We start from the raw sequence: 54,978 nt of genomic DNA on the forward strand, positions 1-54,978 counted from the left end.
CGCGCTGGCGACCGAGGGCAACATCTACGTGCGCGGCGCCCAGCAGCGCTCGATGGTGACCTTCCTCAACACCTTCCGGAAGGTCGGCGGCGCCTTCGAGATCGACGACGAGGGCATCCGCTTCTGGCACCCGGGCGGCGCGCTCAACGCGATCGTCCTGGAGACGGACGTGCACCCCGGCTTCCAGACCGACTGGCAGCAGCCGCTCGTCGTCGCGCTGACGCAGGCCGCCGGCCTCTCCATCGTCCACGAGACGGTGTACGAGTCCCGGCTCGGATTCACCTCCGCGCTCAACCAGATGGGCGCACACATCCAGCTCTACCGCGAGTGCCTGGGCGGCTCGGACTGCCGCTTCGGCCAGCGCAACTTCCTGCACTCGGCGGTCGTGAGCGGCCCCACGAAGCTCCAGGGCGCGGATCTGGTCATCCCGGACCTGCGCGGCGGTTTCTCGTACCTGATCGCCGCTCTGGCCGCGCAGGGGACTTCGCGGGTGCACGGCATCGACCTGATCAACCGCGGCTACGAGAACTTCATGGACAAGCTCACGGAGCTCGGCGCGAAGGTGGAGCTGCCGGGCGGAGCGCTGGTCTAGGGGACCGGGGGCCTCGCCCCCGCTCCGTACGCACGCCGAAGGGCGGCCACCCGGCAGGGTGGCCGCCCTTCGTGTTGCTGCTAGGGAACTTACTTACCCTTGGCGGCTTCCTTGAGCTTCGAGCCCGCGGAGACCTTCACGCTGTAGCCGGCCGGGATGTTGATCGGGTCGCCGGTCTGCGGGTTACGAGCGGTGCGAGCGGCACGGTGCGTGCGCTCGAAGGTCAGGAAGCCGGGGATGGTGACCTTCTCGTCGCCCTTGGCGACGATCTCGCCGACGGTCTCGGCGAGCGCGGCCAGAACGGCGTCGGCGTCCTTGCGGGTGACCTCGGCACGGTCGGCCAGGGCGGCCACCAGCTCACTGCGGTTCATGTTTGTACTCCCGTGTTCTTCTTGCCTGTAAGGCGTGAGATCGAAGCCGATGCTGCCAGGGCCCTAGGACAGTCCCCGGACCCGGGTCTGACGTCAGACCCTCGCGCCCGATTACGCATCCTGCCCCCACCAGCGGCGGGAAAGCCAATCCGGCTCGGACTGCCGGGCGCCTGGGCTCATTGCCCGCCACCCTAAAGGTGGGTTTGCGGCGCCGCGTCGTGCGACGCGCCGGGCGTCAGGCGGACGTAGGGCTTGTCACAGCCCCGGTGCCCGCGGTCGCGCCCGCACCGGCCGCCTTGGCGGCCGTACGCACCGCCCCCGCGACCGCTCCCGCGACCTTGTCGTTGAAGACGGAGGGGATGATGTAGTTCGCGTTGAGCTCGTCCTCGGCGACGACGTCCGCCAGGGCGCCCGCGGCGGCGAGCATCATCTCCGTGTTGACGGTGCGCGACTGGGCGTCCAGGAGGCCTCGGAAGACACCCGGGAAGACCAGCACGTTGTTGATCTGGTTGGGGAAGTCGGAGCGGCCCGTGGCCACAACTGCCGCCGTCTGGCGGGCGATCGACGGGTCGACCTCGGGGTCGGGGTTCGCAAGTGCGAAGACGATGGAACCCTCCGCCATGGCCGCGACGTCGTTCCCGTCGAGGACGTTCGGGGCCGAGACGCCGATGAAGACGTCCGCGCCGACGACGGCCTCCTTGAGGGTGCCGCGGGCGCCTTCGGGGTTGGTGTTGTCGGCGATCCAGCGCAGCGCCGAGCCGGGGGCCGCGTCGACGAGGTCCTCGCGGTCCGCGTGCACCACGCCGTGGATGTCGGCGACGACGGCGTGCTTGACGCCGGCCGCGATGAGGAGCTTGAGGATGGCCGTACCGGCCGCTCCCGCGCCCGACATGACGACCTTCACGTCCCCAATTCCCTTGCCCACCACGCGCAGTGCGTTGGTGAGGGAGGCGAGGACGACGATCGCGGTGCCGTGCTGGTCGTCGTGGAAGACGGGGATGTCCAGGGCCTCGCGCAGCCGTGCCTCGATCTCGAAGCAGCGGGGTGCGGAGATGTCCTCGAGGTTGATTCCGGCGAAGCCGGGGGCGATCGCCTTGACGATGGCGACGATTTCGTCGCTGTCCTGGGTGTCCAGGCAGATCGGCCATGCGTCGATGCCGGCGAAGCGCTTGAAGAGGGCCGCCTTGCCCTCCATGACGGGCAGTGCGGCCATCGGGCCGATGTTGCCGAGACCGAGCACCGCGGAGCCGTCCGTCACCACTGCAACGGAGTTGCGCTTGATGGTGAGGCGGCGTGCGTCCTCGGGGTTCTCGGCGATCGCCATGCAGACCCGGGCGACGCCCGGGGTGTAGATCATGGAGAGGTCGTCACGGTTGCGGATGGGGTGCTTGGACGCCATCTCGATCTTGCCGCCGAGGTGCATCAGGAACGTACGGTCGGAGACCTTGCCGACCTCGACGCCCTCGACCGAGCGGAGCTTGTCGACGATCTCGTCCGCGTGCGAGGTGGAACTCGCCGCGATGGTGACGTCGATACGCAGCTTCTCGTGGCCCGAAGCGGTCACGTCGAGGCCCGTGACGGAGCCTCCGGAGGACTCGACGACCGTGGTGAGCTGGCTGACCGCGGTCCCGCTCGCGGGGACCTCCAGTCGTGCCGTCATCGAGTACGAGACGCTGGGCGCCGTTGCCATGGCCGACTTCCTCTTCCGTTGAGCTTCTTTGCTGCTGTCCGATGGTCGCACCTACCTGCCGGTAGCAGGTAATGGGGCGGCTTGTTTCGGAAAGAGTTTTCCACCATACGAGAAGTCGGGGTGAAACAGAAGAGGCCCCCCTCAGATGAGGAAGGCCTCTCCCTTGTTCGTTCAGCGACACCGGCCCGCCATGCTCGCCTCGCGGCAAGTGGTCGCTCTAAGCGACGAAGGTTGGGCCCGGGGGCTTGGATCGAGCCGGTGTCACACCCAGGCTAACAAACACCCCCAGGAAGTGATTCCCGCATCGCAGATTGACCGCCAAACGGCCCTGTTCCGCCCTGTTCCGCTACATTCCGCCCTGCTCAGTCCCGCAGAAGGTCGGGCACGCCGTCCTCGTCGGGCTCGTCACGTGCGGCCGAGACCACGGTCAACTGCTGGGTGGCGCGCGTCAACGCCACGTACAGCACCCGCAGTCCGGCCGGCGACTCGTCCGCGATCTCCGCGGGCGAGACGACCACCGTGGCGTCGTACTCCAGGCCCTTCGCCTCCAGGCTGCCGAGCGCCACGACCCGGTCCCCCAGGTCCGCCAGCCACTTGCGCGCCTGCTCCCTGCGGTTCATCGCGACGACCACACCGACCGTGCCGTCCACCTGGTCGAGAAGGCGCTCCGCCTCCTCGCGCACGGATGCGGCGAGGTCCCCGCCCCGTACGACCGAGAACCTCGGGCGCACGCCCGTCGAGCGGACCGCCGACGGGGACTCCATGCCCGGCATCGCGAGCTTGAGCACCTTGGCCGCGAGCTCCGCGATCTCGGCGGGGTTGCGGTAGTTGACGGTGAGGGTGAAGCGGCGGCGGGGGCGGCTGCCGAGCGCCTCGTCGCGGGCCTCGGCCGCCTCGTCGGGGTACGACCAGGACGACTGGGCCGCGTCCCCGACGATCGTCCAGGTCGCCTGGCGGCCGCGGCGGCCGACCATCCGCCACTGCATCGGCGTGAGGTCCTGCGCCTCGTCGACGATGACGTGCGCGTACTCGGTGCGCTCCTGGGCGAGCCGCTCGGCCCGCTCCCACTGGGTCTCCTCGCGCTGCGGCATGAGCTCTTCGAGCCCGGTCAGCGCGTCCAGCGGGTCGTACTCACGCTTCTTCTTCGGCTTGTGCGGGGTGCCGAGCAGCGTCTGCAGTTCGTCGAGGAGCGCGACGTCGTGCACGGAGAGGGCTTCACGCTTGAGAGCGCGGGCCAGTTGGCGGACCTCGCGCGGGTTCAGCACCCGCCGCGCCCAGCGGCCCAGCCTGCGCTCGTCGGCCATCGCGGTGAGCACACCGCGCGGGGTGAGCTCGGGCCACCAGGCGTCGAGGAAGGCGAGGAAGCTGTCCTCGGTCGAGACCTCGTCGTCGAAGGTGGAGCGGAGCTCGGCGAGCAGTTCGGGGTCGCTGTAGCGGCCGCGGCCGCTGGACCTGGACCACAGCGCGTCCAGCAGGAGCTTGCGGGCGCGCGGGCGCAGGAGGTTGACCGGGGCGGTGCCGCCGAGGACGTTGTGGCGGATGCGCTGGAGGTCGTCCGCCTCCAGTTCGACGCGGGCGCCGAAAGCCACCACACGCAGCCGGTTGACGGCACTGGGCGCCGTCTCCCCGCCCCCGAACGACAGTTGCCCATGGTCGGGTGCGGCCGGCGCGCGCTCGCCCTCCAGCGCCCCCCTGGCGGCCTTGCGCAGCACCGCGAGCATCCGGGACGAGCCCTTGATGCGGGCGATGGACGGTTCGTCGTACGCGGTCGCCTCCGCGCCGTCCACCAGCGAGCCGAGCGCGCGGATCGCGACCTGCCCCTCCTCGCCGAGCGAGGGGAGCACGCCTTCGGTGTACGAGACCAGGAGCGGCGTCGGGGAGACGATCAGGATGCCGCCCGAGTAGCGCCTGCGGTCCTGGTAGAGGAGGTACGCGGCCCGGTGCAGCGCCACTGCCGTCTTGCCCGTACCGGGACCGCCCGAGACCTCGGTGACCGAGGCCGCGGGGGCCCTGATCACCAGGTCCTGCTCGGCCTGGATGGAGGAGACGATGTCGCGCATGGTGTGGCTGCGGGCCTGGCCGAGCGCGGCCATCAGCGCGCCGTCGCCGATCGCGGGGAGCTCCCGGCCCTCCAGGGTCGCCTTGAGCTGCGGGCGCATCAGGTCGTCCTCCACGCCGAGGACCTGGCGGCCCTTGGAGCGGATGACCCGGCGTCGTACGACACGACCCGGATCGACTGGCGTCGAGCGGTAGAAGGGGGCCGCGGCCGGGGCACGCCAGTCGATGACCAGCGGCGCGTAGTCGGAGTCCAGGACCCCGATGCGGCCGATGTGCAGCGTCTCGGCGATCTCGGCCGTGTCGTCGGGACGGATCGCGTCGTCGGCGGGCTCGACGGAGGTGAACGCGCCGTCCGCGCCCTTCTCGCCGTCCTTGCCCTGGAGCAGGTCGATGCGTCCGAAGAGGAAATCCTCGAACTCGTTGTTGAGGCGGTTGAGGTGGATGCCGGCCCGGAAGACCTGCGCATCCCGCTCGGCCAGCGCGCCCGGCGTGCCGACATGGCCGCGCTGGGCGGCGTCGTGCATCAGGAACTCCGCCTCGTGGATCTTCTCCTCGAGGCGCCGGTACACCTGGTCGAGGTGGTCCTGCTCGATACCGATCTCGCGGTCTCTGACCGAGTCGCTGACCGAGTCGACAGCGGCGTCCTGCGCGGCCACTGAGGCCCCCTTCTGACGTGCATTCGGGCGACCGTCAACCTTACGCGAAGGGAAGCGCAATCACAGCTATGCAGGTACGTCGAGCAACTTCTTGCCGTCCAGGGTCGCGACCTCGAAGTGGTCGATGTCGGAGGGACTCATCGCCGCACCGCCATGGACGTACAGGGGATACCGGGCCGCCTCGTGGGGGCTGTCCGCGATTCCGTACCCCCACTTCGGGACGGACCAGGTGGTGACCGTCTCGCGTTCGCCGCTCTTGGAGACGGCGATCAGGGAGCACTTGAGCGGGCCCTGGACGTTTTTCAGTTCGAGGACGGCGTGCGTGCCCCAGGGCTTGGCCTCGGTGCCGACCGTCGCGGAGACCTTCGTGGCCGGGTTCGTGGCCGACGCCTTGGCGAGCATGCCGCTGAAGAAGGCGTCCTGGGCGGGGCTGGTGGAGTGCGGGTGGGCGGAGGTGCTGGTGCCGTTGCCGCCCGACGTGGCCACCACCGCGATCGCGGGCCCGCCGATGACCAGGGCAGCGGCGGCCGCCACCAGGTACATCGTGCGGCGCTTGCGCTTCGCGCGCTGGGCCGCGACCTCGTCGACCAGGTGGTCGAGCAGCTGCGGGGGTACGGGGCGCTCGGCCTGCGGCGCGGGTCCGGGGAACTCCGCCAGCTGCGACAGCATCGGCTCCATGCCCGCCAGGTCGTCGAGCTCGGCCGCGCAGATCTCGCAGCCCGCCAGATGCGCCTCGAAGGCGGTGGCCTCGGCGTCGTCGAGGATGCCGAGGACGTACGCGCCCACGGCGTCGTGGACCGACTCGGGCTCGTGCTGGGTCGTCATGCCGTCACCCCCCTCTCCTCCAGTGCGAGCTTCATCGAGCGCAGTGCGTAGAAGACCCGGGACCGCACGGTCCCGGCGGGAATGCCGAGTGCCTCGGCCGCCTCATTGACCGTACGCCCTTTGAAGTACGTCTCCACAAGTGCCTCCCGGTGGGCGGGAGTCAGGTCGTCGAGCGCATCCGAGAGCGTCATCAGCCACAACGCCTTGTCGATCTCGTCCTCCGCGGGCATGACCTCCAGCGGCGACGGTTCGACCTCCTGCGGCCGGGACTGCCGGCTGCGGTGGTTGTCGATGACGATGCGCCTTGCGACCGTCACCAGCCAGGGTCGGACAGAGCCGGTGGCCCGGTTGAGCTGGCCGGCGTTCTTCCAGGCACGGATGAGCGTCTCCTGCACGACGTCCTCGGCGCGCTGGCGGTCGCCGGCGACGAGTCGGATGACGTACGCGAGAAGCGGTCCAGCATGCTCGCGGTAGAGCGCCCGCATCAGCTCCTCGTCGGGCACGGAGCGATGACGGGCCCCCGACGGACGGTCATCGGCCACGGCCGCATCCTTGCGCACCTGAACCTCCCGGTCGAGCCCCTGTCCGGCTCCTTGGTCTCTTGTACGGGGGGCTGCCCGGAATCATTCAACGGCTGGCCGGATTTCTTTACGCCTGTGCGCCGACGGCGGCGCGGCGGCGGTGCCTGGCCACCCTTTCCCTGTTGCCGCACACCTCGCTGGAGCACCAGCGGCGGCGGCGCCCCCGGGAGGTGTCGAGATAGAGGCGGGCGCAGTTGTCGCCCTCGCACTGGCGGAGCAGGGCGCGGGCGGCCGGGTCGGTGAGGAGGTCGACCGTGTCGCGGGCGACCACCGCGAGGAGGGCGTCGCGGGGCGGGGCCGCGGCGAAGGTCTTGGCCAGGGTGCCGTCGGGGCGGCGTACGGCCTTGAGGGCGGGGGGTGAGCCCGAGGCGTAGGCGTTGACCCGGTCCAGGGCCGCCTCCGCGGGGCGGCCCGCGATCTCGGCCCTGACCAACTGCCTGACGTACTCGCGGAGTTCGATGAAACCGGACAGCCAGGCAAGGTCGGCGGGAAGGGTGGTGTCGGGCGGGACCAGACCGGCCCCCGCGAGCCAGGCGGTGAGGCGTTCGCCGCAGTCGAGCTGTTCTGCGGGATACACCCCTGTCGCCACCAGGTCCAGGCAGATGCGCCCGGAGTCGAACCTCAACTCGTACGCGTACGAACCCATACCTCTTACAGTGCCCAAAGCGCGGCCGGGCCGGAACCCCTGCTACCGCCTTCGGGGGCATACGGAAGCGCACGGGGGCTTGAACCTCACGTCGCGTGAGGATGCATCGTGGACCCATGAGCACTTCTGGAGCCCCCGGAACGTCCGGATGCATGACGTGGAAGGTCGGACCGCTGGCCGAGGCCAGTGGTCTCACGGTGCGCACCCTGCACCACTGGGACACCATCGGGCTGCTCTCGCCCTCGCAGCGGACGGCGGGCGGGCACCGTGAGTACACCGAGGACGATGCGGCCCGGCTGTATCAGGTCCTCGCGCTGCGGAGCCTGGGCCTCGGCCTGGAATCGATCGCCCTGTGCCTGGACGCCGGCGTCGATCCCGTACAGCTGATCGGGGACCATCTGACCGGTGTCGAGGCGGAGTTGGCGGAGCTCGGCGCGCTGCGGGAGCGGCTGCTGCGGCTGCGCGGGGAGCTGTCGACGGGGGCGCTGATGGACACCCTCGAAGCGATGGGAGCGGCGGGACCGGAGCGCGATCGGGTGCTGCGGCGGCATCTCGACGAGGAGCAGCTGGCGGCGATGGCGGCGCAGGGCGCCCGACTGGGGCCGGGCGCACGCTACTTGCTGGAAGTGGAGTGGCCCGAGCTGTACCGGCGCGCCGAGGCGCTGCGGGTGGGCGGGGCCGCGCCCGGTGACGCGCGCGTGCTGAAGATCGTCGCCCGGATGGACGAGCTGGGGGCGCTCTTCAGCGGGGGCGACTCCACGGCGTCCGGCGGCGTACGGGCGGCCTGGCGGGACGACCCGGCCGCGATGTCGGGCGACGCAGGTGCGCCCGCGCAGGAATGGCGCGAGCTGGCGGACTTTCTGGACGAGGCGCGGAAACGGCATGGAGGTACGGCGTCATGAACACCTTGAACCGCAGGAACCGGGCGGGCATCGCCCTGCTCTCGGTCGTCCCCCTGCTCGTGGTCGCGGCGATCGCGCTGCCGTGGGGAGTGCTGCCGGGGGTGCTGATCGCGCTCGCCGTCCTGGCGGCCGTCACCTTCTTCAGTACAGGACTCTCTGGAAGAGGTGGTGGTCGCGCCAGGCGCCGTTGATGCTGAGATAGCGGGGCGCCGTGCCGATCTGCTCGAACCCGCACTTGGCGAGGACCCGCTGGGAGGCGGCGTTCTCCAGCAGCGTGCTCGCCTCGATGCGGTGCAGGCCGAGATTGTCGCGGGCGACGCGGCAGACCGCTTCGACGGCGGCGGTGGCCAGGCCTCTTCCGGTCTCCTCGCCGTCCAGCCAGTAGCCGAGGCTGGCGCTGCAGAAGGGCCCCATGACGAGGTTGGTGAGCGTGATGCCGCCGATGATGCGCCCGGGGTCGGCGTCGTCGGTGAACATCCAGGGCACCACGCGCCCGCCGTCGCGGTCGGCCAGGATCCCTGCCAGGCGCGCCAGTTGGCCCTCGTACGTGAAGAAGGCCTCGGGGCGGACGGGCTCCCAGGGGCGCAGGTGCTCGCGGTTGCGGCGGTACGCCTCGGCGAGCGGGGTGGCATCGGCGAGGGCCATCGGACGCAGGCACACGCCGTCGCGGAGCGGAAGATTGTCGGCGATCATCCCGGCACCGTAACGCGTCCGTCGTACGGTGATCCGGTGAACAGCGATGCGATATCCGTGACTCTGCACGCCCCCGGCCTGCTGCTGCGCCCCTGGGAGGACGGCGATCTGGGCGCGGTCGTCGCCGCGTACAGCGATCCGGCGCATGTGCGCTGGCTGGATTCGCAGATCGCGGACGAGGCGGACGGCCGGAAGTGGCTGGCGGATCAGCACGCCGGACGGGTCAGCGGAAAGCTCCTGAGTTTCGCCGTGATCGGTACGGGCGAAGGGCAGTTGGCCGGGTGCATGGTGCTCAAGCGCCCCGATCCGGCGGGGACCGTCGGCGAGATCGGCTACTGGACTGTCGCCGCCGCACGCGGGCGCGGGGTGGCGGCGGCCGCCGTGGAGGCGGTGGCGCAGTGGGCGTACGGCACCCTCGGCCTCGCACGGCTCGACATCCTGCACACCGTCGGCAACGAAGCCTCCTGCCGCGTCGCCGAGAAGGCGGGCTTCGCCTTCGCGGAAATCCTGCCCGCGACACCGCCCTGGCCGCACGACGGGCACCGGCACATCCGCCACGCTCCCTCGCGCTGACGCGCGTCACGCAGGACACTTGTCGCGGAACCATTGCATTGCCACGCGAAGGGGGACTGCACATGCGGGAGGGCCACCGGGCCGAAGCCGAGCGGCTGTTGGCGCGCGCCGTGGAGGAGGAGTCGCGCCGCTCCGGCGGCCGGGCCGACACGGGGACGCTGCTGGCGCGGGGTCGGGCGGCGCTGGACTCGCTCGCCGCGAGTTCGGCCGAGGAGTACGCCGCGTACACCCAGGCGCTGGACACCGCTGCGGCCGAAGCGCATCCGCTCTCCGAGCGATTCAGCAAGAAGAACGTGGCAACTCCCGCCGTGGTGACGGTCGTTGCGGCCGTGGCCGCCTTCGGATCCGACATCGTCTTCGGTACGCCGGCGGGCACCGCACTGGGCACCGGCGTCGTCGTCGCGGTCGCCGGGGCCGCTGCCACCGTCGCCAAGGTGACCGCATCGCACTGGCCGGCCGCGCACGCCAGGGCCGGGGCGGCCGGACAGCCGGGCGGGGCCGAGCAGTTGAGGCTGCAGTGGCTGACCGCGCTGGAGGTACGGGGCATCCGCCCGTATCTGGACCAGCAGCGGATGCTGGCCACCCCGAAGAAGAAGACCTCCACCGTCTCCGTACCGCCGCAGCTGCGCGGCACGGACAAGAGCGCGGCGGCGCGCAGGCGGTCCGTACTGGAACAGTCCTTCGAGCAGCTCCCGCTCTCCGAGGGCCCGTTCGCCGGCCGGCGCGCCGAGCTGGCGCAGATCGCCCAGTGGGTGCACGCGGCGCGCGCCTCCACCGAGACCCGGCCTACGGTCGTCGTGCTGCACGGGGTCGACGGGTCGGGGCGCACCACTCTGGCCGTACAGGCGGCGCATCAGCTCAGGGACCAGTTCCGCGGGGCGTGCGTGGTCGACCTGCGCGGGGAGGCGCCGGGCGAGGAGCCGCTGTCGACGCGGGACGCGCTGCTGCATCTGCTGAATCGTCTCGGCGCACCGCGCGAGCAGCTGCTCTTCCGTGAACGGTCCTCCCCCGAACAGCAGTTGCGGCGCCTCAACGACCTCTACCGCCAGCATCTGACCGGACTCCCCGTCACGGTGGTGCTCGACGACGCGAACGATGCCGCGCAGGTCCACACGCTCGTCCCCGAGCGCTCGGACAGCCTGGTCCTGGTCACCGCGCGCGAGCCCATCGCACTGCCGGCCGACCTCCCCGCCTGGGTGCACCAGCTGCCGGTCCAGGCGCTGGGCGCGGCGGGCGCGGAGGCGCTGCTGCGGGAGGCGGCGGAGGAGCCCGAGTCGCCGTACGACAGCGAATCCACGGACGCCGTACGGGAGTTGTGCGCAGGCCTGCCGCTCGCCCTGCGCGTCGCCGGGTCCGCGATCGGACCTCGTACGACCCGCACCCTGGCCGCCGACCTGGCCGCGTACGGTCCCGTCCCGCCCATCGAGCGCGCCCTGTGGCTGCGCTACAGCGACCAGTCCGAGCAGGGCCGCCGCCTGCTGCGCCGCCTCGCGCTCGCCGGCCGGGCCTCCCTCGGGGCGGCGGCTGCGGCGGCCCTGCTCGCCACCGACGAGCAGGAGGCCAAGCGCCTCCTCGACCACCTCGCCCGCACCGGTCTGGTCGACAACGTACGCGGCAGCCGCTACCGCCTCCACGACACCGTGCGCACCTTCGCCCAGGCCCGCCTGGTCGACGAGGAGGAACCGGCCGAGCGGACCGCGGCGCAGGAGCGGCTGATCCAGTCCTACGCCGAGCTGGCCGACTCCGTGATCCGCCTCGTCGACGGCCAACTCTCCACCAGGGCGGGCAAGTTCGGCTCGCACGGCTTCACCTCCCTCGATGCCGCACTGGCCTGGCTCGACGAGGAGTCGAGCTTCATCACCTCGGCCCTGCGCCAGGCCGAGGGCGTCGACCAGGACGTGGTCCTGCACCTTCTGGGCGCCCTCTGCGACTACTGCCTGTTGCGCGGCGACCTCTACCGCCTGGGCGAGATCAGCGAGTTGACGCAGGCCGTCGGCCAGGGACTCCTCGTCCGGTCGGTCCAGTGGCGCACCGGTATCGCGGCCCGCCAGCTCGGCGAGCTCGACGAGGCGCGCACCACCCTCACCTCGGTGGTCGACCTCTATCGGGAGGCGCACCACGACGCGGGCGAGGCTCTCGCGCTCTGCTCGCTCGGCATCACCCTGCACCACCAGGGCAACCTCACCGAGGCCGCCGTACGACTCCGCGAAGCCCTCACCCTCCAGACCCCTGCGTCCCTGGCCGCCGACCGCGCCTGGACCCTGCACGCGCTGGCCGCCGTGGAACGCGACCGCGGCAACATCGCCGAGGCCCTGACCCTGCTCGCCACCTCCCTCGCGCTCCACCAGGACAACGACTCCCCGCACGGCGAGGCCTGGGCGCACTTCCAGCTCGGCCAGACCTGTCTGCGCATGGGGGATGTGAACCGCGCCGAGGACGAGCTGCGCATCGCGCTCGACGGGTACGGACAGACCCGCGACGGCCGCGGCGAGGCCTGGGCGATGACCCAGCTGGCCAGGGCCCGCCTGGTCGACGGCGACCCGGGAGCTGCGGTCGACCAGCTGCGCGGCGCGCTCTCGCGCCACCGCGACAACGAGGACGCGCGCGGCGAGGCCTGGACCCTGTACTACCTGGGCCAGGCCCTGGAGGAGCGCGGCGACCGCGACCAGTCGGTACGCGAACTGGAGCGCGCCCGCGGGATGTTCTCCCGGATGCGCGACGTGTACGGCCTGGCCTGCGCCCGCCACCACTCGGGCCGCGTCACCCGCGACCAGCGGGCCGCCCAGACCGGCAACCTCCGCAATTCGGGCTTCGCCCGCCAGCTCCTGGTCGACGCCCGCAACGACTTCCACCGCATCGGCAACGCCCACGGCGAGGCCTGGACCTGCCTGGAACTCGCGATGATCGACGCGGGCAACGCACGCGCCGCCCAGGCGCTCGCCCTCTGCGAGGAGGCGACGGCACTCTTCGCGGCGTACGACGACAAGCGGGGCGGCGACTGGGCCCGCTTCCTGCGCTGCACCCTGCTGCCGTACGCCTCGCCGGGCGGCTCGGAGATCGGCACGGCGGTCGCCGAACAGGAGCTGGCGGACCTGATCCGCTCCACGCACCCCACCCGCGACGGCAAGCTGGAGGACTGCGCGGACGCGTACGCCCTGGTGCTGGGCCGGGGCGTGGCCCTGGAGGACGGCTGGCAGGCCTGGCGCCTGGGCATGGTCCCGAACCGGCACGCGCGCGAGGTCATGGGTGTGCCGGTGACGGTGGTGCCGCACTGATCCGCTGCCCCGCGGGGGTGGTCTCCCCCGCGGGGGTGGTCTCCCCCGCGGGGCAGCGGTCAGGTCACTTCTGCTGGGGCTCGGCGGCGGGTGCCGCGTCCGGGTCCGGGGCCTCCTCGAAGGCGACCTTGCCCATGTGGCGGTTCATCGACTTCATCAGCAGCCAGGTGCCGACGGCCAGCACCGCGAAGACGATGAAGCCGAGGACGCCCGGGGTCACCTTGCTGTCGTCGACCTCCTTCGCGAGAGGGACGAGATGCGTCAGTGCTGCATAGCTAGCGCTCATGTCAGCCATTGTCGCGGATGCCCGCGAAGAGGTCGTCCTCGGGGAGGGAAGTGTCCACGAGCGACTTCGCCAGCTCGTACTCCTCCGTCGGCCAGACCTCCCGCTGGATGTCCATCGGAACGCGGAACCAGCCGCCGTCGGGGTCGATCTGCGTGGCGTGCGCGATCAGCGCCTTGTCGCGGATCTCGTAGAAGTCGGCGCAGGGAACGTGCGTGGTCAGCGTCCGCTCGGCGCGCTCGAACTCCTCCCAGCGCTTCAGCCAGTCGCCGTACGGGGACTCCATGCCGCGCGCGAGCAGCGCCTCGTGCAGGGCGATGGTGCGCGGCTTGTTGAAGCCCTGGTTGTAGTAGAGCTTCTGCGGCTGGTAGGCCGGGCCGAACTCCGCCTCGGGGAACTTCTCCGTGTCCGCCGCACCATCGAACGCCACCATCGAGATCTTGTGGGTCATGATGTGGTCGGGGTGCGGGTAGCCGCCGTTCTCGTCGTACGTGGTGATGGCCTGCGGCCGGAACTCACGGATCAGCTTCACCAGCCGGCCCGCCGCCACATCGACGTCCTCCAGCGCGAAGCAGCCCTCGGGCAGCGGCGGCAGCGGGTCGCCCTCGGGCAGGCCCGAGTCGACGAAGCCGAGCCAGGACTGCTTGACGCCGAGGATCTCGCGGGCCTCGTCCATCTCCTTCTTGCGTACCTCGTGGATGTGCTCCTCGATGTACTTGTCGCCCTGGAGCTTGGGATTGAGGATGGAGCCGCGCTCGCCTCCTGTGCAGGTCACGACCAGCACGTCCACCCCCTCGGACACGTACTTGGCCATGGTGGCCGCGCCCTTGGACGACTCGTCGTCCGGGTGGGCGTGAACGGCCATCAGTCGCAGCTGCTCAGTCAAGACAGGATCCTCGTAAGATTCGGCGCCCTCGGTGATTCGGCGCATCGGGCGGCTTCTATAGTGACCGAATCGGGGGACAGAAAATTCCTGGGCCCCCGTACTGGAGGAACGATCATGACGGCGGTACGCGAAGAGCTCCCCGAGGGCCGTTACGGGCGCTCCGCGGACGAGCGCGCGGACCACAAGCTCAAGATCGTCGGGGCGGTGCTCGGCGTCCTGGTGCTGGCCGTCGTCGGCTGGATCGGTTACGACTACATCTCCGGCAAGTCGGCCCTGAACGCCCAGGTCGTCACCTTCGACATCCCCTCGAAGGACAAGGTGACCATGGGTCTGGACGTCAACAAGGACACCGGGACCGCGGGCACCTGCACCGTGCGCGCCCTGGACGAGGACCACAACGAGGTCGGCCGCAAGGACATCGCCTTCGCCAAGGGGCAGTCCGTGTCCCACATCACGGTGGAGCTGCGGACCACGTCAAAGGCCAGCAGCGCGGAACTGGTCAGCTGCCAGACCGGCTGATCGCTGCCGCTCCTGACGGGGTCCTGACGTACTTCCTCTATTCGGTCCTCCCCCTTCCTCCCGGGAATTGTTAGGCTCGTGGTTTCGCCCGCCCCTGGAGGCACACACTTCTGGGTAGGGCGATGCTTTGTATTTCCGGTACCTACGAGGAGCGACCCGTGACCCAGACCAGTGAGAACGTCACCTGGCTGACTCAGGATGCGTACAACCAGCTGAAGGCCGAGCTGGAGTATCTGACGGGTCCCGCACGCGCCGAAGTCACCGCCAAGATCGCGGCGGCCCGCGAGGAGGGCGACCTGCGCGAGAACGGCGGGTACCACGCCGCCAAGGAGGAGCAGGGCAAGCAGGAGCTGCGCGTACGCCAGCTCACCCAGCTCCTGGAGGCCGCCAAGGTCGGCGAGGCCCCGACGGCCAGCGGCGAGGCGGCTCCCGGCATGGTCGTCACGATCGCCTTCGACGGCGACGAGGACGACACCATGACCTTCCTGCTCGCCTCGCGCGAGTACGCGAGCTCGGACATCGAGACGTACTCCCCGCAGTCCCCGCTCGGCTCGGGCGTGCTGGGCAAGAAGATCGGTGAGAACGCCCAGTACGAACTGCCGAACGGCAAGAAGGCCTCGGTGAAGATCCTGAAGGCCGACCCGTACCAGGGCTGAGCCCGCACGGACAGCACGAAGCCCCGGCCGGGATTCCGGCCGGGGCTTCGTCGTGGGCGGACGGCTATCCGTCCGCCTTGCGGTACTTGCGGACCGCCAGTGTGCGGAAGGCGAGGATGATCAGCACCGACCAGATCAGCGAGGCCCAGACCGGGTGCTCCATGGGCCAGGCGCCGGTCACCGACTTCGGCACTCCCTCGATCGTGTTGCCGAACAGCTCGCGGGCCGCCGCCACCGTGGCACTGAAAGGGTTCCACTCGGCGACGTACTGAAGGAACCTCGGCATGCCGTTGACCGGGACGAAGGCGTTCGAGATGAACGTCAGCGGGAACAGCCAGATCAGACCGCCCGAGGTCGCCGCCTCCGGGGTGCGCACGGACAGACCGATCAGGGCGCCGATCCAGGTGAACGCGTAACCGAGCAGCAGGAGCAGCCCGAATCCCGCCAGCACCTCGCCGATGTTCGTGTGGGTGCGCCAGCCGACGAGCAGGGCGACCACGGCCAGCACGGCCAGCGTCACCGCCGTCTGCACCAGGTCCGCGAGCGTGCGGCCGGTCAGGACCGCTCCCCGCGCCATGGGCAGTGATCGGAACCTGTCGATGAGTCCCTTGTGCATGTCATCGGCGATGCCCGCACCCGCACCCGCCGTGGCGAAGGTGACGGTCTGCGCGAAGATGCCGGCCATCAGGAATTCCTTGTACGCCGAGGCGCTGACGCCCGCGCCCGGGATGGCGATGGAACCGCCGAAGACGTACGTGAACAGGACCACGAACATCACGGGCTGGATGATCCCGAAGAGGATCATCTCGGGAATCCTGGTCATCCTGATCAGGTTCCGCTTGGCGATGACCAGCGAGTCGGAGACCGACTGGCTGAAGCCGCCGCGCGGCCGCGGGGCCGTGGAGTTCATGGTCTCGGTCATGGCACTCACTTGTCGGCCTCCTTTTCCGTTCCGTTCTCGGGCTCCTCGACCTCGGCCACATGACCCGTCAGCGAGATGAAGACGTCGTCCAGGGTCGGTCGGCGCAGACCGATGTCGTCGATCTCGACGCCTCGCGCGTCCAGGTCGCGGATGACCTCGGCGAGCAGCTTGGCCCCGCCGGTCACCGGGACGGTGAGCTTGCGGGTGTGGTCCTCGACCTTCACCTCGCCCTTGCCCAGGGCCTGCATGACCTCGGCGGCCGGGGCGATCTGGTCGCGTTCATGGACGACGACCTCGACGCGCTCGCCGCCGATCTGGGCCTTGAGCTGGTCGGCGGTGCCGCGCGCGATGACCTTGCCGTGGTCGATGACGCAGATGTCGTGGGCGAGGTGGTCGGCCTCTTCCAGATACTGCGTGGTGAGCAGGAGCGTCGTACCGCCGCTCACCAACTCCCGGATGACATCCCACAGTTGCTGCCGGTTGCGCGGGTCGAGGCCGGTGGTCGGCTCGTCCATGAACATCACCGGTGGCGAGACGACGAGCGCCGCCGCGAGGTCGAGCCGGCGGCGCATGCCTCCGGAGTACGTCTTGGAGGGGCGGTCCGCGGCGTCCGCGAGGTTGAAGCGGTCGAGGAGTTCGCCCGCGCGGGCCTTCGCCGCCTTGGCGGACATCTGGTAGAGCTGCCCGACCATCTGGAGGTTCTCGCGGCCGGTCAAGTACTCGTCGACGGCGGCGAATTGGCCGGAGAGGCCGATGTTGCGGCGGACTTCGTTCGGGTTCTTGACGACGTCGATGCCCGCCACGGTCAGCGTCCCGCTGTCCGGGGTGAGGAGGGTCGTCAGGCAGCGGACGGCGGTGGTCTTGCCGGCTCCGTTGGGGCCGAGCAGACCGAGGACCGTGCCTTGCGGGACGTCGAGATCGACGCCGTCCACTGCTCGTACATCACCGAAGGTCTTGACCAGGCCTTCGGCATAGATCGCGCCTGGCATGTGGGTTCCCCCAGTTTATTTGGGTGGGTTCCTGCACAAATCTTAGATTTGCCGGGCGCGCTGCGCCCGGTGAGCGCCTTTCGGGCAGCTCGCGGGCCACACAGTAACGCGATACATCGCGTATCGCAGCTGGTTTAGTCGAGAACGGTGTAGCCCGCTCCCCGCAGCGCCGCACGCACCTCGGCGCAGTGCTCCGGGCCCTTCGTCTCCAGGTGCAACTCCACCTCCACTTCGGACAGTCCGAGCTGCGGGTCGATCCGTACGTGACCCACATCCAGGACGTTAGCGTCCGCCACTGACAACACCCCCAGGAGCTGGGCGAGCGCCCCCGGGCGGTCGGTCAGCCGCATGCTCAGCGAGAGATAGCGGCCGGCCGCCGCCATGCCGTGCGTGAGGATGCGCTGCATCAGCAGCGGGTCGACGTTCCCGCCGGACAGGACCGCGACGACCGGGCCCTCGAAGGCGCCGGGATCGCTCAGGAGCGCCGCGACAGGGCTCGCGCCCGCGGGCTCCACCACCATCTTGGCGCGCTCCAGGCAGAGCAGCTGGGCGCTGGAGAGCTCGTACTCGGAGACCGTACGGATCTCGTCGACGTACTCCTCGATGATCCGGAAGGGGATGTCGCCCGGCCGCCCCACCTTGATGCCGTCCGCCATGGTGGTCGGGGTGGGGATCGAGACCGGGTGACCGGCCGCGAGGGAGGGCGGGTAGGCGGCCGCGCCGGCCGCCTGGACCCCGACGACCTTGATGTCGGGGCGCATCGACTTCACCGCGACCGCGACCCCCGCGATCAGCCCGCCGCCGCCGACGCCGACCACGATCGTGCGCACCTCGGGGCACTGCTCCAGGATCTCCAGGCCCACCGTGCCCTGGCCCGCGATGATGTCGAGGTGGTCGAAGGGGTGGATGAAGACCGCGCCGGTGTGCTCCGCGTACTCCTGGGCGGCCGCCAGGGTCTCGTCCACGACCTGGCCGTGCATCCGCACCTCGGCCCCGTACTCGCGCGTCGCCGCGACCTTGGGCAGCGGGGCGCCGACCGGCATGAACACGGTGGAGCGCACCCCCAGGAGGGAGGAGGCGAGGGCGACACCCTGGGCGTGATTGCCCGCGCTGGCCGCCACGACGCCCGCGGCCCGCTCCTCGGGGCTCAGGCCGGCGATCCTCACGTACGCGCCTCTGAGCTTGAAGGAACCGGTCCGCTGGAGGTTCTCGCACTTGAGGTGGACCGGGGAGCCGACCAGCCGGGTCAGGTGTCTGCTGCCCTCCATGGCCGTCGCGCGTGACACCCCCGACAGCATCTTCTGAGCCCCGCGGATGTCGTCGAGGATCAGTGTCTGAAAGGCGTCTGGCGTACCGAAGCTCATGACCCCGAGTCTTGCAGCTCAGCGGTCTGCGGGCGCTTCCGTCCACGGTGTGGGAACGGGATTACGCACGGCCGGTACGGGTCTGCCCCGGGCCGCGTACTCTGTCCCCCACCAACCGACCATCGCACGAATTGAGCCCCCGGCCATGCCCCTTTCTCAGGACATGACTTCTGATCTCGAACCAGGCCTCCTCGATGCGCTCCAGCACCAGGTGGCCCTCTTCGCCCGCCGTGCCGAGCAGACCAGGCTCGGGGGCGTGGGCCAGGTCCGCAACTCCATGGACCGGGCCGCCTATCTGCTGCTCAACAGGCTCGACCTGGAGGGCCCGATGGGCGTCAAGGCGCTCGCTGCCGGGATGGGGATCGACTCCTCGACCGTGACCCGGCAGGTCGCACCGCTCGTCGACACCGGCCTGGTCAAGCGCACCTCACACCCGGAGGACGGCCGCGCGGTCGTGCTCCAGCTCTCCCCGCGCGGGCAGGCCCGCCTGGGCGAGGTCCGTTCCTCACGGCGCGAGTTGATGGCGCAGGTGACGGACGGGTGGACGGAGGAGGAGCGCGAGTCGTTCTGCACGCTCCTCACGCGCTTCAACTCGGCGCTCTCGGTACGGATGGCGGGCCACCAGGACCCGCAAGAGAGCGGCACTCCGACCTCTTGACCGCAGCGGCTCCCCTGCCCTCATATGAGGTTGAAGGCAGGGGAGGTCGTTTCTGTGCGCGAGCGGTCGGCGGTCCAACAGGTCCGTCGCGCCCGGGAGTTCGAAGCATTCGTCGCGGGCGCGGCCGGAAGGCTGCTGCATGCCGCCACCCTGCTGACCGCCGAGCCGGTCGAGGACAACCCGCGGGCACAGCGGCTGCTGCTGGCCGCCCTTTCGGGTACGTACGCCCAGTGGGACCGGCTGCGCGGCGAGGACCCCTACGACCGCACCCGCCAGGAACTGGCCTCGCGCTTCGCACGCAGCGCATGGCGCTACCACCGGATCCGGGGCGGCGTCCTGGACCGGCTGACGCCGCAGGAGCGGCTCATCCTCGTACTGCGGCTGTACGAAGGGGTGGCCGAGGAGCAGGCGGCTGCGCTGATCGGGCTCCCGGTGGAGCGGGTCCGGGCCATCTGCACCCGGGCGATCGCCGAAATGCGCTCGAAGAAGCGGTCGGTGTCCCGGCTGCGGCAGGTGGCGATCCCATGAGCGCCCCCGACCGCAAGGAGACCGAGGTCCGCCTGATGCTGGAGACCCCGCATCCGGTGATCCCCCCGGGCCTGGCGGCCCGCGCCACGGAGCGCGGGGCGCGGATGCAGCGCCGCCGCCTGATCGCCCGGCGCACGGCGTGGCTGCTGCTCGCCGCGGTGGTGGTGGCGCTGGTGGTGTGGGTGGCGGTGGCCCAGCCGTGGGCGGTGGCGCCATCGACGACGACACCGCCCGTGGAAGGCTTCTGATTTTCCGTGCCGCCCTCGCACTGCTCGGCCCCAGGGGCCTCACAGGCTTCGGACAGCTGCGCCGGCCTCCGTCCGCCGAGCCCCGCCCCGTACTAGCCCAGCGCCTGCTTCAGGTCCGCCAGCAAGTCGTCGCCCGACTCGATGCCGACCGACAGCCGCACCAGATCCGCCGGCACCTCCAGCGCCGAACCCACCACACTCGCGTGCGACCTCTCCCCCGTGCCGCCCTCGCACCGCTCGGCCCCAAGGGGCCTCACAGGCTTCGGACAGCTGCGCCGGCCTCCGTCCGCCGAGCCCCGCCCCGTACTAGCCCAGCGCCTGCTTCAGGTCCGCCAGCAAGTCGTCGCCCGACTCGATGCCGACCGACAGCCGCACCAGATCCGCCGGCACCTCCAGCGCCGAGCCCACCACACTCGCGTGCGACCTCTCCCCCGTGCCGCCCTCGCACCGCTCGGCCCCAAGGGGCCTCACAGGCTTCGGACAGCTGCGCCGGCCTCCGCCCGCCGAGCCCCGCCCCGTACTAGCCCAGCGCCTGCTTCAGGTCCGCCAGCAGATCGTCGCCCGACTCGATGCCGACCGACAGCCGCACCAGATCCGCCGGCACCTCCAGCGCCGAACCCACCACACTGGCGTGCGTCATCCGGCCCGGGTGCTCGATCAGCGACTCGACGCCGCCCAGGGACTCGCCCAGCGTGAAGAGCTGCGCGCGGTTGCAGACCTCTACCGCCGCCTCCTCGCCGCCCGCGACCTGGAAGGACACCATGCCGCCGAAGGCCCGCATCTGCTTGGCCGCGACCTCGTGGCCGGGGTGGTCGGGCAGGCCCGGGTAGAGGACCTTGGTGACCTTGGGGTGGGCGGTGAGCATCTCCGCGACCCGGCCGGCGTTCTCGCTGTGGCGGTCCATGCGTACGGCGAGCGTCTTGATGCCGCGCAGCACGATCCACGAGTCGAAGGGGCCTGCCACCGCGCCCATCGCGTTCTGGTGGTACGCCAGTTCCTCGCCCAGCGCCTGGTCGGCCGCGACCAGTCCGCCGCCCACGACGTCCGAGTGGCCGCCCATGTACTTGGTCAGCGAGTGCACGACGACGTCCGCGCCCAGGGAGAGGGGCTGCTGCAGGTAGGGGCTGGCGAAGGTGTTGTCGACGACGAGCTTGGCGCCCGCCGTGCGCGCCACTTCGGCGACCGCGGCGATGTCGGTGATGCCGAGCAGCGGGTTGGAGGGGGTCTCGACCCAGATCACCTTCGTACGGGGGGTGATCGCGGCCCGGACCGCCGACGGGTCGGAGGTGTCGGCGACCGACCACTCCACGCCCCAGCGGGAGACGACCTTGGCGAAGAGGCGGAAGGTGCCGCCGTACGCGTCGTTGGGGATGACGACGTGGTCGCCGGGGCTGAGCAGCGTACGCAGCAGGCAGTCCTCGGCTGCCAGTCCTGAGGCGAAGGCGAGACCGCGGCGGCCGCCTTCCAGGGCCGCGAGGTTCTCCTCCAGGGCGGTACGGGTGGGGTTGGCGCTGCGGCTGTACTCGTAGCCGCCTCGGAGGCCGCCGACACCGTCCTGCTTGTACGTGGAGACCTGATAGATCGGCGGGACGACCGCGCCCGTCAGGGGGTCGGCGGTGTTTCCGGCGTGGATGGCGAGAGTCTCGAAACTCTGGTGCGCACTGTGCTGGTCGCTCATGGGGACCGAGCGTAGTTGGTCGGATGTCCGTGGTGTCTGGTTCTCTTGAGTCATGGAGATTCTCTGGATCCTGCTCGCGCTCTGCATGCTGACGGCGGCGCTCGGCCCGATGCTGCGGCGCAGGCGGGCGGGGCGCGAGGGCGTGCACCTGGTCTCGCCGGACGCCCCGGACGCGGCGGACCCCGCGCACTACGGCTTCGTACGGCAGGAGCTGCTCGATGTGCGGCTGCCGGGCCCGGACCGCGATCTCCTCGACGTATGGGAAGTGGTGCAGCGCACCCAGGACTGGCGGGCGGCCTCCCAGCTGCTCGCGGGCACACCCAAGGAGGGCGAGGTGCGCCTCCAGCGCGTGCAGGCCTTCGCGGGGGCCGCGTCGCTGGAGCTGGCGCAGCAGCCGGGGGTGGGCGGCGCGTGGCTGCGCAAGTGGCGTGCGGAGTCGCCCAAGGACGCGGGCGCGGCGCAGGTGCACGCCGAGTTCCTGGTGCAGCAGGCGTGGCGGTCGTCGGCGGCGCACGCGGACGACTTCCGGATGATCCTGGAGGAGGCACGGACGGTCTGCGCGGAGGCCGCGCTGCTCGCTCCGGGCGACCCGGTCCCGTACATCACGGAACTGGCGGTGGCACGCGGACTGGCCTATCCACAGGCCGAGTTCGAGCAGCTCTGGGCGAAGGTGATCGACCGCGCACCGGAGCACATGGGCGCGCATCTGGCCGCCCTGCACTACTGGTGCGAGAAGTGGCACGGCTCGCGGGAGCTCGCGGACGAGTTCGCGCACGCGTCGGCCGCACGGGCACCCAAGGGCTCACTGCTCGCGGCGCTGCCGCTCTTCGCGGTGTACGAGCACCTGCCCGACATCGCGCTGGTCCGGGACTTCTACGGCAGCGCGGTGGTGCGCCGCGCGATGGAGGGCGCACTGCACGCGGTGCACACGGCCCGCCCGGACGACCCGATGCTCGCGCACGTACGGCACCTGCTGATCCTGTTCCTGGTGCGCGGCGAGCGCTGGGCGGAGGCGATGGACCAGCTGGTGCACGTCGACGGCCACGTGGGCGCGCTGCCGTGGACGCTGAACGACGACCCTGCGGCGGAGTACGCGGTGTACCGGGCGCTGGCGGTGGCGGGATACGAGGCGAACGGCGGAAGCCCGGCGACGCTGCCGCACTGACCGGGCCGTATCGCGCCGTATCTCACCGTTTCGCGCTGGGCCCCTGGCAATCATTGCCATGTGTTGATTGGCACGCCCAACTGCGCCAGGAGATACTCCACTTCCCCCCACGCACCCTTGGCACCTGCATGCCCTTCCCCGGGGGATTCGACCGATGGGCGCTGCCTCCGGCTACGGACGGCCGTCGGACGGGCCCTGCCCGCCTTCCCGAGATCGGATTCCTCATGGCACGACTGCTCCCGTCCTTCATGAAGAAGAAGCGGGCCCTTACTCCCGCGCAGATAAAGCAGTACAACGACAGCGTCGCCGCCGCCCAGGGCTTCCTCCCCGCCGAGCAGCAGAACGTCGCTCTGGCCGCCGCCGACCCGGAGTTGGAGGCCGCGCTCGCCGCAGTGGCCGAAGGCGAGTGGGCGTCGGCCGCGCGGCTCCTCGCCGCCACGGGCGACGACTGGGACCGGCGGAGCCTGTACGTCCATCACTTCGGCGAGGCCGCCGGCAAAGGGGACGCGTGGCTGGCCGCCTGGCATGCCGCCCGCCCGAGCGACCCGGACGCCGCGGTCGTCCAGGCGCGCGCAACGGTGGAGCGTGCCTGGCAGGTGCGCGGGGTACAACGCGGCGCCGACACCTCCAGCGAGCAGGCGCAAGGCTTCCACCAGGTGCTGGAGCTCTCACAGCAGCAGATCGTGCGGGCCGCGGAGCTGAATCCCCGGGACCCCACTCCCTATGTCCCCGAGGTGTGGACCGCGCTGGGCCTCGGCTATACGCACGACGAGATGCTCCGGCTCTGGTCCAAGATCACGGACCGGTCCCCGCGCCACTTCGACGCCCACAGCGCCGCACTCCAGTACTGGTGCGCAAAGTGGCGGGGTTCGGAAGAACTGGCCCGCGAGTTCGCCGCGAAGGCGGCGGCCGAGGCGCCTGCCGGCAGTCTGCTGACAGCCCTGCCGCTGATGGCCTGGCACGAGCACCACCGTGCCGACGCCACACCGGAGGACTACGCCGCCCCGCAGATCATGGCTCTGGTCGACGCCGCCCTGCGCGACGCGGACGCCGCGGCCAAGGCGCCGACACCGCACCCGCGGCTGCCCAACCTGCGGCACCTGCTCGCGTTCTTCCTCGCGAAGCAGGAGCGATATGTTGAAGCGCTGGAGCAGTTCCGCCTGGTCGACGGATATGTGGCGGCCCTGCCCTGGCGCTACTTCCCCGATCCGGCGAAGGCATTCTGCGTCTTCCGCGGGCTCGCCACCTCGACACTCCACGCGGAATCCTTCACCAACGGCACGGCCGCCCGCCCCTGAGGCTTGCCCAGGGATCCCCGGGGAATGGCGCAAGAGGTCCGTACGTTGACGCGGTACGGACCTGCATTCCCCGTGCCTGGTCCACCGAGCCGACAGACACGTAAGGGGCCGACATGGCTGCGCAGACACAGAGGGCCGTACTGGCGGGCGGATGCTTCTGGGGGATGGAAGACCTGATCCGCCGGCACCCGGGCGTGACGGCGACCCGCGTGGGCTACACCGGGGGTGACGTGGCGAACGCGACGTACCGCAACCACGGCACGCACGCGGAGGCCATCGAGATCCTCTTCGACCCGGCGGTGACCGACTACCGCGCGATCCTGGAGCTCTTCTTCCAGATCCACGACCCGAGCACCAAGAACCGCCAGGGCAACGACATCGGCCTCAGCTACCGCTCGGCGATCTACTACGTGGACGACGGGCAGAAGCGGATCGCGGAGAACACGATCGCCGATGTGGACGCGTCCGGGCTGTGGCCGGGCAAGGTCGTCACCGAGGTGGAGCCGGTGGGCCCCTTCTGGGAGGCCGAGCCCGAGCACCAGGACTACCTGGAGCGTTACCCGGACGGCTACACCTGCCACTTCCCGCGTGCGGGATGGCGGCTGCCCGCCCGCGCCGAGGGCTGACCGCCCCAAGGGCCCCGATCTCGCCCCTGGTCTCCTGGCGGAGCTGTGGCGAGAACGGCGGCCGTCAGGCTCGGCGCCATATAGGCCACGAACCGACCTACATGCCCCCTAGCGTGGTCCTTGCCCGACAGAGCGGCAACGGCAGGACCGACGAGAGGCGAGGACATGAACGCGACCGAGACCGTCACAGGGGAACGCGCCGACCTCCTTGAAATGCTGGCCAAGCAGCGGCACTTCCTGCGTTTCACCACGCATGACCTCACCGACGAACAGTCCGGCCTGCGGACCACGGCCAGCGAGCTGTGTCTGGGCGGCCTGATCAAGCACGTCACCTCCGTCGAGCGGGGCTGGACGGCGTTCATCAAGGAGGGGGCGTCGGCGATGCCCGACTTCACCGCCATGACCGAGGACGACTTCGCTCAGCGGGCCGACGAGTTCCGCATGCTGCCCGGTGAGACGCTGACCGGCGTGCTCGCCGCGTACGACGAAGTGGCCGCCCACACCGACGAGTTGGTCGCCACCCTGCCCGACCTCGGCGCCGATCACGCCCTGCCGAAGGCGCCGTGGTACGAGAGCGGCGCGCGGTGGTCCGCCCGTCGGGTGCTGATGCACATCGCCACCGAGACCGCCCAGCACGCCGGTCACGCCGACATCATCCGCGAGTCCCTGGACGGGCAGAAGACCATGGGCTGACCGGCGGTCGGCCTGTCCCGGCGACTGGGAGGCCACGTCTACCGGTAGCCCCTGGGCGCGGGTACGTTCGGCCGGAGCATCACCCATGAACGGGACGGCAACGGGAGGAACCATGGCGGCACTCGAAGGCAGAACCGCTGTCGTGACCGGGGGTTCACGCGGCATCGGACGGGCCATCGTGCTGCGCCTCGCCCGGGACGGGGCCGCCGTCGTCTTCAACTATGCGCGCAGCAAGGACGCCGCCGAGCAGGTCGTACGGGAGGCGGAAGCGGCGGGCGGGACCGTCATCGCGCTCCAGCTCGGCCTCGGCGAACCCGGAGCCGCCGAGGCACTGATGGAGGCCGCCGACCAGCAGCTCGGCGGCCTCGACATCCTCGTCAACAACGCCGCCGCCTCCATCGCCCCCGCCCTCCTGGCCGAGACCGAGGAGGCGGACTTCGACCGCACCATGGCGGTCAACGCCAAGTCCGTGTTCCTGACGATGCGTTACGCGGCCCGGCACCTCCGCGACCACGGCCGTATCGTCAACATCTCCACCCTCAACACCGTGCGCCCCGCCCCCGGAATCACCGCGTACGCGGCCAGCAAGGGCGTCGTGGAGCAGCTGACCCAGGTCGCCTCGCGCGAGCTCGGCGCACGGGGCATCACCGTCAACACGGTGTCGCCCGGCGCCACGGACACCGACCTTCTCCGTGGCTCCAACCCCCCGGAAGCACTGGAGCGAGCCGCCGCCATGGCCTCGCTCGGCCGGCTCGGCACCCCCGCGGACGTGGCGGACGTCGTCGCCTTCCTGGCGGGCCCTGACGGCCGCTGGCTCACGGGGCAGAACCTCCGCGCCACGGGTGGCATCCTCTAGTCCGTAGCGAACGGAACAGATGCTCGGAAAGGTGCCACCCCATGGCCGTCGTCCACCGCACCACGCTCACGCCCACCAAGCTGGAGCTTCTCGCCGCATGGCTGCCCGCACAGGACTGGTACCTCGGCGGCGCCGGTGGCGGGCCTCAGCTCTCCAAGGTCGGCGGGTTCCGGCTCGACGATCCGGCGGGTGAGGTCGGCATCGAGTTCATGGCCGTCGGGGACGTCTCCGGGGATCAACCCGTCACCTATCACATGCCGTTGACCTACCGCGCCGCTCCCCTGGACGGCGCCGAAGGCGCCCTCATCGGCACCATGGAGCACGGGGTGCTGGGCAAGCGGTGGGCGTACGACGGGACCCTGGACCCCGTCCTTCTCGCACAGTTGGACGCGCTGCTCGCCGGAAAGGCCGAGCCGCAGGCGCAGAGCCTGAGCGACACCCCTGACCCGTCCGTCGTCGCGCACCTGGACGCCGGTGCGCCCGAGCCCGACGGGCTGACCGTCGGTGTGGAGCGCGTCCTGCGCGCCGGGGAGAGCGACGGGGCCGCGGGGGACGTCGTGGGGCACGTCACCGCCGGCTGGTCCCTGGCCGACGGATCGACCGTGCGCGGACGGTACGTCGTCGTGCGGCAGCCGTAGCAGGACCAGGAGCAGGAGCAGCAGGCGGCCTGAGGCAGACTGCCCGCATGATCACACCCACCGAACTCGTCATATTCGACTGCGACGGCGTCCTCGTCGACAGCGAACGCATCGCCGTGCGCGTCCAGGTCGCCATCGGAGCCGAACTCGGCTGGCCGCTCACCGAGGACGAGGTCATGGAGCGCTTCGTCGGGCGCTCCACCCTCTCCATCGGCGAGCAGGTCGCCGCGCGGCTCGGCGCCGAGGCCGCCGCGGTCTGGAAGCTGCGCTTCGAGGAGCTGCACCGCGAAGCCGTCGACCGTGAGCTCGTGGCGGTCGACGGCATCCACGAGGCGCTGGACGGCATCACGCTCCCGGTCTGCGTGGCATCCAGCGGCAGCCACGACAAGATGCGGCACACCCTGGGGCGGACCGGTCTGTACGAGCGCTTCGAAGGGCGCATCTTCAGCGCCACCGAGGTCGCCCGGGGCAAGCCCGAGCCCGATCTCTTTCTCCACGCCGCCAGGCAGTTGGGCGTCGAACCCGCCGCCTGTGTGGTCGTCGAGGACAGCAAGTACGGAGTACAGGCGGCCCGGGCCGCCGGAATGCGCTCCTTCGGGTACGCGGGCGGGCTGACCCCCGCCGCCTGGCTGGAGGGCCCGGGGACCGTCGTCTTCGAGGACATGCGGAAGCTGCCCCAGCTGCTGGGCCTGTCCCCAGAAGATGTCGGATCCCGGCCCGTCCGGCAGACTGCCATGGAGGCACAACTGTGATCAATGGGGCATAGCGCCCCGTGCTGGGAGGCCGGAGCCTTGATATCCACGCGCTGGACCACCCTGGTGGCCATACCCGTGGCGGCCGTGGTGGCGCTGGCAGGGTGTTCCAGCGGGTCCGGCGGGGGCAGCAGCACCACCACCGGCCGCAGTACGGAATCGAGCGCCCCCAGCGCCACCCTCACGCTCACCCCGAAGAACAGCGCCACCGGCGTCGGCATCACCGCCGGCACGGTCAAGGCCTCCGTGGACGACGGAACCCTCACCTCCGTCACCCTCACCGACCCGGCCACCGGCGCTTCCGTGCCCGGTACGACGGACGCCTCCAAGACCTCCTGGAAGTCCTCGCGGGCCCTGGACCGCGGCACGAAGTACACGCTGACCGCGAAGGCCAAGGACTCCGACGGCAAGTCCGCGACCCGGACCTCGCACTTCACCACCGTCTCGAAGGCGGATTCGGCGATCGCGTACTACACCCCGGAGAACCAGAGCACCGTCGGCGTCGGCATGGAGGTCTCCTTCAACCTCGACAAGCCGGTCACCGACAAGAAGGCCGTCGAGTCCGCCGTCACCATCACTTCCAGCAGCGGCCAGAAGGCCGTCGGGCACTGGTTCGGGACGCAGCGGCTGGACTTCCGGCCGAAGGAGTACTGGACGGCGGGCTCGTCCGTGAAGGTCGACTTCGACCTGGACGGCGTCGAGGTCTCCCCGGGCGTGTACGGGGTGCAGAACAAGTCCTTCACCTTCACCGTGGGCCGCAAGCAGGTCTCCACCGTCGACGCGGCCACCCACGAGATGACCGTCGTCAGGGACGGCGCGAAACTCAAGACGATTCCGGTGTCGACCGGCGCCCCCAAGTACGCGACGTGGAACGGCCAGATGGTCATCTCGGAGCAGTACGAGCAGACCAAGATGGATTCCACGACGGTCGGGCTCGGCGACGAGTACAACATCGCCGACGTCCCGCACGCCCAGCGGCTGACCACGTCCGGGACGTTCATCCACGGCAACTACTGGTCGAATCCGGCCATCTTCGGGGCGGAGAACACCAGCCACGGATGCATCGGACTGCAGGACGTGCAGGGCGGCGGGGACAGTTCGACACCCGGGTCCTGGTTCTACACCAATTCGATGATCGGCGACCTCGTGGTCGTCAAGAACTCCGAGGGCGGCGGGACCGTCGCCGCCGACAACGGTCTCAACGGCTGGAACCTGACCTGGTCGCAGTGGACCGCGGGCAGCGCCGTGGCCTCTTCGGAGCCGCAGTCGGGGACGGGGACCAGGACGTAACTCCTGGTCCCGCGCCCTCACTTGGAGCATCCGGTGGAGACCCGGACCTTGTTCGACCAGGTGTTGGTCGCCAGGTCGAGGACCATCAGCGTCGAGTTGACGCGGTAGCCGTACGCGGTGCAGTCCAGCAGCCCCGTCGTCACGTCGAAGGCGCCGCCGGGGCGGCCGGAGACGTAGTGCGCGGTGGTCGTCGCGGTCCAGCTCGGCACTCCGGGGAAGCCGCCGTCCTTGAAGACGGCGAGCCGCACCTGGGCATAGCTGAAGCTCTGGCCGTGCAGGGTGATGCCGTAGATCCCGATGGTGCTGGGCCTGCGGGTCGACCAGGCGTAGGGGTTGAGGCCGAAGGCCTTGCCCTCCACGCCCGGCTTCTTGGCCGCCGTCGCCGCCTTGGTGGGAGCTGCGGCCGACTTCGTGGTCTTCGCCGGATGCCCCGCACAGGAGGTCGTCGTGGCGACGGCCGCCGCCGCGAAAAGCGTCGCGAGTCCGAAGGCGACGGCGCGCTGCCGGCGGGCGGTGCGGGTCGCATGTGTGCTGGTGGGTGTGGTGTCGGCGTTCATGGTGGTCTCCCCCGAGTCCGTCGGCCGCATCCCCCATGGGGCGGCCTTCGCAGTGAGGGACGGGGGGCGGGCGGGAGCCGGTTGCCGTGCTTCGGGGCAGGTCGACGATCGCATTCCGTAGCGTGCCCGTGACGGAACAGCCATAGGGAAAACGGTTTTTGACGCAGCGTCACGTGTACGTGCGTTGAGCTGCGGGACGCGGCTGCGCGGCGGAGGGGCCGCCTCCGGGGACCGTGGGCCTGCCCTGCGCATACGTAGGCGCCACGGACCCCGCGGGCGGAGTGCGGGTACCGCCGTCGCCCCTCCCCCGTCCGCTCGCTGCGGTAGCCGGTCCGGTCAGCAGCGCGCACCCCAGTGCGGCCGGTACGAGGAATCGATCCGGTAGATGCCAGGGCCCGGTACGTTCAGCCGCGTCCACTCCCCTGCCCGCTCCAGGCACCCCGCGCTGCTGCGAAGCCATGGTGAATGAGCAATACGTACGGACACGGCCCCCCGTTCACGGGCCCGTACGACCAGACTCGCTCCGTCGCCGCCGAGCACCGACGCCCCGGCACCCGTCACCAGCGGCGTCGCGTCCTCGACCTCGTAGATGCGCCAACCGGCGTCCCTCCACACGGGTTTCAGCCAGGCCGGCCCGCTCCGCACGAGCGCGGCCTCCTGCTGCGCCGCCCAGTCCGGGGTCCCCTCCGGGAGGACGACGTATCCGACGGCCCAGTGGCCGAGCCAGGACCGGTAGGTGTCCGCTGAGAAGGTGCCGTCGTAGAAGAGCGCCCCGCGATCCCTGTCCAGTTGGCGGTTCCAGCCCCGGGCCAGGTCGACGTGCCGGCCGAGCGTGCTGGTCTCCCGGTGATTGACGGCGGGCACCACTTCGACGCGTGTGCGATCGGCGCCGAGACGGTCGAGCGCCGCCACCACGCCCTGCGTACCCGCGGCCCACTCCGGAACGGGCGTCGACATCTCCACCACATGGACCGTGTGCTGCGCGACCCAGTGCACGGAGAGCGCCAGAGCCAGGGCGAAGGCGATGCGCCGCACGGCCTGGAGCCCGTGGGCCAGGAGCGCGGCGAGCAGCGCCGGTGGCCCGAACAGCTCGGCCAGGCGCACGACGTTCGAGCCGACCGGGGACGGGATCAGAGCGGTCAGGACGACTCCGACCGCATAGACGCCCGCCCCGTAGCGCAGGGTCCGCCACTCCCCCGGCGCCAGTGCACAGAGCAGCACGCCGAAGAGCACCGGCTTCCATACGTCGCTCGTGGCCATCGGCATCACGCCGCTGAAGGGGAACAGCAGGGTGGTCAGTGCGACGACGGCCACAGGTGGCGCGCACAGCGCGACGGCCGCGCGGGCGTCGCGGTCCAGCAGCCGGCCCACGCCGGCCACCAGCAGGAAGAGTCCGGCGACCGGGCTGGCCATGGCGGCGAGCGCGCTGAACACCCCGGCCGTCACCAGCCGGCGCGAACCCCCGGTGAGCACGACGCAGGAGACCAGGGCGAGGGCCACGCCCAGGGCGAAGGTGGAGCGCCCGGACGCCACGTTGCACCAGAGAGTGAGCACGGCCAGCAGGGCCGGCCACAGAGGCCTGCGCACCCCGCTGCGGACGAACAGGAGCGCTGCCGGCCAGGAGGCCGCGATCCCCGACAGCACGGTGACGGTCCGCACACCGCACAGCGCCATCAACTGGGGTGCGAGGAGGCTGTAGTTGCCGACGTACGTGCCTCCGTACCAGGAGAGGTTGTACGGGGCGCCGGGGTGCCGCGCGACGAAGTCCGTCCAGGAGACCTGTGCCGCGAGATCCCCGCCGCCCGTGGCCAGCCAGATCGCCCACCCCACGTACAGCGGGACGGCCAGGGCGGTCGCCAGGAGCGGCACACGGTGTCGTGACCAGAGCGAACGGGCCTGCCGCACCTCGCCGTCACGCACGCGCCGCGCAGGCAGACCGGTCGCATCGGCGGAGAGGGACACAGGCAGACCCGTTCGGTAGCTGGGCGAAGTCGAGCGCTTCGGTTCCCAAACTAGCCAACGGAACAGGGCGGGTTGGGCGGATCACCCGGCCTGGGCCGCGCGGAACGCCGCCGCCGTCTTCGAAGCGTCGTAACCCAGCGGGACGCCCTCCACCAGCACCACATCACCCGGGATGTGGTCGGCCCGCATCGGGATCAGCTCCTGGTAGGCAGGCGAGTCGTACCAGGCGCGCGCCTGCTCGATCCCCGGGAAGCCGATGATCACCAGCGCCTCCTGCCAGGCGCCTTCGCGGACCTCCAGCGTCGCGTTGTGGACGAGGAAGCGGCCGCCGAAGGGGTCGAGCGTGGCCTGGATGCGGTCCATGTAGACGAAGACGTCTTCGTGGAGCGGCGGGGCGGGGCGCAGGTTGCCTATCGCGTACGCGCCGAGCTGCATGTCGGTACTCATGAGAAACGGGTCCTCCCCGGTCGGAATCGGTTGTCCCGATCCTCCCGGGGAGGGGTTCACACGTCGATTACCGCAGAGGTAATGGTGCCGGCCGCAGTGCTCAGATGGTCGCCGTGTCGATCACGAAGCGGTAGCGCACGTCGCTCTTGATGACGCGCTCGTACGCCTCGTTGATCTTGTCCGCGCCGATGACCTCGATCTCCGCGCCGAGCCCGTGCAGCGCGCAGAAGTCCAGCATCGCCTGGGTCTCCGCGATGCCGCCGATCATCGAACCGGCCAGGGTCTTGCGGCCGCCGATCAGCGAGAAGAGGTTGAGCGAGATGGGCTCTTCGGGGGCGCCCACGTTGACCAGCGCGCCGTCCGTCTTGACGAGGGAGAGGTACGCGGAGAAGTCCAGCGGCGCCGAGACCGTCGAGATGATCAGGTCGAAGGTGCCCGCGAGCTCCTCGAAGGTCTTCGGGTCGCTGGTCGCGTAGAAGTGGTCGGCGCCGAGCTTCTTGCCGTCCTCCTGCTTGCGCAGCGACTGCGAGAGCACGGTCACCTCGGCGCCGAGCGCGTGCGCGATCTTGACGCCCATGTGGCCGAGACCACCGAGGCCGACGATGGCGACCTTCTTGCCCGGGCCCGCGTTCCAGTGGGCGAGCGGGGAGTAGAGGGTGATGCCGGCGCAGAGCAGCGGGGCGGCCTCGTCGAGGGCGATGCCCTCAGGGATGTTCAGCGTGTAGTTCTCGTCGACGACGATGTGGGTGGAGTAGCCGCCGTAGGTGGGCTCGCCGTCCTTGCCGACCGAGTTGTACGTGCCGACATTGCCCTGGGTGCAGTACTGCTCCAGGCCCTGCTTGCAGTACTCGCACTCGCGGCAGGAGTCCACGAAACAGCCGACGCCGACCCGGTCGCCGACCTTGAACTTGGTCACTCCGTCGCCGACCTCGGAGACGATGCCGGCGATCTCGTGGCCGGGGACCATCGGGAAGATGCCCTCGCCCCAGCCGTCACGGGCCTGGTGGATGTCGGAGTGGCAGATACCCGCGTACTTGATGTCGATCAGGACGTCGTGCGCGCCGACCGGCCGGCGCGGCACGGTGGTGCGCTCCAGCGGGGCCTTGGCCGAGGGGGCGGCGTAAGCAGCGACGGTGGTGATGCTCATGCGGAACGATCTCCTCAGGAGGGGGGTGTCTGCATCCAGCGTGCCCGAGTCGCGAAGGTTTACCCAGGTCACTGTCTTGCCTACGTCTGGCGAACGTACTTCTGGCAGGGACAGGATCCTGGACGTACGACCACTGATACTGGATGTCATGGACCAGCGCGCCGAACTCAGTGAATTCCTCCGCTCCCGCCGGGGCCGCCTCCAGCCCGAGGACGTCGGGCTGGCGCAGCACGGCCGGGCCCGGCGGGTTCCCGGCCTGCGGCGCGAGGAGCTGGCGCAGCTGGCGGGGGTCTCTGTGGCGTACTACACGCGCCTGGAGCAGGGCAACGGACGCAATGTCTCGGCCGAGGTCCTGGACGCGATCGCCCGCGCCCTGCGGCTGACCGACGCGGAGCACGCGCACCTCACGCACCTCGCCAAGCCGAAGACGAAGAAGAAGCGGCAGTCGGCGATGCGGCCGCAGAAGGTCCGGGCCGACGTCCAGTACCTGATGGACTCGATGGAGGGCGTACCGGCGTACCTGCTCGGGCGGCGCCTGGACATCCTCGCCATGAACAGGATGGCGCGCGCCCTGCTGGGCGACTTCACGGCGCTGGCGCCCGAGGACCGGAACATCGCCCGGCTGATCTTCCTCGAACCCTCGCAGCGGGAGCTGTACGTCGACTGGGAGTGCAAGGCGACGGAGATCGTGAGCGTGCTGCGGCTGTACGCGGGCTGCTCGCCGGACGATCCGCAGCTCTCCGCCCTGGTGGGTGAACTCTCGGTCAAGAGCGATGAGTTCAGGACGCTGTGGGCGGCGCACACGGTGACGGAGAAGGGTCACGGCGTGAAGCGGCTGCACCATCCGCTGGTGGGCGAGCTGTCGCTGAGCTACGAGACGCTGAAGTTCCCCGACGACCACGACCTGTCGCTGGTGACCTATCACGCGGAGCCGGGTTCGGCGTCGGCGGAGTCCCTGCGGCTGCTGGCGAGCTGGGGCGTGGACGCGCCGGCGACGACGCCCCGGCATCACCGGAACTAGCCCTGGTACGGAGGGGCGACGCCCCAGCCCCAGTGCGGTACAGGGGCGCGGGGCGGCGGGTTCGCGCCCGGCTGGGAGTTGGTCAGCGCGATCCTCGTACCCCACTCGATGTACGCCGCGAACGCGGAACGGAACTCGGGGTCGTCCGGCAGCCCCACCTCGTCGGCCGCATCCATGAGGAGATACGCCCAGCGGCGGCGCTGCGGTTCGGTGATGGCCTTGCCCAGGTGGTGGGCGAGCATGGCGGAGTAACCACCGTGCCCGGTGGTGTAGTCGGCGGGCCCGCCGAACACCTCGCCGAGCCAGAGCGCGACATGGGCGGGGTGGTCGGAGGACATCCCGGCGAAGAGCGGGGCGAGGAGTTCGTCCTTGCGCACGTGGACGTAGAAGGCCTCGGTGAGCCGGGAGAGCGCTTCGGCTCCGCCGGCCCATTCGTAGAGGGTGGGGACGGGCGTGTCAGCGGCCATGAGGGTCAACTCCCTTACGCGGGACGGTAATGGCCCCAACGTATGCGGATCGCGCCCACCGCGGCCAAGTCTTCGCTGTCAGCGTCACACCCGCCCCCGCCCGCCTCCCGGCTATGCCGCCGCCGCGTTCTCCGTCACCGTGACCCGCCCCTTGCGAATCGTGGCCAGCCGCGGTGCCCGCTTCGCCAGCGCCGTGTCGTGCGTGACCATGATGAACGTCAGGGCGTGCTCCTTCCACAGCCCTTCCAGTACGTCCATGATCTCGTCGCGCATCCCCTCGTCGAGGTTGCCGGTGGGCTCGTCCGCAAGGAGCACCTTCGGCTTCTTCACCAGCGCGCGGGCGATCGCGACACGCTGCTGCTGGCCGCCGGACAGTTCGGAGGGCAGGTGCCCGGCGCGCTCGCCGAGCCCCACCGACTCCAGCGCCTCCAGGGCCTGCGCCCGCCGCGCCTTCGCCTTGATGCCGAGCGGGACGAGGGCCGTCTCGACGTTCTCCTGGGCGGTGAGGGTGGGGATGAGGTTGAAGGACTGGAAGACGAAGCCGATGTTCTCGCTCCGTACCTTCGTCAGCTTGGCCTCGCCGAGCCTGGCCAGGTCGACGCCGTCCATGACGACGCTGCCCGCGGTCGGCCGGTCGAGCCCGCCGAGCATCTGCAGCAGCGTGGACTTGCCGCCGCCGGTGGGGCCCTGGATGACGAGCCGGCCGCCGTCCTCGATCGTCAGGTCGACGCCGGCCAGGGCGTCCACGGTCTTCTTGCCTTTGGTGTAGCGCTTGATGACGCCGCTGAGCTCATACATGGGATAGCTCTCAACTCCTGCTGTACGGACGGAAGTTCATGACCCGAGCCGGGACTACTCGACGCGGCGCAGTGCGTCCGCGGGCCGCAGCCGCGATGCGCGCCAGCCGCCGAAACCGCCCGCGATGAGCCCGCCCGCGACAGCGAGGGCGACCGCGAGACCGATGGTGGAGACCGAGACGGGCGCGGTCAGCGCGATGTCCACGGCCTTGGACGCGGTCTGCCGGGCAGGACCGCCGAAGCCGCCGCCGCCGAAGCCACCGCCGCCCCCACCCGCGCCGCCGCCCGTGGAGCCGAGCGAGGCGGAGAGCGTCGGGCTGATCGCGGTCACGGTGTACGCACCCGCCAGGCCGAGCGCGATACCGAGCACCCCGCCCAACAGGCCGTTGACCAGGGCCTCTCCGATGACCTGCCGGGTGACCCGGCCGCTCTTCCAGCCCAGCGCCTTCAGCGTGCCGAACTCCCGCACCCGGCGGCTGACCGCGGACGAGGTGAGCAGTCCGGCCACCAGGAAGGCGGCGACGAGGACGGCGATCGACAGCCACTTGCCGACGTTCGTCGCGAGGTTCGACGCGGTGGACAGCGAGCCCGAGACCGACTTCGCCAGGTCGGCGGAGGTGGTGACCGTCGTACCCGAGATGTTCTTCTGGATGGTCGACTTGACGCTGCTGATCTGCTGCGAGTCGGTGGCCTTCACATAGACCGTGGTGACCTTGTTCTTCGAGTCGGCCAGGGTCTGGGCCTGCGTCAGCGGGATGTAGACGTTGGCCGCCGCGTCACCGCTGTCGGGGGTCGCGATGCCGACGACCGTGAACTTCGTACCGGAGATGGTGACGGTCGACTTGAGCGCCAGCTTCTTCTCCTTGGCGTACGAGGCGTCGACGACGGCGACCTTGCCGTTGCTCTCGGCGCTCGTGAAGGTGCGACCCGTGGTGAGCTTGGAGGAGGTCAGCGGGCCGAGACCCTGGTGGGCGACGTCGGTGCCGTACACGGTGAAGGAGTTGACGTCGAACGAGGCGCCACCGCCCTGGACTTCGCCCTGCGGGGCGCCGGTGCCGCCGCCCTGCCTGCGGTTGCCGCCGCCGTTGCCGGTGCTCGGGTCCTGCTTGAACTCGCCGCGCTTGAACTGCCCGTCGACCTTCAGGACGGTCAGCGAGAGGCCGCCGACGGCGTCGGAGACCCCGGTCTGCTTTCCGACCTGGTCGACGGTGGTGGAGGCCAGGGTCTGGAAGCCCTGGACCATGACGCGGTCGCTGGACTGCGACGAGGAGTCGTCGTTCTTCCTGGCGTCGAAGTTGAACTTCGGACGCGCGTTGGAGCCCGTCCCGGTGGCCGGTGCGGCCTTGGTGACGGTCATGTCCGTACCGAGTCCGTACAGGGACTGCAGGACCTTGTCCTGCGCCGTGCTCATGCCCGAGGAGACGGAGGAGACGACGATGACCAGCGCGATGCCGAGGGCGAGCCCCGAGGCGACGACGAGCGCCGCCTTTCTGCGGCGGCGCAGCTCGCGCCGGAGGTAGGTGAAGAACATGGCGCGAAATTAGAGCGCCATGGTGATGGTGGGATAAGGCCTGTGTGAGAGACGCATGAGAACGCACAGGCGGCCGCTGTGCCCTGGTGTTACAGGGAACAGCGGCCGCCTGTGCGTTCAGTGTGGTGCGGGCGGTCAGACGGCCGAAGCGGCCTTCCACGCCGACCAGCTCAGGTTCCAGCCGTTGAGGCCGTTGTCGGGCTGGATGGTCTTGTCGTTGGAGTTCTTGACGATGACGACGTCACCGACCATCGAGTGGTTGTAGAGCCACGCGGCCGTGGTGTTCGGGTCGTTGGCGCCCTTGGTGTCGGAAAGGCCGACGCAGCCGTGGCTGGTGTTGGTCGAACCGAAGATCGACTTGGCACCCCAGTAGTTGCCGTGGATGAAGGTGCCCGAGTTGGACAGCCGCATGGCGTGCGGGACGTCCTTGATGTCGTACTCGCCCTTGCCGTCGGAGTCCGTGAAGCCGACCGTCGCACCGTTCATACGGGTCTGCTTGAACTTCTCCGAGATCACCATCTGGCCGTTGTACGTGGTGTGCTCCGGGGAGCCCGCCGAGATCGGGATGGTCTTGATGACCTTGCCGTCCTGGGTGACCTTCATGGTGTGCGTCTTGGCGTCGACCACGGAGACCTGGTTGCGGCCGATCTTGAAGGTGACGGTCTTGTCCTGCACACCGGTGACCCCGTTGGCGCCCTCGACGCCGTCCAGGGCCAGCTTCATGGTGACCGTCGAGCCTTCCTTCCAGTACTGGTCGGGACGAAAGTCGAGCCGGGTTCCGGAGAACCAGTGCCCCACGACCTCCTGGCCCGCACTCGACGTCACCGTGATCCCGGACTGGACGGCCTTCTTGTCGGTGATCGCCTTGTTGAAGTTGATCGACACCGGCATGCCCACGCCGACGGTGGAACCGTCCTCGGGGGTGAAGTTCCCGATGAAGCTGTTGGCCGGCGAGACCGTCGTGAAGGAGGAGTTCTCGTGGGCCTGGCGGCCCTTCGAGTCCTGGGCGGTCGCGTCGATCTTGTACGTCGTCGAGCGGGCGAGCTGGGCGTCCGGCTTCCAGCTGGCGCCGTCGGCGGAGATCGTGCCCTTGACGGCGGCTCCGGCGGCGGTGGTCATCGCCACCTGCGTCAGCTTGCCCTCGCTGACGGTGACCTTGGCGTCACTGTTGATCCCCGCGTTCTGCGTCCCGGTCTTCGGGGCGATGGTGATCTTGGCGGTCGAGGCGTCTTCGGCGGCTGCCTTGTCCGCCTGCGCCTGGGACGATTTCGAACTGCTCGAGTCGCTGCCCTTGTCGTCGCCGCCACTGCAGGCCGACAGCACCACAACGCCGCCGAGCACCGCTGACGCGGCTATCAGAGCCTTGCGTCGCTTGCTGTCCGTCATCACACGCTTCTCCATCGTTGCCGAAACCCCTGACTTACTCCGTAATAACACCCATACGGCCGAGTCGGTTCCGCATATGCCGTACCTGTGGGGAACACCACGCCGCGTACCCCATCCTCCTCACCTGATTCATCTGGCGGACAAGGGGGTGGTCAGGGCTTTCCTCGACGGCCCCTGTGTCACTAGCATCAGCGCCCAGGGGGCCAATTCGTGTATGTCGCAAGGGAGATCGATTCGTGCACGTGTCCGCTTCCGTACGCCGCCCGCTGCTGACCGCCACCGCCGCGGGCACGCTGCTCTGCGCCCTGTGGTTCGTACCGTCGGCGAACGCGACGCAGGAACCGCAGCAGCGGGTCGCGACGGTGGACCACCAGGTCGCACAGCCGCAACCCGCTGCGGATTCCACTGCTGCCAAGTAACGCCCGGGGCAAGTCCTAGGCGAGCGGCCCGGTCACGGTCTCGACGGCCGTGACCACGCCTCCACCCCGTACGAACTCGTCCGCGGCGGCAAGATCCGGCGCCAGGAACCGGTCGGGCCCGGGCCCCTCGACCCCCGCCTTCCGCACGGCCTCGATGACGGCGGCCGAGGCGGGCGCGGGGGCGAGCCCCTCGCGCAGCTCGATCGCACGCGTGGAGGCGTAGAGCTCGACGGCGACGATGCGGGCGAGGTTCGCCACGGAGGTCCGCAGCTTGCGCGCGGCGGACCACCCCATCGACACGTGGTCCTCCTGCATCGCGGACGACGGGATGGAGTCCACCGAAGCGGGCACGGCCAGCCGCTTCATCTCGCTCACCAGAGCGGCCTGCGTGTACTGCGCGATCATCAGCCCCGAGTCGACACCGGCGTCGTCGGCGAGGAAGGCCGGCAGCCCGTGCGAGCGGTTCTTGTCGAGAAGCCGGTCGGTACGGCGCTCGGCGATCGACCCCAGGTCGGCGGCGGCGATGGCAAGAAAGTCCAGCACGTACGCGACGGGCGCCCCGTGGAAGTTCCCGTTGGACTCGACGCGCCCGTCGGCCAGCACGACAGGGTTGTCGACGGCGGAGGCGAGCTCCCTCTCGGCGACCACACGCGCGTACGCGAGGGTGTCGCGCCCCGCGCCCGCGACCTGCGGAGCACAGCGCACCGAGTACGCGTCCTGCACGCGGGGCGCGTCGTCCTGGTGGTGCCCGGTGAGCTCGGACCCTTCGAGGACCTTGAGCATGTTGGCGGCGGCGGCACCCTGCCCCGGGTGCGGACGGATCGCATGCAGCTCGGGGGCGAGCACCTTGTCGGTCCCCAGGAGCGCTTCCAGGCTAAGCGCGGCGGTGACGTCGGCGCTCTTGTAGAGCATCTCCAGGTCGTCGAGGGCCATGACCAGCATGCCGAGCATGCCGTCGGTCCCGTTGAGGAGCGCGAGCCCCTCCTTCTCGCGCAGCTCGACGGGTGCGATCCCCGCGGCGGCGAGAAGCTCTCCGGCAGGCTTGACGACCCCGTCGGGGCCCTCGGCGTCGCCCTCGCCCATCAAGGTCAGCGCGCAGTGCGACAGCGGCGCGAGGTCCCCGGAACACCCGAGCGACCCGAACTCGTGCACGACGGGCGTGATGCCCGCGTTGAGCACGTCGGCCATGGTCTGCGCGACCTCGGGCCGCACCCCGGTGTGCCCGGAGCAGACGGTCTTGAGCCGCAGGAACATCAGCGCGCGTACGACCTCGCGCTCCACCCGCGGCCCCATGCCGGCGGCGTGCGACCGCACGATGTTGCGCTGCAGCTGCGCACGCAGCTCAGGGCTGATGTGCCGGGAGGCGAGCGCCCCGAAGCCGGTCGAGACGCCGTAGACCGGCTCAGGCTTGGCGGCCAGCGCGTCCACGACCGCACGGGCGGCGGCAAGGGCGGTGAGCGCGTCCCCGGAGAGCTCGATCCGAGCGTTCCCGCGGGCGACGGCGATGACGTCGGCGGCGGTGGTCCCGGACGTCCCCAACACGACGGTGTGCATATCCATATTCAGGAGCGTACGGACTGAAACCGAAGATGTCACCACCGGCCACCGGGTTGGCCCCTTACACGGCGAGCAGAGCCGTCAGTGTCACCGCGAAGGCGGGTGCGCACACGACCCACTGCCAGCCCGGCCAGTTGTCGGAGTCGGCGAAGGCGGCGACAAGCAGCAACAGGGCCGCCGGAAGGAAGAAGCACAGACCGAGCAGCAGACCCAGCACCCCCCAGACGACCAGGGTCGTCCCGGTGAGCAGACAGGCCCGGGCGAACGCCTTCGGCGCCGCGCACAGCACGAGCGGCAGGGCGACCACGCCGGCGGTGACCAGCCAGATCCCGAACACATAATCGGGGACGGTGAAGATTCCGACGCCCAGTACGGACATCGCCGCCACCACCGCCGCCGCAGCAGCACCGCACTGCCGGCGCACCATCCCCCGAGGCCCCGTCATCCCATCCCCCAATGAAATCGAACGCGTTCAAGTTGAACGCGTTCAAGCTAGCGCATGGAGGCGCCCGGCCACCAGGGGGGTTCCGCCCTACGGCCGCGTCCCGCGGAACCGCCGCCGGTCCGTGCGGGACTGGGGCGTGTCCGCGAGGCGGATCACCGCCCCGTCGCGGCCCGCGACCACCGGCTTCGGGGAGCGGGTCGCCTTCGCGCTGTACTGCGCCGCGTCCGCCAGGCGGAACAGGCGGCGGGCCGAGCGCAGGGGGCCGATGGGGTCGCCTGTCGACGCCACCCCGCAGGCCACACCCTCGCCCAGGTCCAACTCGGCCGCGCGGATGCACAGTTCGGTGGAGGCGTGGATCACCTCGTCCGCCGTGGGGCCCACCGAGAGCAGGCAGAACTCGTCGCCGCCCAGGCGGGCGGCCAGGGCGCCCGGCAGCATGGCGCCGCACAACGACAACACCGAGCCGAAGCGTTCCAGCAGGCGGTCGCCCGTCGCGTGCCCCAGGGTGTCGTTGACCTTCTTCAGGCCGTTGAGGTCGCAGACCACCAGGCTCACCGTCGCGCCCGTCGCGCGGTGCTCCTCGATCGCCTCGTCCAGGCGTATGTCCACCGCGCGGCGGTTCGCGAGGCCGGTGAGGGGGTCGGTGAAGGCCAGTTTGCGGACTTCTTCGAGGCGTTCCGTCTGGGCGATCCCGGCCGCCACGACCGAGGCGAGCACCGTCGCGAAGTCCGCGTCCGCCGGGTCGAAGACCGGCGCCCCCGCCGGGCGGGCCACGTACAGCTCGCCCCATGCCCTGCCCCGGAGCACGATCGGGGCCACCACGCAGCAGCTCCTGCCCCGGCGGCGCAGGGCGGCCACGCGCTGGTGGCAGTAGCCCGCCGTGGGCTCGGAAGGGCCTGCCGCCGTCTCCACCCAGGCGTTCGGCTGGCCGCCGCCCGCCCACTTCTCGTGCAGGAATTCGGTGATCTCGGGGAACTGATGGACGGGGTATGTCTCGTCCTCGGGGAACTCGTCCTCCCCGTCCGCCAGTTCACCCACGTTCACGAGGACCTTGAGGCGGCCGAGTTCGCGCTCCCAGACCGACAGCGCCGAGAAGCTCCCCGCCAGCGCACTGCCCGCACCCAGCGCCGCCGCCCGCCAGGTCTCGCGCGGGTTCTGCGCGGCAGCCATCGCCTGCGCCAGCGAAACCACGGCCCGCAGCCGGTCGTCGTCGTCACCCATCGTCTTAGTTTAGGGCGATATGAGGCGAATTGGGCAGTTATCGATTACGGAGAGTGGTCACTCACCCGGCCAGTTCGGCTTCCGCTTCTCGTTGAAGGCCGCGACGCCCTCCGCACGGTCGCCGGAGAAGGCGACCGAGCGCCAGGCCGCGTCCTCGACCTCCAGGCCCGCCCTGAGGTCGAGCCCCTGGCCGAGGCGCAGTGCCCGCTTGGCGGCCCGCAGGCCGACCGGGGAGTTGGCCGCGATACGGGCCGCGAGGTCGAGGGCCTCGGAGCGCGCGTCCGCCGCGAGGACGTCGATCAGGCCCAGCTCACGGGCCTCCTCCGCCTCCACCCGCCGTGCCGTGAAGACCAGTTCGGCCGCGCGGGCCGCCCCGACCCTGCGCGGCAGCAGCTGCGTACCGCCGCCGCCCGGGATCACTCCGACCGACACCTCGGGGAGGCCCACCACCGCCGTGGCGTCCCCGACGATCACGTCGCAGGCCAGCGCCAGCTCGAAGCCGCCGCCGAGCGCGAAGCCGTGGACCGCCGCGATCGTCGGCATCGGCAGGTCGAGGACGCCGGTGTAGGCGGCGCGGGCCGTGGGGCGTTGGCGTACCAGGTCCGCGTCCGAGAAGGAGTTGCGCTCCTTGAGGTCCGCGCCGACGCAGAACGCCCGGTCGTGGGTGGAGGTGAGGACCGTGACCCTGGCTTCGGGGTCGGCGCCGAGGGCATCGCAGGCCGCCGCCAGCGAGCGGGCCATCTCCGTGGAGACGGCGTTCATCGCCTTGGGCCGGTCCAGGACCAGCTCGGCCACGAAACCGTGCCGCCGTACAGCTACGCATTCGCCAAAGCGCTCATCAGTCATCCGCGCACGATGTCAGGACGTGCGGCGCGTGAGCAACCATGGCTCCACCACGCCGAGTCCGCGCACCGGCCGCTGCCACATCGGCTGGAGTGCGAAGCGGTACGAAGGAGGCTCGTCGCCCGTCTTCTCCGCCCGCTCGGCCTCGGCCGCCGCCTCCGCCTCGGAGACCGGGGCGTCCCCGGTCCGGCTCAGCTCCTCGGCGAGCGCGCCGTCCACCAGCACCGTGTCCTTCGGCGCTATCGACGTGAGACGGCTCGCCAGATTCACCGTCGTACCGAAGACGTCGCCCATGCGTGTGGTGACCGTCCCGAAGGCGATGCCGACGCGCAGGGCGGGCATCGTCTCGTCGTTCGACAGCGTCTCGATGAGGCGCATCGCGATCTCCGCCGCTGTGCCCGCGTCGTCGGCCGCGTACAGGATCTCGTCGCCGAGGGTCTTGATGAGACGGCCGCCGTGGGCCGCCACCAGGTCCGCGCAGGTCGTCTCGAAGGACTCGACCAGCTCGCCGAGCTCCTCCTCCTCCAGGCGGCGGGTGAGGCGGGTGAAACCGACCAGGTCGGCGAAGCCGACCGCGAGGCGGCGGTCGACCATCTCCTCGTCGTCGGCGGCCTGGACGACACGGCCCGTCGCGGCCGCGAGCTGGCGCCGCCACACATAGCGGAGGAACTCCTCCAGCTCGGGCAGGAGCAGCTCGACCAGGGGGTACGTGACCTCGGTGCGGGTCATCCCGGGCTCGGGCGGCTCCGTCAGGCCCTCCAGGAAGGAGTCGATCTGCCACTCCGCCAGGCGGGCGGTGGTCTGCCCGGTGGAGCGCGCCACCTGGACCGCCATCGGCTCGCTCAGCAGGCCCGCCTCGACGAGACCGGCGAGGCGGCGCAGCGCGAGGACATCCGCCTCGGTGAGGGCCTTCGCCTGGCCGATGTCGGCGAACCCCATCGCGCGCCAGAAGCGGGAGGCGAGCTCCATGGAGACGCCGGCGGTGCGCGCGGCCTGGAAGGGGGTGTAGCGGCGTTCCGCGCCGAGGATCAGCTGTTCGAGGCGGATCGCAAGGGGGTCGTCGGTCGGCTCGGCCGTGTGGTCGACCTCGTGATGGGGGGTGGGGTACGGCGATGACGCCTGCGTACCGGAGCGATCGGAGCTGCCGGACTCAGACGAGCTGTCGTCGACGGTCACCTGCCGCCTCCTGCCCATTCCCTGCGTACTGCCCTGCCACTGCCCTGCCGATCGCCGTTGATCTCCGTGGATCGCCTCAACCATACGACAGGTGTGCCGTAGCTCACGTGCCGATGTGAAGGGAAGGGGATAGGGGGTGTCCGGCGGATCAGGTCGCCCTTGCTCGGCGTCGAACCCTTCACTGCTGGTGAGCGGTGGTCTGGTGCGTGCAGCTGCAAGGCGGAGGAGGGCGGCAACGCGGAGCGTTGACAACTGACGACAACGCGGCAGATGTGCGTGCCAGACCGGCGCGACCGCGGCATGATCCGCCGGGCGCCCCCTAGATGGGCCGCAAGTGGACAATGTCGCCCGCTCCGACCGGATGCTGGACGCCTTCGCCGGTCGCCAGGACGAGCCGTCCGTCGCCGTCGACCGCCACCGCTTCCCCGGTGAGGGTGCGGTCTCCGGGGAGCTCGGCTCGTACCGTACGGCCGAGAGTCGAGCAGCCCGCGGCGTACGCGTCGTGCAGTCCGCTCGCCTGCGGGTCGCCGTCCGCCGCGCGCCAGTCCCCGTACCACTGCTCCAGGGAGCGGAGCACGGCCCGCAGCAGCGGGTCGCGGTCGGTGGAGACGGCGCCCGCCAGGGCGAGGGAGCCCGCGGTGGGGACGGGGAGCTCGTCCTTGCGGAGCGTGATGTTGAGGCCGATGCCGATGACCACACCGTCCTCGCCCGCGCGCTCGGCGAGGATGCCGCCCGCCTTGCGCTCCTCACCTTCGACGGTGACCAGGAGGTCGTTCGGCCACTTCAGCGCCGTGTCCACACCGGCCGAACGGGAGAGCCCGGTGGCCACGGCGACCCCGGTGAGCAGCGGGAGCCAGCCCCAGCGCTCGACGGGGATCGCGTGCGCGCCCGGCTTGAGGAGTACGGAGAAGAAGAGGCCCGAGCGGGCGGGCGCCGACCAGCGGCGGTCGAGGCGGCCGCGGGCGGCGGACTGCTCCTCGGCGACCAGGATCGCGCCCTCTTCCGAACCGGCTTCCTTCGCGGCCGCGCGGGCGACGAGATCGGTGTTGGTCGAGCCCGTGGACTCCACGACGTCGACGGAGGACCAGAGCGAGCCCGGGCGCAGCAGGGCATGGCGCAGGGCGGTGGTGTTGAGGGGCGGACGGTCGAGATTGGACCAACGGTTCTCACTCATGCAAGCCACAGTAGGTGTGGCAAACGACGCACTGCCGACCTGTACCTGCGCCGTTACGCTACGCGTGAGTAGCCAACGCCACACATGAGCAGCCAGGGAGCCGTAACCCGATGCCTGAGTCGGAAGAGCAAGTGGCCGAAGACATCCACAACAGCCACACCACCGCGGGGAAGCTCGCGGATCTTCAGCGCCGCGTCGACGAGGCGACCCACGCCGGCTCCGCGCGCGCTGTCGAAAAGCAGCACGCCAAGGGCAAGTTGACGGCACGCGAGCGGGTGGACCTGCTGCTCGACGAGGGGTCGTTCGTCGAACTGGACGAGTTCGCCCGGCACCGCTCCACCAACTTCGGCATCGAGAAGAACCGTCCGTACGGCGACGGGGTCGTCACCGGCTACGGAACCGTCGACGGGCGTCCCGTCTGCGTGTACTCCCAGGACTTCACGATTTTCGGCGGCTCGCTCGGCGAGGTCTACGGCGAGAAGATCGTCAAGGTCATGGACTTCGCGATGAAGACCGGCTGCCCCGTCATCGGCATCAACGACGGTGGTGGCGCCCGCATCCAGGAGGGTGTGGTCGCGCTCGGCCTGTTCGCGGAGATCTTCCGCAGGAACGTGCACGCTTCGGGCGTGATCCCGCAGATCTCGCTCATCGTCGGCCCGTGCGCGGGCGGCGCGGTCTACTCACCCGCGATCACCGACTTCACGGTGATGGTCGACCAGACCTCGCACATGTTCATCACCGGGCCCGATGTCATCAAGACGGTCACCGGCGAGGACGTCGGCTTCGAGGAGCTCGGCGGCGCCCGTACGCACAACACCACGTCGGGTGTGGCCCATCACATGGCGGGCGACGAGAAGGACGCGATCGAGTACGTCAAGTCGCTCCTCTCCTACCTCCCTTCGAACAATCTCAGCGAGCCGCCCGCCTTCCCGGAGGAGGCGGACCTGGAGACCTCGGACGAGGACCGCGAGCTCGACACCCTCATCCCGGACTCGGCGAACCAGCCGTACGACATGCACACCGCCATCGAGCACGTCCTGGACGACGGTGAATTCCTGGAGACCCAGGCGATGTTCGCGCCGAACATCATCACCGGCTTCGGGCGGGTGGAGGGCTTCCCGGTCGGGATCGTCGCCAACCAGCCGATGCAGTTCGCGGGCTGCCTGGACATCAACGCGAGCGAGAAGGCCGCGCGCTTCGTGCGGACCTGCGACGCCTTCAACGTGCCGGTGCTGACCTTCGTGGACGTCCCCGGCTTCCTGCCGGGCGTCGACCAGGAGTACGGCGGGATCATCCGCCGGGGCGCGAAGCTGATCTACGCGTACGCGGAGGCGACCGTCCCGCTGATCACCGTGATCACGCGGAAGGCCTTCGGCGGCGCGTACGACGTCATGGGCTCCAAGCACCTGGGCGCCGACCTCAACCTCGCCTGGCCGACCGCCCAGATCGCGGTCATGGGCGCGCAGGGCGCGGTGAACATCCTGCACCGCAGGACGATCGCGGCGGCGGACGACGCGGAGGCGACGCGGGCCGAGCTGATCTCCGAGTACGAGGACACGCTGCTCAACCCGTATGTCGCGGCCGAGCGCGGGTACGTGGACGCGGTGATCATGCCGTCGGAGACGCGGCGCCATGTGGTGCGCGGGCTGCGGCAGTTGCGTACGAAGCGGGAGTCACTGCCCCCGAAGAAGCACGGCAACATCCCCCTGTAAGGACGTAAGGAGTTCACCGTGATCAGAGTCGTACGGGGAAATCCCACCCCCGAGGAGCTGGCCGCCGCACTGGCGGTGGTCCAGGCGCGCGCCGCGGCGACGGCTTCGGCGTCCGCGTCGTCCGGTGCGCCTCTCCCGCCCGAGGAATGGTCCGATCCGGGCCGGATAGCCAGGCACCGGCTGCAACAGCCGGGGCCGCGGGCATGGGCCCGTACCTACTGGCCCTCCTGATTGACCAGAGGCGCTTGAGTACGCGTACTCAGGCGCCTCTGCCGTGCCCGCAGCAGTATCGGTTGCATGCTCTGGTCAGACCCGAAGAACGATCCCCCCAAGGAGCTCCGCGACGCACAGGCGATGCTGCGGAGAGCGGCGCTGGTGCTTGCGCTGGCGATGGTGCTGGCGATGCTGATCCTGGGGCTCGGCTGACCTCGGACGGTCTCCGGGGCGACCGTAGGCGGGCCGTGGGGCGACCGTAGGCGGACCGTGGGGCGACCGGTGATTCGGTGGCCACGGCGGCCCCTGGCTAACCTTCCCCTCATGACCCAGCGCCTCGTTCTCGCCTCCCAGTCCCCCGCCCGCCTCGGCCTTCTGCGGCAGGCCGGGCTCGCCCCCGAAGTGATCGTCAGCGGCGTCGACGAGGACGCCATCAGCGCCCCCACACCGGGCGAACTCGCTCTCGTACTCGCCGAGGCAAAGGCCGACGTCGTCGCCGCGCGGCCCGAAGCCGCCGGTGCTCTCGTCATCGGCTGCGACTCCGTCCTCGAACTGGACGACGAGGCGCTCGGCAAGCCCGCCGACGCCGAGGAGGCCACGGCCCGCTGGAAGTCCATGCGCGGGCGGTCCGGCGTCCTGCAGACCGGGCACTGCGTCATCGACACCGCCACCGGGCGCCGCGCTTCGGCCACCGCCTCCACCACCGTCCGCTTCGGCGAGCCGACGGACGCCGAGATCGCCGCGTACGTCGCGAGCGGTGAACCGCTGTACGTGGCGGGGGCGTTCACCCTCGACGGGCGGTCGGCGCCCTTCATCGATTCCATCGACGGGGACCACGGCAATGTCATCGGTCTGTCCCTGCCGCTGCTGCGGCGGCTGCTCGCCGATCTCGGCATCTCGATCACGGACCTGTGGGCATAGCTACGGATAGCCTGTACACGCCAATCAGCGCTCGTATCACCGTCTCGGGGGACACCACAGCATGAGCAACTCCTTCGGCCCGCCGCCACCGCCCGACCAGTTCGGACCGCCGCCGCAGGGGCAGCCGCCGCAGGGGCCTCCACCCATGCCGTACGGACAACCGCAGCCGCCGCCTCCGCCGCAGGGACCGCCGGCCTTCGGGCAACCGCCGTTCGGGCAAACGCCGTTCGGGCAGCCCCCGTTCGGCCAGCCGCCGTTCGGGCAGCCCTTTCCGCCCGGTGGCCCGCAGGGGGCGCCACCCCGTAACCCGGCCAAGGTCATCCTCATCGTCGGGCTCGCCTCCACCGTCGCCCTCGCGCTCATCGCCGTGCTCGCCTTCGCGCTGATCGACGGCTGGTTCACGTCCAAGGTCGACGACGCGAAGTCGGGTTCGTCCAGCGTCTCCCCCACCGCCACCTACGGCGGAGCCACGGACAGCGCCACCGGCAGCAGCGACAGCGGCACCGGAAGCGGCACCGACTCCAGCAGCGGGGGCAGCAGTTACTCCGCCAGCCCGACCCCCGACCCCACCTCCGACGCCTTCAAGGCGGTGAAGCAGGGCGACTGCCTGCCGGTGTGGGACACCGGGTACGGCGGCAGCACCGTCGAGTGGAGTTCACAGTCGCCCCCGGCCGCCGTGTCCGACTGCGACAGCGGCAAGGCACTGGTCTGGGTCAGCAAGGTCACCTCGTCCAGCAGCAGTTGCCAGACCGGGACGGACAGGTCCTACTGGGCCTACCAGTCGGCGTCCACCGGCGAGAACACCGTGCTCTGCCTCCTGCGGATCTACCACAAGAACTACTGCGTCCTCGGCAAGCAGTCCGGCAGCAAGATCTCACTGGGCTCGATGACCGCGGTGAACTGCACGGACAAGAAGGTCCCCGTCGCCTACAACCAGATCATGCACATCACCGGGGTCTACAAGCACTCGGGTGCGATCACATCGAGCACCTGCGCACGCTCCAGCGGCGATCAGACGCGGTACTGGATATGGAAGATCCGCGACGGCTCGGCGGTGCTCTGCACCATCGTCTACCGGAGCTAGGCGGGGGACGGAGCTAGGCGGGGCTCGGGCCGCCGTTCGCGGCGGGGGCGGGCGGCGCGGGCGGCGCGGGCGGCGCCTGGTCCTGCGGGGCGGCGGGGGCGCCGTTCTCGCGCTCGTACATCACAAGGCTGAAAACGATCGTGCCGAGCACGAGCATCATGAAGACGAATGCCTGCCAGCCCACCAGGCCCACCGTCAGGGCGCCGAGCACCCCGTGGACCACCGCGCAGGTGATGAGGAGGATCCGGCCGGGGGTGCCGGGGCTGCGGTCGCGCAGGGCCGTCCTCAGGAGGACCACTCCGCAGACGATCAGATAGATGCCGGTGAGGCCGCCCATGACCATTGCGCCGGTGGATATCGCCTTGGGGTCTATGCCCGCGAGGGACATGTGCTGGTTGTCGGCCACCTTGGCGAGCACCCAGTTCACGAAGGCGATGCCGATCGCCTCCAGGAAGAGGAGTATCGCGCCCACCCATGCCACTGGTTTCCGTGCCATGGCCCCTGCTCTCGGTCCGTTACCGCCAGTACATCCGACATCGCGCAGGCTACTCATGGGTATCCGTACGGACAAGGGTTCTGACGACAGCAAAGAATCATTCGGCCATTCGTAGGGACTCGACAAAGAAACGTCCGCTGCCGCTGGCCCAGCTGACAGAGACCTAGGCCACACAGCGGGGTTACTGTGGGCAGCAGGAAGCCCCCGTACCGTGGTGCGACAAGGGATTTCGCGACTCGAGTGGGCCTCGAATCACACTGTGTGTGGGCAAGCTCACCCTTGGGGATGGGTCGTCCGGCCGTGTCGGCAGTCCCTAAACTCAGCTTGTTTCTTGGAGGGAGCCATCGTGCGCAAGGTGCTCATCGCCAACCGTGGCGAAATCGCTGTCCGCGTTGCCCGGGCCTGTCGGGACGCCGGTATCGGATCCGTAGCCGTCTACGCCGATCCGGACCGGGACGCTCTGCATGTCCGCGCCGCCGACGAGGCGTTCGCCCTGGGCGGTGACACCCCGGCCACCAGCTACCTGGACATGGCCAAGGTGCTGCAGGCCGCGAAGGATTCGGGCGCGGACGCCATCCACCCCGGATACGGATTCCTGTCGGAGAACGCCGAGTTCGCCCAGGCCGTACTGGACGCGGGTCTGACCTGGATCGGCCCGCCGCCCCACGCCATCCGTGACCTGGGCGACAAGGTGGCCGCCCGTCACATCGCGCAGCGCGCGGGCGCCCCGCTGGTCGCCGGTACGCCGGACCCCGTCGAGGGTTCCGCCGAGGTCGTGGCCTTCGCCGAGGAGCACGGTCTCCCGGTCGCCATCAAGGCGGCCTTCGGCGGTGGCGGTCGTGGCCTCAAGGTCGCCCGCACGCTGGAGGAGATCCCCGAGCTGTTCGACTCGGCGGTACGCGAGGCCGTCGCCGCCTTCGGCCGCGGCGAGTGCTTCGTCGAGCGCTACCTGGACAAGCCGCGGCACGTCGAGACCCAGTGCCTGGCCGACACCCACGGCAACGTGGTCGTCGTCTCGACGCGTGACTGCTCGCTGCAGCGCCGCCACCAGAAGCTGGTGGAGGAGGCGCCCGCGCCGTTCCTGAGCGAGGCGCAGAACGCCGAGCTGTACGCGGCGTCGAAGGCCATCCTCAAGGAGGCGGGCTACGTCGGCGCCGGCACGGTGGAATTCCTCGTCGGTCTCGACGGCACGATCTCCTTCCTGGAGGTCAACACCCGTCTGCAGGTGGAGCACCCGGTCACCGAGGAGGTCTCCGGCCTCGACCTGGTCCGCGAGATGTTCCGTATCGCCGACGGCGAGGAGCTCGGTTACGGGGACCCCGCCGTGCGCGGGCACTCGTTCGAGTTCCGTATCAACGGTGAAGACCCGGGCCGCGGTTTCCTTCCCGCTCCCGGTACGGTCACGAGCTTCGCGCCTCCCACCGGACCCGGTGTCCGCCTGGACGCGGGAGTCGAGTCCGGCTCGGTCATCGGCCCGGCCTGGGACTCGCTCCTCGCCAAGCTGATCGTCACCGGCGCCACGCGCGAGCAGGCGCTGCAGCGCGCGGCGCGTGCGCTGGCGGAGTTCGAGGTCGAGGGCATGGCGACGGCGATTCCCTTCCACCGTGCGGTGGTTGTGGACCCGGCGTTCACCTCCGACCCGTTCCGGATCCACACCCGGTGGATCGAGACCGAGTTCGTCAATGAGATCCCGCCGTTCGCCCCCGGTGGCGACGACGCGGACGAGGACGAGTCCGGCCGCGAGACGATCGTCGTCGAGGTGGGCGGCAAGCGGCTCGAGGTCTCGCTGCCGTCCTCGCTCGGAATGACCCTGGCCCGTACGGGACTTGCCGCGGGCGCCAAGCCCAAGCGGCGGGCCGCGAAGAAGGCCGGCTCGGCCGCCTCCGGCGACACCCTGGCATCTCCGATGCAGGGCACGATCGTCAAGGTCGCGGTCGAGGAGGGCCAGGAGGTCAAGGAGGGCGACCTCATCGTGGTCCTGGAGGCCATGAAGATGGAACAGCCTCTCAATGCGCACCGGTCCGGCACGATCAAGGGGTTGGCGGCGGAGGTCGGCGCGTCGCTGACGTCCGGCGCGCTGATCTGCGAGATCAAGGACTGATTCACTCAGTACGTACGCGAGGGCCCCGTCGGTACGTCCGGCGGGGCCCTTCGTATTCAGCGGCTTTCCGCTGCGCGACCAGCCACAACGAACCCGCGCTGCAGCGACAAGCGCCAACCCGCCCCGGCTCAGCGCCTAGCGACGCCTCATCTCGGCCACCCTCGCCCGCTCCCCCGCCTGCTGTTCCGCCAGCGAGGCCGTCGCGTTGCGTAGCGGCGAAGGGCCGCCCGGGGCCGTGCGGCGCTGGCCCGGGAGTGGCATGTCCCGGCGGGGCTGGCGCCCCGCCGGGGACTGGTCGTTGCCGGGGCCCGAGGCGGACGCGCCCTGGCCTGCCACCGTGATCTGCACGCCCTGGTCGGCCAGTGCCTGCAACTCCGTTGCGGCACGGTCGTCGTGGGCGGGCGGCTCGTCCGTGACCAGACGTGTGATGACGTCCGTGGGCACCGTCTGGAACATGGTGTCCGTACCGAGCTTGGTGTGGTCGGCCAGGACGACGACTTCCGCCGCCGCCTGGACCAGGGCTCGGTCCACGCTCGCCGAGAGCATGTTGGAGGTGGAGAGGCCGCGTTCGGCGGTCAGTCCGCTCCCGGAGAGGAAGGCGCGGGAGACGCGCAGCCCCTGGAGGGACTGTTCGGCACCGCTGCCCACCAGGGCGTAATTGGAGCCGCGCAGCGTCCCGCCGGTCATCACCACCTCGACCCGGTTGGCATGCGCCAACGCCTGGGCGACGAGCAGTGAGTTGGTGACGACGGTCAGCCCTGGGACCCGCGCGAGCCGGCGGGCCAGCTCCTGCGTGGTCGTCCCCGCGCCGACCACGATGGCTTCGCCCTCTTCGACGAGCGATGCGGCGAGGTCGGCGATGGCCGTCTTCTCCGCCGACGCGAGGTGTGACTTCTGTGGAAAGCCGGATTCACGGGTGAATCCGCCGGGTAGGACCGCTCCGCCGTGGCGGCGGTCCAGGAGTCCTTCTGCCTCCAGCGCCCGCACGTCCCGCCGTACGGTTACTTCGGAGGTCTGGACGACGCGGGCGAGCTCACGGAGCGACACGGCCCCGTTGGCACGCACCATTTCGAGGATCAATTGGCGACGTTCTGCAGCGAACACGAAACTGACAGTAACCTGACCGGCCGATTCTTTTCAGCAGTTTGCGCCGAATAACAGAAGTTGTGCCCAGATTGGGTTGCCGGGTGGTATACGGCGCGTGGCGGCCAGTGCCACGCGCCCTTGCCACGCGCCGGGTTCAGGCCCCCGTCGAGCCGCTTACCCCTCGCCCGACATCTTCCGGGTGTGCAACTGCCGTGCCACCTCTGCGATCGAGCCCGACAGGGACGGGTACACGGTGAAGGCGTTTGCGATCTGTTCCACCGTCAAGTTGTTGTCGACCGCGATCGAAATCGGGTGGATCAGTTCACTCGCGCGAGGCGCGACGACACAGCCGCCGACCACGATGCCCGTGCCCGGGCGGCAGAAGATCTTGACGAAGCCGTCGCGGATGCCCTGCATCTTGGCGCGCGGGTTTCGCAGGAGCGGGAGTTTGACCACTCGGGCGTCGATCTTGCCCGAGTCCACGTCGGCCTGGGAGTAGCCGACGGTCGCGATCTCCGGGTCGGTGAAGACGTTGGAGGAGACCGTCTTGAGGTTGAGCGGCTGCACCGCGTCGCCCAGGAAGTGGTACATCGCGATACGGCCCTGCATGGCGGCGACCGAGGCCAGCGCGAAGATGCCGGTGACGTCGCCGGCCGCGTACACACCGGGTGCCGAGGTACGGGAGACCTTGTCGGTCCAGATGTGGCCCGACTCCTTCACCTTGACCCCGGCCTCCTCCAGTCCCATCCCGGCGCTGTTGGGGATGGCACCGACGGCCATCAGGCAGTGCGTACCGGTGATGACCCGGCCGTCGGCCAGGGTGACCTCGACACGGTCGCCGACGCGCTTGGCGGACTCGGCGCGCGAGCGGGCCATGACGTTCATGCCGCGGCGGCGGAAGACGTCCTCCAGGACGGCGGCGGCGTCCGGGTCCTCGCCCGGGAGCACACGGTCGCGGGAGGAGACGAGGGTGACGCGCGAGCCCAGCGCCTGGTACGCACCGGCGAACTCGGCGCCCGTGACACCGGAGCCGACCACGATGAGCTCCTCGGGGAGCTCGTCGAGGTCGTAGACCTGCGTCCAGTTCAGGATGCGCTCGCCGTCGGGCAGCGCGTCGGGGATCTCGCGCGGGTGGGCGCCGGTCGCGAGCAGTACGGCGTCGGCGGTCAGCGTCTCCTCGGTGCCGTCGGCGGCCGTGACGATCACCTTGCGGGAGCCGTCCATGGCCTGCTGCCCGGCCAGGCGGCCGCGGCCGCGCATCACGCGTGCACCCGCCCGGGTGACGGAGGCGGTGATGTCGTGGGACTGGGCGAGCGCGAGACGCTTCACACGGCGGTTGACCTTGCCCAGGTCGACCCCGACGACGCGGGCCGACTGCTCCTCCGGAGGAGTGTCGTCGGCGACGAGGATGCCCAACTCCTCGTACGAAGAGTCGAAGGTCGTCATCACCTCGGCCGTCGCGATGAGGGTCTTCGACGGTACGCAGTCGGTCAGCACCGAAGCGCCGCCCAGACCGTCGCAGTCCACGACGGTCACCTCCGCGCCGAGCTGCGCACCCACCAGGGCCGCCTCGTACCCGCCGGGTCCGCCGCCAATGATCACGATCCGGGTCACTAAAAGTCCCTCGCGTCGCCAACCCCGGCGCGCCTGCCCGCCCGGCCGGGGGTCCGGGGGTGACCCCCGGGAGATGCAGTACGTACTCCATTGTCCCGCACGCTTCAAGATGCTTCTTCCCCGGGGCGGCACAACACCTCTGTCGTACCCTCGACACCATGTCGCTCTACGCCGCGTACGCCGGCAACCTCGACGCGCGGCTCATGTCCCGCCGCGCCCCGCACTCCCCCCTGCGCGGGACAGGCTGGCTGAACGGCTGGCGGCTGACCTTCGGCGGGGAGCAGATGGGCTGGGAGGGCGCACTCTGCACGGTCGTGGAGGCGCCGCGCTCACAGCTCTTCGTCGCGCTGTACGACATCGCCCCGATGGACGAGGACTCCATGGACCGCTGGGAGGGTGTCGGCCTCGACATCTACCGGCGGATGCGGATCCGCGTCGACACCCTGGAGGGCGAGGAGCCCGCCTGGATGTACGTACTCAACGGGTACGAGGGCGGTCTGCCGTCCGCGCGCTACCTGGGCGAGCTGGCGGATGCCGCCGAGTCGGCCGGGGCCCCGCACGACTACGTGATGGAGCTCAGGAAGCGCCCCTGCTGAAGCGCTGAAGCACCCCTTTTGGGTGATCCCCCAAGGAGATCGCCTCAGGTACGTGAGGACCGTCATCTACGCGCGTAGGCCTTGACCGGTTACC

The 54,978-nt window shown here is 70.3% G+C and carries 57 protein-coding genes and 2 pseudogenes (1 of these 59 running past the window's edge); 27 read left to right on the forward strand and 32 right to left on the reverse strand.

The genetic code is table 11. The features are described 5' to 3' along the window. Positions 1-592, forward strand: the end of a protein-coding gene (murA, locus tag AB0H78_RS10190) for a UDP-N-acetylglucosamine 1-carboxyvinyltransferase (RefSeq protein WP_363233817.1). 749 nt of this gene lie to the left of the window's left edge; 592 of the gene's 1,341 nt are visible here — the last part of the coding sequence; its start codon lies off the left edge, out of view; it ends in the stop codon at positions 590-592. Between the two features lie 89 nt (positions 593-681). Here murA and AB0H78_RS10195 read toward each other — a convergent pair whose 3' ends face one another. The 6 genes from AB0H78_RS10195 to AB0H78_RS10220 form a co-directional block, all read right to left on the reverse strand. Further along, the gene (locus AB0H78_RS10195; protein ID WP_003968811.1) at positions 682-963 is read right to left on the reverse strand and encodes an HU family DNA-binding protein; all 282 of its coding nucleotides are present in this window, start codon (positions 961-963) and stop codon (positions 682-684) included. A 235-nt stretch (positions 964-1,198) separates the two neighbouring features. Next, a complete protein-coding gene (locus AB0H78_RS10200) occupies positions 1,199-2,653 on the reverse strand; it encodes an NAD-dependent malic enzyme (RefSeq protein ID WP_363233818.1) in 1,455 nt (484 codons plus the stop codon). Positions 2,654-3,015: 362 nt separating this feature from the next. Continuing rightward, positions 3,016-5,367, reverse strand: a complete 2,352-nt coding sequence (locus tag AB0H78_RS10205) for a UvrD-helicase domain-containing protein (protein ID WP_363233819.1) — start codon at positions 5,365-5,367, stop codon at positions 3,016-3,018. Between the two features lie 66 nt (positions 5,368-5,433). Then, positions 5,434-6,192 (reverse strand): zf-HC2 domain-containing protein, encoded by a 759-nt coding sequence (locus AB0H78_RS10210; protein ID WP_363233820.1) that lies wholly within the window; start codon positions 6,190-6,192, stop codon positions 5,434-5,436. Beyond that, on the reverse strand, positions 6,189-6,752 hold the full coding sequence (locus tag AB0H78_RS10215; protein WP_329117979.1) for a sigma-70 family RNA polymerase sigma factor: 564 nt from the start codon (positions 6,750-6,752) through the stop codon (positions 6,189-6,191). Before AB0H78_RS10215 ends, AB0H78_RS10210 begins: the two co-directional genes overlap by 4 nt. 88 nt (positions 6,753-6,840) lie before the next feature. Then, on the reverse strand, positions 6,841-7,419 hold the full coding sequence (locus AB0H78_RS10220) for an ABATE domain-containing protein (RefSeq protein ID WP_363233821.1): 579 nt from the start codon (positions 7,417-7,419) through the stop codon (positions 6,841-6,843). A gap of 116 nt (positions 7,420-7,535) precedes the next feature. On the opposite strand from AB0H78_RS10220, the gene AB0H78_RS10225 reads away from it, so the two are divergent. After that, on the forward strand, positions 7,536-8,321 hold the full coding sequence (locus AB0H78_RS10225; protein WP_363233822.1) for a MerR family transcriptional regulator: 786 nt from the start codon (positions 7,536-7,538) through the stop codon (positions 8,319-8,321). Beyond that, positions 8,318-8,512 carry a hypothetical protein gene (locus tag AB0H78_RS10230; protein ID WP_363233823.1) on the forward strand — a complete coding sequence of 65 codons (195 nt, stop codon included), beginning with the start codon at positions 8,318-8,320 and terminating at the stop codon, positions 8,510-8,512. Before AB0H78_RS10225 ends, AB0H78_RS10230 begins: the two co-directional genes overlap by 4 nt. Here the strand turns inward: AB0H78_RS10230 and AB0H78_RS10235 are convergent. Further along, positions 8,463-9,014 (reverse strand): GNAT family protein, encoded by a 552-nt coding sequence (locus AB0H78_RS10235; protein WP_363233824.1) that lies wholly within the window; start codon positions 9,012-9,014, stop codon positions 8,463-8,465. The genes AB0H78_RS10230 and AB0H78_RS10235 overlap by 50 nt on opposite strands. 36 nt (positions 9,015-9,050) lie before the next feature. On the opposite strand from AB0H78_RS10235, the gene AB0H78_RS10240 reads away from it, so the two are divergent. Both AB0H78_RS10240 and AB0H78_RS10245 read left to right on the forward strand, forming a co-directional pair. Beyond that, positions 9,051-9,587, forward strand: a complete 537-nt coding sequence (locus tag AB0H78_RS10240) for a GNAT family N-acetyltransferase (protein ID WP_363233825.1) — start codon at positions 9,051-9,053, stop codon at positions 9,585-9,587. A gap of 62 nt (positions 9,588-9,649) precedes the next feature. Beyond that, positions 9,650-12,862 carry a tetratricopeptide repeat protein gene (locus tag AB0H78_RS10245; RefSeq protein ID WP_363233826.1) on the forward strand — a complete coding sequence of 1,071 codons (3,213 nt, stop codon included), beginning with the start codon at positions 9,650-9,652 and terminating at the stop codon, positions 12,860-12,862. A 64-nt stretch (positions 12,863-12,926) separates the two neighbouring features. Here the strand turns inward: AB0H78_RS10245 and AB0H78_RS10250 are convergent, their stop codons facing one another. Together AB0H78_RS10250 and mca are read right to left on the reverse strand one after the other, a co-directional pair. Continuing rightward, on the reverse strand, positions 12,927-13,157 hold the full coding sequence (locus AB0H78_RS10250; protein WP_363233827.1) for a hypothetical protein: 231 nt from the start codon (positions 13,155-13,157) through the stop codon (positions 12,927-12,929). Further along, a complete protein-coding gene (mca, locus tag AB0H78_RS10255; RefSeq protein WP_363233828.1) occupies positions 13,150-14,031 on the reverse strand; it encodes a mycothiol conjugate amidase Mca in 882 nt (293 codons plus the stop codon). Before mca ends, AB0H78_RS10250 begins: the two co-directional genes overlap by 8 nt. Before the next feature lie 114 nt (positions 14,032-14,145). Here mca and AB0H78_RS10260 point away from each other — a divergent pair, with 114 nt between their 5' ends. Both AB0H78_RS10260 and greA read left to right on the forward strand, forming a co-directional pair. Then, positions 14,146-14,550, forward strand: coding sequence for a DUF4307 domain-containing protein (locus AB0H78_RS10260; protein ID WP_363233829.1), 405 nt, complete (start codon positions 14,146-14,148; stop codon positions 14,548-14,550). A 158-nt stretch (positions 14,551-14,708) separates the two neighbouring features. Further along, the gene (gene greA, locus AB0H78_RS10265; RefSeq protein ID WP_363233830.1) at positions 14,709-15,206 is read left to right on the forward strand and encodes a transcription elongation factor GreA; all 498 of its coding nucleotides are present in this window, start codon (positions 14,709-14,711) and stop codon (positions 15,204-15,206) included. 64 nt (positions 15,207-15,270) lie between these two features. Here the strand turns inward: greA and AB0H78_RS10270 are convergent, their stop codons facing one another. The 3 genes from AB0H78_RS10270 to ilvA form a co-directional block, all read right to left on the reverse strand. Continuing rightward, positions 15,271-16,137, reverse strand: coding sequence for an ABC transporter permease (locus AB0H78_RS10270; RefSeq protein ID WP_363233831.1), 867 nt, complete (start codon positions 16,135-16,137; stop codon positions 15,271-15,273). After that, on the reverse strand, positions 16,134-17,117 hold the full coding sequence (locus AB0H78_RS10275; protein WP_363233832.1) for an ATP-binding cassette domain-containing protein: 984 nt from the start codon (positions 17,115-17,117) through the stop codon (positions 16,134-16,136). Before AB0H78_RS10275 ends, AB0H78_RS10270 begins: the two co-directional genes overlap by 4 nt. 134 nt (positions 17,118-17,251) lie before the next feature. Next, complete coding sequence (gene ilvA / locus AB0H78_RS10280; protein WP_363233833.1) at positions 17,252-18,481, reverse strand: threonine ammonia-lyase; 1,230 nt, start codon at positions 18,479-18,481, stop codon at positions 17,252-17,254. A 145-nt stretch (positions 18,482-18,626) separates the two neighbouring features. On the opposite strand from ilvA, the gene AB0H78_RS10285 reads away from it, so the two are divergent. From AB0H78_RS10285 to AB0H78_RS10295, 3 genes are read left to right on the forward strand one after another with little or no spacing between them, the layout of a single operon-like run. After that, positions 18,627-19,139, forward strand: coding sequence for a MarR family transcriptional regulator (locus AB0H78_RS10285; RefSeq protein ID WP_363233834.1), 513 nt, complete (start codon positions 18,627-18,629; stop codon positions 19,137-19,139). Between the two features lie 54 nt (positions 19,140-19,193). Then, positions 19,194-19,667: a sigma factor-like helix-turn-helix DNA-binding protein gene (locus AB0H78_RS10290; protein WP_363233835.1), complete on the forward strand. Its 474-nt coding sequence runs from the start codon at positions 19,194-19,196 to the stop codon at positions 19,665-19,667. Then, the gene (locus tag AB0H78_RS10295) at positions 19,664-19,915 is read left to right on the forward strand and encodes a hypothetical protein (RefSeq protein ID WP_363233836.1); all 252 of its coding nucleotides are present in this window, start codon (positions 19,664-19,666) and stop codon (positions 19,913-19,915) included. Before AB0H78_RS10290 ends, AB0H78_RS10295 begins: the two co-directional genes overlap by 4 nt. A 92-nt stretch (positions 19,916-20,007) precedes the next feature. Here AB0H78_RS10295 and AB0H78_RS10300 read toward each other — a convergent pair. The 3 genes and pseudogenes from AB0H78_RS10300 to AB0H78_RS10310 all read right to left on the reverse strand — a co-directional run. Next, positions 20,008-20,124: pseudogene (locus tag AB0H78_RS10300) on the reverse strand (PLP-dependent transferase); the annotation flags it as partial. A gap of 97 nt (positions 20,125-20,221) precedes the next feature. Next, positions 20,222-20,338: pseudogene (locus AB0H78_RS10305) on the reverse strand (PLP-dependent transferase); the annotation flags it as partial. Positions 20,339-20,435: 97 nt separating this feature from the next. Continuing rightward, positions 20,436-21,593 carry a cystathionine gamma-synthase gene (locus AB0H78_RS10310; RefSeq protein ID WP_363233837.1) on the reverse strand — a complete coding sequence of 386 codons (1,158 nt, stop codon included), beginning with the start codon at positions 21,591-21,593 and terminating at the stop codon, positions 20,436-20,438. 52 nt (positions 21,594-21,645) lie between these two features. Here AB0H78_RS10310 and AB0H78_RS10315 point away from each other — a divergent pair, with 52 nt between their 5' ends. The 8 genes from AB0H78_RS10315 (at position 21,646) to AB0H78_RS10350 (ending at position 28,911) form a co-directional block, all read left to right on the forward strand. Then, positions 21,646-22,758 (forward strand): hypothetical protein, encoded by a 1,113-nt coding sequence (locus AB0H78_RS10315; RefSeq protein ID WP_363233838.1) that lies wholly within the window; start codon positions 21,646-21,648, stop codon positions 22,756-22,758. 224 nt (positions 22,759-22,982) lie between these two features. Then, entirely contained in the window at positions 22,983-24,056 is a 1,074-nt protein-coding gene (locus AB0H78_RS10320; RefSeq protein WP_363233839.1) for a hypothetical protein, read from the forward strand. Positions 24,057-24,169: 113 nt separating this feature from the next. Then, entirely contained in the window at positions 24,170-24,682 is a 513-nt protein-coding gene (gene msrA, locus AB0H78_RS10325) for a peptide-methionine (S)-S-oxide reductase MsrA (protein WP_363233840.1), read from the forward strand. A 165-nt stretch (positions 24,683-24,847) separates the two neighbouring features. Then, positions 24,848-25,375: a DinB family protein gene (locus AB0H78_RS10330; RefSeq protein WP_363233841.1), complete on the forward strand. Its 528-nt coding sequence runs from the start codon at positions 24,848-24,850 to the stop codon at positions 25,373-25,375. 112 nt (positions 25,376-25,487) lie between these two features. Further along, positions 25,488-26,231, forward strand: coding sequence for an SDR family oxidoreductase (locus AB0H78_RS10335; RefSeq protein WP_363233842.1), 744 nt, complete (start codon positions 25,488-25,490; stop codon positions 26,229-26,231). Positions 26,232-26,272: 41 nt separating this feature from the next. Continuing rightward, on the forward strand, positions 26,273-26,869 hold the full coding sequence (locus tag AB0H78_RS10340; protein ID WP_363233843.1) for a 1,4-alpha-glucan branching protein: 597 nt from the start codon (positions 26,273-26,275) through the stop codon (positions 26,867-26,869). A gap of 47 nt (positions 26,870-26,916) precedes the next feature. Beyond that, the gene (locus tag AB0H78_RS10345; protein ID WP_363233844.1) at positions 26,917-27,621 is read left to right on the forward strand and encodes an HAD family hydrolase; all 705 of its coding nucleotides are present in this window, start codon (positions 26,917-26,919) and stop codon (positions 27,619-27,621) included. A 39-nt stretch (positions 27,622-27,660) separates the two neighbouring features. After that, on the forward strand, positions 27,661-28,911 hold the full coding sequence (locus AB0H78_RS10350; protein ID WP_363233845.1) for an Ig-like domain-containing protein: 1,251 nt from the start codon (positions 27,661-27,663) through the stop codon (positions 28,909-28,911). A 17-nt stretch (positions 28,912-28,928) separates the two neighbouring features. Here AB0H78_RS10350 and AB0H78_RS10355 read toward each other — a convergent pair whose 3' ends face one another. The 4 genes from AB0H78_RS10355 to AB0H78_RS10370 form a co-directional block, all read right to left on the reverse strand. Next, positions 28,929-29,468: a hypothetical protein gene (locus AB0H78_RS10355; protein ID WP_363233846.1), complete on the reverse strand. Its 540-nt coding sequence runs from the start codon at positions 29,466-29,468 to the stop codon at positions 28,929-28,931. Positions 29,469-29,804: 336 nt separating this feature from the next. Further along, a complete protein-coding gene (locus AB0H78_RS10360) occupies positions 29,805-31,430 on the reverse strand; it encodes a glycosyltransferase family 87 protein (RefSeq protein WP_363233847.1) in 1,626 nt (541 codons plus the stop codon). Between the two features lie 81 nt (positions 31,431-31,511). Continuing rightward, the gene (locus AB0H78_RS10365) at positions 31,512-31,877 is read right to left on the reverse strand and encodes a DUF1330 domain-containing protein (protein WP_363233848.1); all 366 of its coding nucleotides are present in this window, start codon (positions 31,875-31,877) and stop codon (positions 31,512-31,514) included. 100 nt (positions 31,878-31,977) lie between these two features. Then, on the reverse strand, positions 31,978-33,024 hold the full coding sequence (locus AB0H78_RS10370) for an NAD(P)-dependent alcohol dehydrogenase (RefSeq protein WP_363233849.1): 1,047 nt from the start codon (positions 33,022-33,024) through the stop codon (positions 31,978-31,980). Positions 33,025-33,172: 148 nt separating this feature from the next. Between AB0H78_RS10370 and AB0H78_RS10375 the strand changes: the two genes are divergently transcribed. Further along, positions 33,173-34,045: a helix-turn-helix transcriptional regulator gene (locus AB0H78_RS10375; protein WP_363233850.1), complete on the forward strand. Its 873-nt coding sequence runs from the start codon at positions 33,173-33,175 to the stop codon at positions 34,043-34,045. Here AB0H78_RS10375 and AB0H78_RS10380 read toward each other — a convergent pair. The 4 genes from AB0H78_RS10380 to AB0H78_RS10395 form a co-directional block, all read right to left on the reverse strand. Continuing rightward, positions 34,042-34,512 (reverse strand): group II truncated hemoglobin, encoded by a 471-nt coding sequence (locus AB0H78_RS10380; RefSeq protein ID WP_363233851.1) that lies wholly within the window; start codon positions 34,510-34,512, stop codon positions 34,042-34,044. The two genes, AB0H78_RS10375 and AB0H78_RS10380, sit on opposite strands and share 4 nt — an antisense overlap. Before the next feature lie 111 nt (positions 34,513-34,623). After that, positions 34,624-35,310 carry an ABC transporter ATP-binding protein gene (locus AB0H78_RS10385; protein WP_363233852.1) on the reverse strand — a complete coding sequence of 229 codons (687 nt, stop codon included), beginning with the start codon at positions 35,308-35,310 and terminating at the stop codon, positions 34,624-34,626. A 54-nt stretch (positions 35,311-35,364) separates the two neighbouring features. Continuing rightward, positions 35,365-36,840 (reverse strand): ABC transporter permease, encoded by a 1,476-nt coding sequence (locus tag AB0H78_RS10390; protein WP_363233853.1) that lies wholly within the window; start codon positions 36,838-36,840, stop codon positions 35,365-35,367. Between the two features lie 135 nt (positions 36,841-36,975). Beyond that, positions 36,976-38,241, reverse strand: a complete 1,266-nt coding sequence (locus tag AB0H78_RS10395) for an Ig-like domain-containing protein (RefSeq protein WP_363233854.1) — start codon at positions 38,239-38,241, stop codon at positions 36,976-36,978. Between the two features lie 221 nt (positions 38,242-38,462). Between AB0H78_RS10395 and AB0H78_RS10400 the strand changes: the two genes are divergently transcribed. After that, positions 38,463-38,645 carry a hypothetical protein gene (locus AB0H78_RS10400; RefSeq protein ID WP_363234129.1) on the forward strand — a complete coding sequence of 61 codons (183 nt, stop codon included), beginning with the start codon at positions 38,463-38,465 and terminating at the stop codon, positions 38,643-38,645. Positions 38,646-38,660: 15 nt separating this feature from the next. On the opposite strand, the gene hutH is transcribed toward AB0H78_RS10400, so the two are convergent. The 6 genes from hutH to AB0H78_RS10430 all read right to left on the reverse strand — a co-directional run bounded on the left by hutH (position 38,661) and on the right by AB0H78_RS10430 (position 45,061). Further along, the gene (gene hutH, locus AB0H78_RS10405) at positions 38,661-40,199 is read right to left on the reverse strand and encodes a histidine ammonia-lyase (RefSeq protein WP_363234102.1); all 1,539 of its coding nucleotides are present in this window, start codon (positions 40,197-40,199) and stop codon (positions 38,661-38,663) included. Positions 40,200-40,263: 64 nt separating this feature from the next. Continuing rightward, on the reverse strand, positions 40,264-40,629 hold the full coding sequence (locus AB0H78_RS10410) for a hypothetical protein (RefSeq protein WP_363233855.1): 366 nt from the start codon (positions 40,627-40,629) through the stop codon (positions 40,264-40,266). Positions 40,630-40,734: 105 nt separating this feature from the next. Continuing rightward, positions 40,735-41,868, reverse strand: coding sequence for a diguanylate cyclase (locus AB0H78_RS10415; protein ID WP_363233856.1), 1,134 nt, complete (start codon positions 41,866-41,868; stop codon positions 40,735-40,737). Between the two features lie 57 nt (positions 41,869-41,925). Then, positions 41,926-42,714 (reverse strand): enoyl-CoA hydratase-related protein, encoded by a 789-nt coding sequence (locus tag AB0H78_RS10420; protein WP_363233857.1) that lies wholly within the window; start codon positions 42,712-42,714, stop codon positions 41,926-41,928. A 12-nt stretch (positions 42,715-42,726) separates the two neighbouring features. Continuing rightward, positions 42,727-43,887: an adenylate/guanylate cyclase domain-containing protein gene (locus tag AB0H78_RS10425; protein WP_363233858.1), complete on the reverse strand. Its 1,161-nt coding sequence runs from the start codon at positions 43,885-43,887 to the stop codon at positions 42,727-42,729. 319 nt (positions 43,888-44,206) lie between these two features. After that, entirely contained in the window at positions 44,207-45,061 is an 855-nt protein-coding gene (locus tag AB0H78_RS10430) for a biotin--[acetyl-CoA-carboxylase] ligase (RefSeq protein WP_363233859.1), read from the reverse strand. 131 nt (positions 45,062-45,192) lie between these two features. Between AB0H78_RS10430 and AB0H78_RS10435 the strand changes: the two genes are divergently transcribed. From AB0H78_RS10435 to AB0H78_RS10455, 5 genes are all read left to right on the forward strand, one after another. Beyond that, entirely contained in the window at positions 45,193-46,773 is a 1,581-nt protein-coding gene (locus tag AB0H78_RS10435; protein WP_363234103.1) for an acyl-CoA carboxylase subunit beta, read from the forward strand. Between the two features lie 18 nt (positions 46,774-46,791). After that, positions 46,792-47,004 carry an acyl-CoA carboxylase epsilon subunit gene (locus AB0H78_RS10440; RefSeq protein WP_363233860.1) on the forward strand — a complete coding sequence of 71 codons (213 nt, stop codon included), beginning with the start codon at positions 46,792-46,794 and terminating at the stop codon, positions 47,002-47,004. 66 nt (positions 47,005-47,070) lie between these two features. Then, positions 47,071-47,199, forward strand: coding sequence for a hypothetical protein (locus AB0H78_RS10445; RefSeq protein ID WP_363233861.1), 129 nt, complete (start codon positions 47,071-47,073; stop codon positions 47,197-47,199). Between the two features lie 111 nt (positions 47,200-47,310). Beyond that, a complete protein-coding gene (locus AB0H78_RS10450) occupies positions 47,311-47,907 on the forward strand; it encodes a nucleoside triphosphate pyrophosphatase (RefSeq protein ID WP_363233862.1) in 597 nt (198 codons plus the stop codon). Between the two features lie 61 nt (positions 47,908-47,968). Beyond that, complete coding sequence (locus AB0H78_RS10455; protein WP_363233863.1) at positions 47,969-48,991, forward strand: hypothetical protein; 1,023 nt, start codon at positions 47,969-47,971, stop codon at positions 48,989-48,991. A gap of 13 nt (positions 48,992-49,004) precedes the next feature. Here the strand turns inward: AB0H78_RS10455 and AB0H78_RS10460 are convergent, their stop codons facing one another. Then, positions 49,005-49,487, reverse strand: a complete 483-nt coding sequence (locus AB0H78_RS10460) for a hypothetical protein (protein WP_363233864.1) — start codon at positions 49,485-49,487, stop codon at positions 49,005-49,007. Between the two features lie 346 nt (positions 49,488-49,833). Here AB0H78_RS10460 and AB0H78_RS10465 point away from each other — a divergent pair, with 346 nt between their 5' ends. Further along, positions 49,834-51,588 carry a biotin carboxylase N-terminal domain-containing protein gene (locus AB0H78_RS10465; protein ID WP_363233865.1) on the forward strand — a complete coding sequence of 585 codons (1,755 nt, stop codon included), beginning with the start codon at positions 49,834-49,836 and terminating at the stop codon, positions 51,586-51,588. A 135-nt stretch (positions 51,589-51,723) separates the two neighbouring features. Here AB0H78_RS10465 and AB0H78_RS10470 read toward each other — a convergent pair whose 3' ends face one another. Beyond that, positions 51,724-52,692, reverse strand: coding sequence for a DeoR/GlpR family DNA-binding transcription regulator (locus AB0H78_RS10470; protein WP_363233866.1), 969 nt, complete (start codon positions 52,690-52,692; stop codon positions 51,724-51,726). 156 nt (positions 52,693-52,848) lie between these two features. Beyond that, a complete protein-coding gene (locus tag AB0H78_RS10475) occupies positions 52,849-54,288 on the reverse strand; it encodes an NAD(P)H-quinone dehydrogenase (RefSeq protein WP_363233867.1) in 1,440 nt (479 codons plus the stop codon). Positions 54,289-54,446: 158 nt separating this feature from the next. Here AB0H78_RS10475 and AB0H78_RS10480 point away from each other — a divergent pair, with 158 nt between their 5' ends. Continuing rightward, a complete protein-coding gene (locus AB0H78_RS10480) occupies positions 54,447-54,884 on the forward strand; it encodes a gamma-glutamylcyclotransferase (RefSeq protein WP_363233868.1) in 438 nt (145 codons plus the stop codon). Positions 54,885-54,978: the final 94 nt, after the last annotated feature.

Source organism: Streptomyces sp. NPDC050738 (assembly GCF_040654175.1).
Lineage (GTDB): Bacteria > Actinomycetota > Actinomycetes > Streptomycetales > Streptomycetaceae > Streptomyces.

Coding starts and splice junctions, on each gene's coding strand:
- AB0H78_RS10210 (WP_363233820.1), bottom strand. CDS start 6,192: ATGACGACCCAGCACGAGCCCGAGTCGGTCCACGACGCCGTGGGCGCG.
- AB0H78_RS10330 (WP_363233841.1), top strand. CDS start 24,848: ATGAACGCGACCGAGACCGTCACAGGGGAACGCGCCGACCTCCTTGAA.
- msrA (WP_363233840.1), top strand. CDS start 24,170: ATGGCTGCGCAGACACAGAGGGCCGTACTGGCGGGCGGATGCTTCTGG.
- AB0H78_RS10410 (WP_363233855.1), bottom strand. CDS start 40,629: ATGGTGCGCCGGCAGTGCGGTGCTGCTGCGGCGGCGGTGGTGGCGGCG.
- AB0H78_RS10345 (WP_363233844.1), top strand. CDS start 26,917: ATGATCACACCCACCGAACTCGTCATATTCGACTGCGACGGCGTCCTC.
- AB0H78_RS10200 (WP_363233818.1), bottom strand. CDS start 2,653: ATGGCAACGGCGCCCAGCGTCTCGTACTCGATGACGGCACGACTGGAG.
- AB0H78_RS10455 (WP_363233863.1), top strand. CDS start 47,969: ATGAGCAACTCCTTCGGCCCGCCGCCACCGCCCGACCAGTTCGGACCG.
- AB0H78_RS10415 (WP_363233856.1), bottom strand. CDS start 41,868: ATGGGTGACGACGACGACCGGCTGCGGGCCGTGGTTTCGCTGGCGCAG.
- AB0H78_RS10245 (WP_363233826.1), top strand. CDS start 9,650: ATGCGGGAGGGCCACCGGGCCGAAGCCGAGCGGCTGTTGGCGCGCGCC.
- AB0H78_RS10230 (WP_363233823.1), top strand. CDS start 8,318: ATGAACACCTTGAACCGCAGGAACCGGGCGGGCATCGCCCTGCTCTCG.
- AB0H78_RS10365 (WP_363233848.1), bottom strand. CDS start 31,877: ATGAGTACCGACATGCAGCTCGGCGCGTACGCGATAGGCAACCTGCGC.
- AB0H78_RS10295 (WP_363233836.1), top strand. CDS start 19,664: ATGAGCGCCCCCGACCGCAAGGAGACCGAGGTCCGCCTGATGCTGGAG.
- AB0H78_RS10220 (WP_363233821.1), bottom strand. CDS start 7,419: ATGGGTTCGTACGCGTACGAGTTGAGGTTCGACTCCGGGCGCATCTGC.
- AB0H78_RS10375 (WP_363233850.1), top strand. CDS start 33,173: ATGGACCAGCGCGCCGAACTCAGTGAATTCCTCCGCTCCCGCCGGGGC.
- AB0H78_RS10315 (WP_363233838.1), top strand. CDS start 21,646: ATGGAGATTCTCTGGATCCTGCTCGCGCTCTGCATGCTGACGGCGGCG.
- AB0H78_RS10390 (WP_363233853.1), bottom strand. CDS start 36,840: ATGTTCTTCACCTACCTCCGGCGCGAGCTGCGCCGCCGCAGAAAGGCG.
- AB0H78_RS10275 (WP_363233832.1), bottom strand. CDS start 17,117: ATGCCAGGCGCGATCTATGCCGAAGGCCTGGTCAAGACCTTCGGTGAT.
- AB0H78_RS10225 (WP_363233822.1), top strand. CDS start 7,536: ATGAGCACTTCTGGAGCCCCCGGAACGTCCGGATGCATGACGTGGAAG.
- hutH (WP_363234102.1), bottom strand. CDS start 40,199: ATGCACACCGTCGTGTTGGGGACGTCCGGGACCACCGCCGCCGACGTC.
- AB0H78_RS10450 (WP_363233862.1), top strand. CDS start 47,311: ATGACCCAGCGCCTCGTTCTCGCCTCCCAGTCCCCCGCCCGCCTCGGC.
- AB0H78_RS10310 (WP_363233837.1), bottom strand. CDS start 21,593: ATGAGCGACCAGCACAGTGCGCACCAGAGTTTCGAGACTCTCGCCATC.
- AB0H78_RS10355 (WP_363233846.1), bottom strand. CDS start 29,468: ATGAACGCCGACACCACACCCACCAGCACACATGCGACCCGCACCGCC.
- AB0H78_RS10445 (WP_363233861.1), top strand. CDS start 47,071: ATGCTCTGGTCAGACCCGAAGAACGATCCCCCCAAGGAGCTCCGCGAC.
- AB0H78_RS10460 (WP_363233864.1), bottom strand. CDS start 49,487: ATGGCACGGAAACCAGTGGCATGGGTGGGCGCGATACTCCTCTTCCTG.
- AB0H78_RS10430 (WP_363233859.1), bottom strand. CDS start 45,061: ATGAGTGAGAACCGTTGGTCCAATCTCGACCGTCCGCCCCTCAACACC.
- AB0H78_RS10250 (WP_363233827.1), bottom strand. CDS start 13,157: ATGGCTGACATGAGCGCTAGCTATGCAGCACTGACGCATCTCGTCCCT.
- AB0H78_RS10380 (WP_363233851.1), bottom strand. CDS start 34,512: ATGGCCGCTGACACGCCCGTCCCCACCCTCTACGAATGGGCCGGCGGA.
- AB0H78_RS10480 (WP_363233868.1), top strand. CDS start 54,447: ATGTCGCTCTACGCCGCGTACGCCGGCAACCTCGACGCGCGGCTCATG.
- AB0H78_RS10420 (WP_363233857.1), bottom strand. CDS start 42,714: ATGACTGATGAGCGCTTTGGCGAATGCGTAGCTGTACGGCGGCACGGT.
- AB0H78_RS10235 (WP_363233824.1), bottom strand. CDS start 9,014: ATGATCGCCGACAATCTTCCGCTCCGCGACGGCGTGTGCCTGCGTCCG.
- AB0H78_RS10260 (WP_363233829.1), top strand. CDS start 14,146: ATGACGGCGGTACGCGAAGAGCTCCCCGAGGGCCGTTACGGGCGCTCC.
- AB0H78_RS10370 (WP_363233849.1), bottom strand. CDS start 33,024: ATGAGCATCACCACCGTCGCTGCTTACGCCGCCCCCTCGGCCAAGGCC.
- AB0H78_RS10395 (WP_363233854.1), bottom strand. CDS start 38,241: ATGGAGAAGCGTGTGATGACGGACAGCAAGCGACGCAAGGCTCTGATA.
- AB0H78_RS10335 (WP_363233842.1), top strand. CDS start 25,488: ATGGCGGCACTCGAAGGCAGAACCGCTGTCGTGACCGGGGGTTCACGC.
- ilvA (WP_363233833.1), bottom strand. CDS start 18,481: ATGAGCTTCGGTACGCCAGACGCCTTTCAGACACTGATCCTCGACGAC.
- AB0H78_RS10285 (WP_363233834.1), top strand. CDS start 18,627: ATGCCCCTTTCTCAGGACATGACTTCTGATCTCGAACCAGGCCTCCTC.
- AB0H78_RS10385 (WP_363233852.1), bottom strand. CDS start 35,310: ATGTATGAGCTCAGCGGCGTCATCAAGCGCTACACCAAAGGCAAGAAG.
- AB0H78_RS10195 (WP_003968811.1), bottom strand. CDS start 963: ATGAACCGCAGTGAGCTGGTGGCCGCCCTGGCCGACCGTGCCGAGGTC.
- AB0H78_RS10320 (WP_363233839.1), top strand. CDS start 22,983: ATGGCACGACTGCTCCCGTCCTTCATGAAGAAGAAGCGGGCCCTTACT.
- AB0H78_RS10340 (WP_363233843.1), top strand. CDS start 26,273: ATGGCCGTCGTCCACCGCACCACGCTCACGCCCACCAAGCTGGAGCTT.